Source organism: Acinetobacter sp. Ac_3412 (genome assembly GCF_013072675.1).
Classification (GTDB): domain Bacteria; phylum Pseudomonadota; class Gammaproteobacteria; order Pseudomonadales; family Moraxellaceae; genus Acinetobacter; species Acinetobacter higginsii.
On sequence record NZ_LXUJ01000003.1, the window covers coordinates 57672 to 115342 of the forward strand.

A 57671-nucleotide genomic window follows, 5' to 3' on the forward strand; every position below is an offset into this window, starting at 1 on the left:
TGATTTGGCAGAACCTGCCAATCCCTGTGATTGCAGCAATCGAAGGCTATTGCTTTGGTGCAGGCATGCAGCTCGCACTTGCAGCCGATATCCGTATTGCAACGCCAAGCACGCAAATGTCAATTATGGAAAGTCGCTGGGGCCTAGTACCTGATATGGGACTCACCCGCTCCCTGAAAGGACTGATTGGCGTTGATTTGGCTAAAGAATTAACCTTAACCGCACGTATCTTTGATGCTGAATATGCCAAACAAATTGGTTTAGTGACCCATTTAGACAATGATCCATTAGCAAAAGCAAACATCATTGCCGAAGAAATTTTACAGCGTTCACCAGATGCCATTATGGCAGCGAAGCGTGTTTTAGATGCAATGGAACACCAACCTGAAAAAGCATTACGTTTGGAAAAACTTTGGCAGCTCAAACTACTTTTAGGTAAAAACAGTAGTCTGGCACGCAAAAAGGACAAGAACCCAGAAGTTCAATTCCTGCCACGTCAATACAAATAATCCCGACTGGAGAAAACATTCACATGCATGCAAATCAAAAAACACCAATCGCTTTCTTGGGTATGGGTTTAATGGGCACACGTATGGCCAGCCGACTAATACAAGCAGGTTATGCTGTAGCGGTCTGGAACCGTAGTCCACTTGCATGTGAACCTCTGCAGCAACAAGGTGCATTACACTTAAAGCTCGATGACATCGGCAGCTATCCTGTTATTTTGACGTGTTTGGCCGATGATCAAGCGGTGCAGAGTGTTTTCACCCAGATTCAACCGTATTTGAAAGCCGAGCAGATTATTGTTGATTTCTCTAGCTTATCCGTATCTGCGACTCAAGAATTGGCTCAGTCTGCTCAACAACAACAGGTCACATGGATTGACTCTCCTGTATCAGGCGGAACCATGGGAGCTGAACAAGGTACATTGGTTATTTTTGCAGGCGGTGATGCGAAGACGATCGAGCAACTCACCCCAATTTACAATGTACTCTCACAACGTGTCACCCGCATGGGAACATCGGGTACTGGACAAGCGACTAAAATTTGCAATCAATTAATTGTTGCTGCCAATAGTACCCTGATTGCCGAAGCTGTCGCCCTTGCAGATCAAGCAGGCGTCGATACCACATTACTGGCACCTGCACTCGCTGGCGGCTTTGCCGACTCAAAACCTTTTCAAATCCTTGCACCACGTATGGCGACTCACACCTTCGAACCTGTGCAATGGAAAGTGCAAACCCTATCAAAAGACTTAAACAATGCCTTACTTTTGGCACAAAGTTTTAACTTAAAGATACCTGTTGCACAAAAAGCTCTATTACAGTTACAAGCTCACCAAGAAAATGGCTTTGCTGATAAGGATTTAGCGACTATCATCAAAATTACAGAACAATAATTATTGATTCAGGGAGTCAGAAAATGAGCCATCTTGCAGTCAATTTATCCATGATTTTTACTGAAGTCCCTTTAATTGAGCGCTTTGCTTTAGCGCACGCCCATGGTTTTCAGCATGTAGAAATTCAATTTCCCTATGAACTCGACGTGATCGATATTCGAACTCAACTTGAACAACACAATCTTTCCCTCTGCCTGATTAATGTCCCTGCAGGTGACTTGATGCAAGGCGGCAATGGGCTTGCAGGTGTGCCAGGGCGAGAAATTGAATTCCATCAAGCGCTTGAGCTGGCAATTCGTTATGCCACTGCACTGGATGTACCACGTGTGAATATTCTCGCTGGTAAACAACCGCTGGATGCCGATCTACTGCCTTGTCTCAACACGCTTGCAAGTAATTTAAAACTAGCCTGTCACATGCTGACCGAACAAGGCATTGAACCCGTTTTTGAAATGATAAATGGCACTGATATGCCGCGCTTCCTGGTTCAAAATATTGCCCAAGCCCAAGAAATGCTGGAAGCCATCAACCATCCCGCACTGAAAATGCAATATGACTGTTATCACATGGCGATGATGGGTGAAGATGTATTAGCAGGATTACAGGAAAATATCGATCAGATTGGGCACATCCAATTTGCCGACTGTCCAGACCGGCATGAACCCGATACTGGAAATATCCCCTATAAACAAATCTTTGACTGGTTGCTACAAAGTGACTACCGAGGTCTAATTGCAGCGGAATACAGGCCAAAAACGCAGTCAGATCAATCTTTTGCATGGAAAAAAAAGTATTTTTCCAATGATGTGAATACATAAACTGTTACTGCTAAAATTTGAACTTTTTAGAGAAAAACGGTATATTTGACAATGAGCAATTGTCAGGAAAATATACCCTCTATGAATTTAGAACCATCGCCCAGCGCTTCTAATTCTCACGACCTAAAAATCAAAACAGCGAACAAAGATGTACAAGCGTGCCTAAACGTTGTACATGAAGCTCTCACTGATGTAAAAGCCAAAGATATTCTTGAACTTGACGTAAGTACGATCAGTAATGTTGCCGATGCAATTGTAATTGCAAGCGGTACGTCGACTCGTCACGTCAAAGCCCTTGCAGACAATGTTGCTGATGAAGCACGTAAAGCAGGTTTCCGCCCAATCGGTGTCGAAGGTGAACGCGATGCTGAGTGGATCTTAATCGACCTCGGTTTTGTTGTGGTACATGTGATGTTACCAACCGCGCGTAAGTTCTATGACTTAGAAAGCTTATGGCGTGCGCCCGAATCTGTAGCATAAAGCTCCTCAAAAAAAGCGGCCGAATCGGTCGCTTTTTTTATATGATATACATCAATCAAAAGAGATCTCTAAACACAAGCAAACATAAGCCGACTCAATGCTTACCCCCTACTGCTCGTTGTAAAATTTAATAGCAATGCTAGTATTAAACCCTCTGCTTAATCACAACTAAAAATAAGATGAAAGATTCAACTGAATGGATTGAAACACTCAATAAGATTACAGGATTAGCGCAATCAGGTTTGTACTACAGCAAAGATGTATACGATAAAGAGCGTTATAAGCAACTACTTGATCACGTCCGTACCCTGATTGAATTAAAAGAAATTGATACCTCTCATTTTATCCCAAACGTACTACAAGATATTGGCTATGCAACACCCAAAATCGATGTCCGTGCTGTTGTATTTAAAGACAATAAACTTCTATTAGCCAAAGAAACACAGGACGGCTTATGGTCTATTCCAGGAGGCTGGGCAGACGTTGGATATTCCGCTGCCGAAAATGCGGAAAAAGAAGTTCTTGAAGAAACAGGATTAGAAGTAAAAGCGGTTAAACTCCTCGCGCTCACAGACCGAAGAAAACACCCTCACCCCGCTATGTTCCTGCATGTCTATAAAGCGTTCTTCTGGTGTGAACTGATTGGCGGTGAACTAAAGCCAAGCATCGAAACCTCTGAGGTGGGTTTCTTTGCTAAGGATGAATTACCACCGATTTCGACAGCTCGTGTTACAGAAACACAAATCCACCAATTTTTTGAGTTACTACAAGAATTACCCGAAAATACTTATTTCGACTAACGTTCAATTCTGAAACCCATCAAAAAACATAATCCCCAAAAACAACATCTTTGCTATCTAAGGACTAGCAAATACCAATCATCTCCCATCTTTAAATTTGACATGACAAATTGTCAAAATTGCAGCACTATACAGATTCTTGCAATCTCACTAAGAAATAGCATAACTGGAGTACAGGAAGTGAAAATACTGATTACAGGTGCCAATACAGGCATTGGTTTTGCCACAGCAGAACAATTGGTCAAACAAGGGCAACACGTGATTCTGGCTTGCCGAAACCCTCAGAAGGCACAACAAGCACAAAACAAATTACGTGCACTCGATCAGGGACAAGTTGACCTCATCTCCCTCGACCTCAACAGCCTTGAACTGACTCGAAAAGCAGCGGATGACATCGCAGATCGTTATGGTAATCTGAATGTATTGATCAACAATGCGGGATTATTTGCTAAAACCAAACAACTGACTGCTGATGGTTTTGAGCAACAGTTTGGTGTCAATTATCTCGGTCATTTTCTATTGACCCAAAAACTGCTTCCCGTTTTAAAACAATCGCCTCAAGCACGTATCGTCCATTTAGCCTCAATTGCACATTGGGCCGGCTCAATCAAACCCAATAAATTCCGTGCAGAAGGTTTTTATAATCCGCTGTTCTATTATGGACAATCCAAACTCGCGAATTTACTGCTCAGCAATGCATTGGCAGAACAACTGGCAGATAGTTCAATTACCAATAATGCGCTACACCCAGGTGGCGTCGCTTCCGATATCTATCGCGACTTGCCTAAGCCTGTCTACGCCGCGATGAAACTCGGCTTAGTCCCTACTTCTGTTCCAGCAAACCTGATTACCCAAATGGCAATTGGCGATGAATGGAAAAATCGTAATGGAGAGTATGTCAGTGCGCATATGCCAGATTGGAAATCTTCACATGCCAAAAATCAGCAATTGGCACGGGATCTATATCAACAATCTATGCAACTAGTCGAAAAGTTTCTTTAAAAATAAGCCAAATAAAAAAGCCACCCGAGGGTGGCTTTTACAATCTTGATTGAGGTCAGATTAGTGACCACCACCATTGATTGCTTTGGTCATGTCTTCTACAACTTTCTTGGCATCACCAAAGATCATCATGGTTTTTTCATTGTAGAACAAGTCATTGTCTAAGCCAGCATAACCCGTCGCCATAGAGCGCTTGATCACCATAATGGTACGTGCTTTATGCGCTTCAAGAATCGGCATACCATAAATCGGTGAAGTCGGATCGTCTTTCGCCGCAGGGTTCACAACGTCGTTTGCACCAATCACTAGTACCACGTCTGTTGCAGGGAAATCTGAGTTGATCTCATCCATTTCCAAGATGTCTTCATAAGCAACATCTGCTTCAGCTAACAATACGTTCATGTGACCAGGCATACGACCAGCAACTGGGTGAATCGCGAAGCGAACTTTTACGCCCTGCTCTTTCAAGATTTCACATAATTCTTTAACCGCATTCTGTGCACGACCTTGCGCCATACCATAACCCGGTACAATCACAACGCTGTCTGCATTTGACATCAGGAAGCCTGCGTCATCTGCTGAACCAGAGCGGTGGTTACGTTGAACTTGCTCACCCTTATCTGCTGATGCAACTGCTGCACCACCCATTGCACCACCAAACAAAACGTTGATGATTGAACGGTTCATCGCCTTACACATGATGTAAGAAAGAATCGCACCAGATGAACCTACAAGCGAACCAGCAACGATCAACATATTGTTTTCAAGTGTGAAACCAATACCTGCCGCAGCCCAACCAGAGAAAGAGTTCAAAAGTGAGACCACAACTGGCATATCACCACCACCGACTGGCGCAATCCATACCCAGCCAAATGCAAGTGCAAATGCTGTCATTGCCCAGAATGCAGTCATATTACCCGTAGTGAAGAAGTAGAAACCACATGCAAGCATCGCAATAAAGATGGTTGCTTGAACGGGTTTAACCCATGCACCCGAAATTGTTTTTGCCCACTTCTTCGCAGCCAATTTACCGTAAGCAAATACAGATGCAGTAAATGTGATCGCACCCACGAAGCAGCCAACAAACAATTCAAATAAATGAACTGAACTCATATGTGCATGTTGAACACCAGCAGCCGTTAATGCCGCCTCGTTTTGTTCAAATAATGCAGTAAGTTGGTTGTTGTGCAGAATCGCCGCAATTGCAATCAATACCGCAGCCAAACCGACAAGAGAGTGCATCAACGCAACCGTCTCAGGCATTTGTGTCATTGGCACTGTTTTCGCACGTGCGATACCAACTACAGCACCCAATACCATTGCGCCACCGATCATCCAAACAACAGGATGTTCAGCAACAAAGAAGGTCGTTACTACTGCAATCGCCATTGCGATCATACCGTAGCGATTACCTGCAATTGCAGTCTTAGGACCAGACAAGCCACGTAAAGTTAAGATAAAGAGGACAGCACCAATCAGGTAGAACCAATCCGCATAGTCTCGAATGAATTCCATTGCTTAGCCCTCTTTTTTCTTTTGCTTCGGCTTGAACATTTCAAGCATACGAGCAGTTACAGCAAAGCCACCGAAGATGTTGATACTTGCCAAGAACACAGCAATCGCACCAAGGATACTCACCACGTTTACACTTTGGAATGCAACGTTAGCATCTACACCAATCGCAGGCATACCCACTGTTTGGATCATCGCGCCAACCACAATAATGGAAGACAACGCATTAGTTACCGCCATTAATGGTGTATGTAACGCAGGCGTTACCCCCCACACCACATAATAACCAACGAAGATGGCAAGGACGAAAATTGTAATCGTTTCAACCATGAGAACTCTCCTTAACCGCGCTTGAGCAGTACTTGACCGCCATGAGTCACGAGTAACGCTTTTTGGATTTCATCTTCTTGATTGATCGCAAAGGCTTTGTCTTTGTCGAATAATGTCTCAAGGAAGTTAAAAACGTTACGTGCATACAGTGCAGATGCTTCAGTCGCAACTGTGCCTGGAATATTTGGAATACCCAAAATTTTCACGCCATTTTCAGTTGTGACTGTTTCGCCTTCTTTAGAACCTTCAACGTTACCACCGGTCTCAACTGCCATATCTAAAATGACAGAACCCGGTTTCATTTTGGCAACGGTTTCAGCTTTAATTAAACGCGGAGCATTACGACCTGGAATCAATGCAGTGGTGATTACGATGTCAGCATTTGATACAGCTTTATCTACAATCGCAGCTTGATCTTTGATGTATTGCTCACCCGGCTGCCAACCATAACCGCTTTTCGCAGCTTCAGCAGCACGTTGTTTTTCCTCATCGGACATTGGCACGTCTAGCCATTTGCCGCCTAGAGATTCAACTTGCTCTTTTGCGGTCGGACGTAAGTCTGTTGCTTCCACAACAGCACCTAAACGTTTCGCAGTCGCAATCGCTTGAAGACCTGCAACACCAACACCCATAATCACAACACGTGCAGGTTTTACAGTACCTGCAGCCGTCATTAACATTGGGAACATACGTTGATATTCAGCCGCAGCTAACAATACAGACTTATAACCCGCCAAGTTTGCTTGAGAAGAAAGTACGTCCATGTTTTGTGCGCGTGATAGCGTACGTGGCAGTAATTCCAATGCAAAAGCAGACACTTGCTGAGTTGCAAACTGGTCTAATTCTGGATTGCGGTAAGGGTCAAACATTGCAATTACAGTCGTATTCGCCGCAAGCTTTTGAATTTCGTCACCTTTAGGGGCACGTACCTTCAAAATAATTTGGCTGCCTGTATATGCATCGTCCGTAATGGTTGCGCCAACTTGTTCATAAGCACTGTCAATGTATGCAGCTTTAACACCAGCACCACGTTGAATGACAATACTATGACCTGCGTTAATCAACTTCTTAACTGTTTCTGGTGTAGCCGCTACACGACTTTCACCTGCAACAGTTTCGGTTGGGATTCCGATCTGCATGAGCGTTCCTCAAGCTAGTTTTTCTTAAGTAAACATCGCCAAGAGCAATGTTTCCCCCAGGAGTATTCTTTGTAGAAATTTGGATTCTAATGGAACTTTTTTAAATTTCCACCCAATATTTATTTAATAAATACCTATATTTTGAACTGATGATTCACATTTATATTTAGAGCTTGTATGATCCGCAGGTTTGCCTTTTGATCGAACAACGCAGATCTTTCATCTCTTCTTCACATACAAATCTGACCGCTTACGCACTGAATCAGTTCATTTCTATACTGTTCCCTTCCTGATTTGGACGATCACAGCGGTATCTATTCAACATCTCTACCTCTCATCCTGATCATCAGGAGCGTTTAACCAAATCCATTTTCATCGACTTTGGTTATTTCTTTGACGCTCTACCAATGTATTGGTTGAATCGGCATCATAATCATGCAGTTGTGGCGAGGGATTGGCTTCTCTGAACTTTTATTGGTCTTTTCGGCGAGTTTTTATCTGACAATTTATAACAAGCCATCAAAGAGTGAGAATAAAAGATGATTTTTGCTTATCAGTAAATCTGAATTAGATGAAGTTAGTTGCTCAGAAAAATTTAAAAGAATGAAAAAAACTTAAATAGGCATTTTTTCAAGTGATATTTGTATGGTTTTGTCTAGCAAAAGCTGCTTTATTGCACAATATTGGTGCAAATATTAAACACCCACTCAATCCATCTCTTCAATTTAATTTTTTAAAAACCCAAATGCTGAGAAATCGCTCATTTATTCTGACTTCTGCTGGCTTTAGGTTCAAAATATTCTTGACCTCAAGTTAGATTGAGCTTTGATACTGAGTCATCTCCATCTTCAATGTGATGTGTCACGATGAAACCGACATTTAAAATGATCAATCCCAGTGAACTTTATGATCCACACAGTAATGGCTATAGTCATGTAAGCATTGTTCCACCCAATATGCGTACCATTCATATTGCCGGTCAGGGTGGTGAAAATAAAAATGGTGAGCTTTCTAAAGATTTTGACCAACAGGTACAACAAGTCTTCTATAATATTCAACACGCTTTAACTTCAGCACAAGCACAACTATCAGACATTGCGGTTTTACGGATATTGGTGGTTGATCACAATGCGGAGAAACTTCAAATCTTGGCTAAAACCATACAACACTTATGGTCGCAACAAGCTTATCCAGTCTGTACCCTTATTCCTGTATCAGGTTTGGCATTAGTAGGGATGCAAATTGAAGTTGAAGCAACCGCCTATACCGCATAAACCAGTGATAGAGAAAATTATGTCTGCCCCTCAAGATATTAGTCAAAATAAAACCTTACTTTGGTTTATGGCTGCAGCATGTGGTTTATGTGCGGGTGCCAACTATTATAGTCAGCCTTTGATTCACTCAATTCAGCAATATTTTGCAGTGACTGAAGGTCAAGCAGCGCTCACGGTAACCTTTGCTCAAGTCTCTTATGCACTTGGCCTACTGTTTATTGTCCCAATGGGTGACGTGGTCAATAAGACTAAATTCATTCCTTTATTGATGGTGTTATGTGCTGTTGGCCTATTTATTAGTGCTTTCTCCATCAACTTACCTATGCTTTGGCTCGGTACGGTCATGGCTGGACTATTCTCAGTTGCTGCACAGGTATTGATTCCGCTTGCCACCATGACAGTGAAGCCCGAAAAAACGGGGGAAGTGATTGGTTTCTTGATGAGTGGCTTACTGGTCGGTATTTTACTCTCAACCAGCCTAGCAGGCCTGTTTTCTAATCTGTTCCATTGGAAAGTCATTTATGTGGTCAGTGGCATGCTCATGCTGATCTTGGCCTATGCACTGAAAAGCCGCTTACCTTATGCCATGCGCATGAAAATGAATTATGGGCAAGTCTTTGTCTCCATGGCGCAGTTACTCAAGCAAGAGAAACGCTTAGTTTTACGTGCGCTTGCAGGCGGTTTTGCTTTCGCTGCGGTCAGTATTCTATATTCAACGATCGCACTACTGTTGACTTCGGCACACCATCTGCAAGATCTGTTGATTGGTATGGTGCCTTTGGTCGGGATCTTGGGTGCGCTCTCTACGCAATATATCGGTAAATATGCAGATCAAGGCTATACCAGCCAATTAACTTGGATGGGTTGTGCTTTATTTATCTTGAGCTGGATCTGCTTCTATTTTGGGCAAACCGTGTTACTCAGTTATATCCTCGGCTTTGCATTGATTCAGTTGGCATTGGCCTTAGTCCATACCAGCAATCAGAGTGTGATTTTCCGATTACGTCCTGATGCAAAATCCCGTATCAATGCCATTTATATGACTGCCTACTTTACTGGTGGTGCATGTGGTTCGGCACTCGGCATTTTTGCCTGGAATCACGGCGGTTGGAGCATGACCTGTTTGGCTGGAATCAGTCTGGTCTTTGCCTGTATGTTGTTTAGTTTCTTCGACCATCTTTTGACGAAGAGAAGCAATATGCTCACCTCCTAGATATTCATCCGTATAGTGAAAATTGAAGTGACGGGATCAGCATTGGTGAATTGATCACAAAACTCGTATAATGCTGCCCTTTCTTTGCTTGTCCACATCCGAGATCCGTTTATGCAATCACTTGAATCATTAAAGCCACGTATTTCCGTCGCGCCGATGATGGATTGGACAACAAAAGACTATCGTTTCTTTGCTCGCCTGTTTAATCCCAATGTGGTGCTCTATACCGAAATGGTGACCACAGGTGCAATTATTTATGGCGGTGCCAATCGTCATCTCGACTTCAATCAACAAGAACAGCCAATTGTGCTGCAACTCGGTGGCTCCAATCCACAAGAGTTGGCCACCTGTACCAAAATGGCTGAAGACTGGGGTTATAACGAAGTCAATTTAAACGTAGGCTGCCCAAGTGATCGTGTACAAAATAATAAAATTGGTGCATGCCTAATGGCTGAACCCAATCTGGTGGCTGAATGTATTCACAGTATGCAAAAAGCTGTTTCAATTCCGGTGACGGTAAAACATCGTATCGGGATTGATGACATGCACTCCTATGAAGAAATGCTACATTTTGTCGATACGGTAGCAGCAACAGGTTGTACCCATTTTATCGTACATGCGCGTATTGCTATCTTGCAGGGTTTATCTCCAAAAGAGAACCGTGAAGTTCCACCCTTGCGCTATGAAGATGTCTATCGTCTTAAACAAGAACGTCCGCACCTTACCATTGAGATTAACGGCGGCATTAAAACCTTTGAAGAAACACAGCAACATTTACAGCATGTTGATGGGGTGATGATTGGTCGTGAGGCTTATCACAATCCGTATTTATTGGCAGAGATGGGCCAACTCTGGAATTTGGAAGCACCTGATCGTTTTGAGATCATGCAGCAAATGATGCCTTATATTCATCAACGTGTGGCCGAAGGCGCACCGCTTTCAATTATCACCCGTCATATTCTGGGCTTATTTCAAAACTTGCCGGGCGCACGTAAATGGCGTCAAGCGCTGAGTGGCGGTAATGCCAAAACCATCACTGATATTGAACATGCTATTCAAAATATTCAGACCGCAATCCAACGTACCGAAGATTATATAAAAGAACATCAAAACTAATTTGATCTGCTAAACATAACTTTTCTGCATAGGAACATGGCGCAATCCGCTATGTTCCACCACCACTGAGCTTGCGATAACCTAAAAGTCTCACCAATCACTTGAGCTTAACCACTTAAACTCATGGTTATGCTCAAGCGTAATTTCGCAATTACATCTTCCAGAAGCAACCAAAATTGATGTCCCTTGAGGGCAGGACTTGTCGATCTAGAAAAAATGTAAAAATGTGCAGGTTGTCGGCATGCGATGACACCCTTTCAATATAAACATAACCAAAGTTAAGCTTTCTTAGCTAACTGGAACTCTTCATAAGAATCAAAAGGCATTTGTGTTTTTGTATCAATGATTTCCATTAGTTCATCACCTAGCATAATCATATTCCGAGTGGGAACACCTTGTAGCTGAATCTTTAACTGATCATGATCTAGAAACTTAAATTGTCCTGCATAAATTTTAGCTGGGCTATTATCATTATTATTGCTTTGTTCCAAGACAAAGGTTTGATCTGCGTTGATTTTAAGATCAATTCCTGTACCCAAACAGCCATCACAACTGGTTATGCAAGTCGCACATGGAACCACGCCAGAATAATGCCCGACCCATGCCTTAAGCTCAGGATGATTGACGAAATGTTGCTTATTTGAGTGTATATCTGACGTTTGTGCTTGCGTATTGCCTTGATTTTTTGCCTCATTTGACTGTGAACATCCCAAACTGATACTGGCAAAAACAAAGGAAGTCAGCAATGTCCTTTTCATATAGGATTTCTCTCAAACTCAATATTTACATTCATCGCAGCCTCAACATAACGCGGCGCATCACTATACGTTCAGGAATGGTGCCATGGCAAGTACTGCAATACTGATGTCAGTCAAAGGAATATTTTTAGATTTTATGCCAAAAGCAGTCTTACGAAATGGCTCTGTTTTTTATTCAGAAGAAGGTGATTGATATTAAAGTATTCACCATCAAGCATCGCAATATTGAACTGAATATTTTAAACACTCAGCTATTCAAAACAAAATCTTTGATATATCGCTGAATTCATTTCACTATACTGATGAAGATTAGAAGATTTCGCAGGACGGAGCAATTCAAACAACTCACCCTGTATCATGATATTAAACAGAAACTTATATAAAAACTATGCATCAAAGCAGATCTAATACCCACTCCAATATGTCTATTTTTTAATCAAAAATGAAATATAATCTTACAAATCATTTTATCTAAACTAATCAACCAACAACTTACTGATAATGAAAAAGATTCTTAAATAGCAATTTCGCTAAGTGATCTTTATATCCGCTCAAATGTTATATTATTACGTTACATTTCAGTTTTTTTAAGATTTATCGCTTACTATGGGCGCCGTAATAAATTCTGGCACACGTTCAGTTGTTTTGAAAATGCGGTAGAGATTCACAATGATTTATGATGTACCTTCAGTTGATCACAGTATGATTCACCCACCTTCGCAACAGGTGGTTATTCCTTATCGAGAAATGCCGAAGCCTGCATTAGAGCCAGCCATTGATGTCAGTAAGTTCTCTCAAAAGTTGGCTAAAAGAGCGTCTTATCGTAGCTCATCACAATGTGCCAAATTTGTCAGAATCGCTTTACAGTCAGCAGGTGCTAAAATTGTACAACACCCTGTTGCAGCATCAGACTGGGGACGCACCTTACAGCAAATTGGTTATCAGAAAATCAATCCTGAGTTTAACAACCCGCAACCAGGTGATATTTACATTATCCACCGCACTAAAAAGCATCGCTATGGGCACATTGCAGGCTTTACCGGTTCACAATGGGTGTCTGACTATAAGCAAACCAGCTATGACGTTTATAAAGACCCGAATGTGACGTATAGCTATTACCGCTTAGCACCACAGTATCCGCAGGCTTAATTTATTGGGGCAATTATTTCAGCCCTGATTTTTTATCCAGCTTTTTTAAGACTTCAGCCACTGCCACCATGGCAAAGCTTGAAGTCACCACCACCGCCGAACCATATCCCCCGCAGCGTAGACCCGCACTTGGGCAAACATCTGCACTAGAAAATGGGTTATCGATCGAATACACGCAAGTAATGCCGAATTTCTCTTTTGGTTTTTTACAAATTCCCATGGAACGCAATTGGGTACGTAACTTTGCCAACATTGGGTCTTGTTCGGTTTTGGACAAATCTGCGACACGAATCTTCAGTGGATCAAGTTTACCACCTGCACCACCCGAAACAATTAACGGGATTTTGTTAAAACGACAATGCAGCATCAAGGCAAGTTTGGCTTTGACGTCATCAATGCAATCCAAAACAATGCTTGGCACTGGATTTAGAATCTCTTTGACATTTTCAGGCGTAAGGTAATCATCAATCACGTTTACTTTCATACGTGGATTGATCTGGCGACAACGCTCCGCCATCACTTCAATTTTTTCTTGTCCGAGTGTCGAGCTCATCGCAGGTAATTGACGGTTAATATTCGATGCGGCCACCACATCCATATCGACTAAGGTCAGTTCACCAATCCCTGTCCGCGCCAGTGCCTCAACCGCCCAACTGCCGACGCCACCAATCCCAATCACCATGACATGACTGTGTTCGTAATGCGAAAAGGCATTTTCTCCATAAATTTTGGCGACACCAACAAAACGGCGCTCATATTCATCATTTACAGGAACATCGGTCATAACAGTCGTGGTCTATCTTTTAAATCAAAGCACTATTTTACCGTGTTTAACTGGTTTTAGGTTAGCCCACTGAAACTTTACTTGATGGTTGATCTCGACGAATTAAAATCACCAACAAGATAAAAACGATCAGACTCATGCATAAAGCCAACAGGTTTGCATTGATCCATCCGAGGCTACTCAAAATCGGTGCAGGTAAAAATGCCCCTAATGTTGCAAACAAAGCAATTCCTGTTTCATTGATGCCTTGGACTCGATGTTTTTGCTGCTCGTTAAGACCGGCTAACAAGGTTGATGCACCTGAATAAGCAAAATTCCAGCCCACGCCCAACACGATCAAGGCAGCATTAATATAGATGCCGACCTGTCCAAACATTGGAATTAAAGACGATAGCATCAACAAAGCAAAACCAACATAAATCGTGGTATGCGTTCCCCAGCTTTGTATCAGCTTTGACACAAAGAAGGATGGAATAAACATGGCCAGCACATGTAGCTGAATCGAGATCGAAGCATAATGAAATGAGTGATGTTCCTTGAGATGCAAGGAGGACATAATCATCATGACATTCATAATATAGTAGGAAAATGCACCGCTGATCACCGCAGCAATAATCAAAGTACTTGGCAGTTTGCTACGCTGGGTTGGTTCAATTAGCACCTGCTGTGTTTGCTGGCGTTGAAATTTTTTGTTCCATAGATACAAAGTCGGAGAGAGCAACAAGGCCAAGACACTAAAGATGAAATAGATCGCAGTGAAATCGGGTAAGCCTGCTACCTGTTGAAACTGAATTGCCAATATCGGTGCAATAATTGCTGCAATCACCCCACCCGAAATCACCATCGCCGTGGCTTTTGGAATTAAATCTGTTGCCAGCCGATCAGAGGCCGCAAATCGATAAAAATTCGCAGTTGAGATAAATAAACCCAATGAAAAATGGCTCAGGCACAATAAATAGAATTGTTGCTGCTGTAGGGCCAAATAACCGAGAACACCGGCAAAGAAAAGACAGATGCAACCAAACTGGAAAACCAAATGCCGGCCAAGCTTTTTCATTAGAAAAGAAAAAATAAAAGTGGTTAGTAGCATCGCTAAAAACTGCAAACCATACGGAACAGTAGCCAAAGCCTGAGTTGGCGCTAACTTTAACCCCACAATTGCAGCCACGGTAACAGACAACACCGCAGCAATTAAGTTAAAGGCCTGTGCAACCAAGAGATAATAAACATAGCGTGGTAACTGATTCAAAGCCTTTATCCAATTTAGTCGGGCCTGACTACCTTAACGCTGAATGTTTGAAATTCAAACAAAAAAAGATGAAAGACCAGCTTTCATCTTTGATTTAAGTATGTGTTTCGTTATGCAGCAATCAGATTGCGTAATACATAATGCAAGATACCACCTGCTTTAAAGTATTCCACCTCATTCAAGGTATCAATGCGGCATAACACTTTAAACTGGTCTTGACTGCCATCTTCTCGCTGTACCTGAATATCCAGCGTTTGATGCGGTTGGATATCATCAGATAATCCATGAATCGACAATACTTCACGGCCAGTGAGGTTCAAGGATTGACGGGTTTTTCCATCTATAAACTGTAATGGCAAGACGCCCATACCGACCAGATTCGAACGATGAATCCGTTCAAAACTTTCAGCAATGACCGCTTTAACGCCTAAGAGATTGGTCCCTTTTGCCGCCCAGTCTCGTGATGAACCTGTTCCATATTCCTTACCTGCAATAATCAGCAACGGTGTTTGCTGTTGCTGGTACAACATGGATGCATCATAGATGGCCAGCTTTTCACCCGTTGGAATAAAGATGGTATTGCCACCTTCTTCACCACCCAGCATTTCGTTCTTGATTCTGATATTGGCAAAGGTCCCGCGCATCATCACTTCATGATTACCACGTCGAGAACCATAGGAGTTGAAATCTTTTGGCTCAACCCCCTGCTGCTGTAAATAGCGTCCTGCTGGACTGTCTTTCTTGATATTCCCTGCTGGAGAGATATGATCGGTGGTAACTGAGTCGCCCAATACCGCCAAAATACGTGCCTGTTCAATATTGCGAATGGCCTTCGGAGGCTGATTAATTTCCTCAAAAAATGGCGGATGGCGAATATAAGTCGAATTATCTTGCCACGCATAAGTTTGGCTTTGTGGAATCTGAATCGCCTGCCAAGTTGCATCACCGTCAAACACTGCAGCATATTCCTTATGGAACATATCGGTATTCACTTTTTGCAGTACTTGATCAATTTCAAACTGACTTGGCCAAATGTCTTTCAAATAAACATCTTGTCCATTTTGATCTTGCCCAATTGGTTGCGTGGTTAAATCAGTACGAATATTCCCCGCCAAACCATAAGCCACCACCAATGGCGGTGAAGCCAACCAGTTGGTTTTTACCAATGGATGGACACGTCCCTCAAAGTTACGGTTACCTGAAAGCACCGAAGCCACATTCAGATCATGGCACTGAATTGCTTCTTCAATCGGTTCAGGTAAAGGCCCAGAGTTACCAATACAGGTGGTACAACCATAACCGACCAAGTTATAGCCCAACTCATCCAAGTACGGTGTTACACCTGCCGCAGCCAGATAATCAGTGACCACTTTAGAGCCCGGAGCCAGTGAGCTTTTCACCCATGGTTTGCGTTGCAGACCTTTTTCAATTGCTTTTTTAGCCAATAGCCCCGCAGCTAACATCACACTTGGATTGGAAGTGTTGGTACATGAGGTAATCGCGGAAATCACCACATCACCATCCTTCAATGGATACGATTTTCCATCAATGGTACAAGCAGGTTCTTCATGTGCTAAATTCGCTTTCTTGGCTTCAACAGCCGTACCTCCGCCGCCTTCATTCTCTAAACGTTCTTTGGCTTCTTTCGCAGGTTTTAAATTCAGCTCCATCAATGCATTAAATGTTTTTGGTACATCAGCCAACAAAACCCGATCTTGTGGACGTTTTGGCCCAGCCAGACTGGCTTGTACGGTACTCATATCCAGACTCAAGGTATCGGTAAATACAGGTTCATCGCCTGCATGACGCCACAAGCCTTGTTGTTTACTATAGGCATCGACTAAATCTATACGTTCTTGTTTGCGGCCAGTTAGGGCTAAATATCCCAATGTCACATCATCAATCGGGAAGAAACCACAGGTTGCCCCATATTCAGGTGCCATATTGGCAATGGTCGCACGATCAGCCAATGGTAAATCAGCCAAACCATCGCCATAAAATTCAACAAATTTACCCACTACACCTTTTTGACGCAGCATTTGGGTAATGGTCAGAACCAAATCGGTCGCAGTAATGCCTTCATTCAATTTACCTGTGAGTTTGAATCCAATCACTTCTGGAATCAACATGGATACAGGCTGCCCGAGCATGGCTGCTTCGGCTTCAATACCACCCACACCCCAACCGAGAACACCCAATCCATTGATCATGGTTGTATGTGAATCTGTACCCACCAAGGTATCTGGAAAGGCAAAAACCTGACCTTCATCATCACCTAACCAGACCGCTTGCGCTAAGTATTCTAAATTGACTTGGTGACAAATCCCTGTACCAGGTGGCACCACACTAAAATTATTAAATGCAGATTGTCCCCAACGCAGGAATTGATAACGCTCACCATTGCGTTGCATTTCAATTTCAACATTCTCGGCAAAGGCATTTTCATCAGCAAAATGATCAACCATCACCGAATGGTCAATCACCAAATCCACAGGAGATAAAGGATTGATGAGGTTAGGATCACCGCCTGCTTGAGACATTGCGGCACGCATCGCAGCCAGATCGACCACTGCAGGAACACCAGTGAAATCCTGCATTAACACCCGTGCAGGGCGATACTGAATTTCCTCATCAGAACTTTTGGTTTTCTGCCAATCAACCAAGGCCTGAATATGCTCCACTTTTACACTTTTTTGATCTTCAAAACGGAGTAAATTTTCTAGCAAAACCTTTAAAGACTTTGGCAATTTATCAATATTGCCAAGTGTTTCAGCTGCTCGCGCTAAACTATAGATTTGATAGGATGTCGAACCGACGGTGAGTGTTTGTAATGCATTGAAACTATTGATTTTGCTATATCTGGCCATAAGGTTACCCTCCCAGTATTGGCTGATTTGTTTATTATCAAATTGTTCTTTTAATGTACCCCTGTTTAGAAAAGCATGTGTTCCCTTTTAGTATCTTATTTTTAACGAGATTATTTGCTTATTCTCTTAAAATTTAAGTCGCAACGCAGCCAATGAGTTTTTCCATAATTGTGCAGCCAGCTGCAACTCAGGCTGGTCAAGGGTCTGAGCCAAACTTTCCAGAACATAGGGTAGGTTGACTGGGGTATTACGTGTGCGATGCTCGGTTGAAGTTTGGCAACACAACGGCGTCATATCTGGACAATCTGTTTCAATCACCAAATTTTCACTGCCTATCGCTTGTACCACTTGATGCAGTTTTTTGGCATTTGGATTGGTGATTTGTCCTGTCACCCCAATTTTAAAGCCCAGTTTAACCAAGGCTTTGGCTTCTTCGACGCCACCACTAAACGCATGGGCAATGCCACCTAATTTGAATTTTTGTGTTTTTAAAATGGCAATGGTTTCTGCATGCGCCTTACGGATATGTAATAACACAGGCTTTTGATATTGAGTTGCCAATACAAGTTGCTCAATAAAATAATGTTGTTGCTTGGCAAACAGTTCGGGCTGTTTATGCTGTTTTAAAAAAGTATCTAAACCGATTTCACCTACAGCCACACAGTCATGCTGCTGTAAGACTTGCTCAAGTCGCTGCAAATGTTCTGGCTGATGTTGTTCGATATAAAAAGGATGCAAGCCAGGTGCCAGATAAGAAGTCGGCACCTTGTCCCAAGCGTGTAATTGTTGATGGGTGTGGATCAGTTCATCGAATCGAGATTCAACAAAACCGATTAACACCAAAGCATCGACCCCAACCTGTTTTGCTTGTTCAGCCAAATGTTGCCGATCATGATCAAAATCGGCAACATCAAAATGGGTATGGGTATCGAACAGTTGCATTAACTTTGACTTGGCGTACTTGCAGCGGGGGTAGACGCTGCTGGTGGATCAATTTTTGGCAAATATTCAGGTTTTAACACGCCTTGCAACTCACTGAATGGAATCACCAAACGTGGTAAACCAACCACATAAGGACCAATCTCATATTCGCCATATTGCAGGATTAAACCCTGCTCACCCAGAAGGAAATTATCGGTGACTTGGAAAGGCCAAGCCTGTTCATACTCCTTCGGATCTGTTGCAAGTTTGGAATCGACAATCCATGTTTTAAACGCCTCATGTGCCAATTTGTCTAAACTCGCTTTTTGCTTCGGCAACAATAAGTCGTGTAGCTGCACCTGTTTTTGAGTGGTTAAATCAAAGTTGTAATAGCGTTGTGAAGTCGAGCCATGTGCCCCACCCAAATAACTACTGCTATTCAACACTACGGTTGCCAATGTTCCTTTCGGTTGTAAAATCTTTGGCTTAATCATCAAGCTGATCTGATGACTACTACTGAGCGCTTTTAACTCTTCGTCAATTTTAACAAAGGCATTGGCATAAGCTTGTGCCTGAGCATCCAAACTGGATTTATCTTCGGCAGTCTTCGGCACCGAGGCAGCAGAAGCATCGACATCGACCACATCTAAAATCTTACCCAGTTGTTCAAGAATTTGCTGATCCAGTAATTGATCAATAAACGGGAAATTACTTTGTAATCGTTCAACGGTAAAATCAGGGCAGGTATTGCCTTTACACTCAGGTAAATTCACCTGTAACTTCGCCGTTTCACCGCGTAAAATTGGCTCGGCAGTTTGCTGTACCGTTGGCGGATCGGCCGGTTTATCCTGTGATTCTTTAGGCTCTGATTTCGGCTGGCAAGCGGCAAGCAGAATTGCACATGCGAGAACGCTAAATTTAGAAATTGTTTTCATTTAAAACCTATCAGCATTGTTATTACACAAGATTTTTAAATGCTATCGAAGTTAAAGCAAAACCGCTACAGGCACATGCAATTTCTATACGAAACTTAGAATAGTGACTTCTATCTCAATTAAAACATTTGCTGGTAAATTTCAGCTTGTAGCATCTGTTTGCTTTGTTCGGTGGTGAGATAGATATCCAGTTGTGGTGCATCCTTACTAATTTCATTGGCACGATAATGTAATCCAATACCCTCACCATCAAAGAACCAATCGGCCTGTCCCCAATACAATTTTTTCGGTAGCTGCTTTTTCACTTCTGAAGATTGCTTCTCAATCCATTGTTGGTAATGGGTCTGAATAATCTGGTTTAATGCATTTTGCTGATTCTTTTGAATCACGTCTAAGACACTGACACTTTTTTGTAGCTTGCGATCTGCGACAAAGAAATAGAAACGATCTTTAACCGCAATATCCTCTTGCTGCGCATTTACCCCAACTTGCAACAATACATATTGATTCCGCTGTGAGGCAATTCGGGTATTTAAATGCAGTTCATAAGCCTTATTTTTAGAATATTTATCCTGCCATTCATCCGACTTTTTCACATAGGCATTAATCGCTTGTTGCAAGGTTAGATTCTTATTTAGCTCAATCTGCTGTTGAATCACGTTGGCCTGATTTTTCGCAATCCATGCATTCAGCCAATCATCCTGTGTTTTGATGGTCTGAATGTCGACATCAATACAATTTTTCTTTTCACAAAATGGCAAGGCATAATCTGCCTTGGCTTCTTTCATATTTAAATAAGGGAGAACTTCGGCTTTTTCGACTGATGACGCAGCCTGTTCTTTGGTCTGCTCCGCAGTGCTTTCATTTTTATTCGGATGATCACATGCCGTTAAAGCCATCATGCCAATCATCAGACTGACAGCTAAAAGTGGTTTTAAAGTGTTCATTGCATCATCCTTTATTTTTAGTTCGTTCAATTAAAAACAGCCTCTAATTAGAAGCTGTTTTTGTGCAGTTTAGTGTTCTCGTGTGTTACGGAACTGAATATCTGGCCAGCGTTCTTGCATCAACTGCAAGTTTACGCGACTTGGTGCAAGATAAGTTAAGTGGCCACCGCCATCAACTGAAAGTTGATCATGCGCTTTTTTCTTAAACTCATTCAGAATCTTTTCGTCATCACAATGCACCCAACGAACCGTATGTACACTGACAGGCTCATAAATACAGTCCACTTTATATTCTTCTTTTAAACGATAAGCAACCACATCAAACTGTAACACACCGACCGCACCGACAATCAGATCATTACTGATTTGTGGCATGAAGACCTGAGTTGCACCTTCTTCAGATAATTCTTTCAGACCTTTTTGTAACTGCTTCGATTTCAAAGGATCTTTTAAGCGAACACGACGGAACATTTCAGGTGCGAAGTGTGGAATCCCTGTGAAATGAAGATTTTCACCGCTGGTAAAGGTATCACCGATCTGAATGGTACCGTGGTTATGTAAACCAATAATATCGCCCGGCCAAGCTTCTTCCAAATGCTCACGCTCGCCCGCAAGGAAAGTCAATGCATCACTGATACGGACATCTTTACCAATACGCACATGATTCATTTTCAAGCCTTTTTCATATTTACCTGAGCAAATACGCATAAAGGCAATACGGTCACGGTGTTTCGGGTCCATATTGGCCTGAATCTTAAACACGAAGCCTGTGAAGCCTTCTTCATTGGCATCCACAATACGTTCTTGCGTTGGATGTGCCTTCGGCTCTGGCGCCCAATTAATAAAGGTATCCAAGACATGGTCAACCGCAAAGTTACCCAATGCCGTACCAAACAATACAGGAGTTTGTTTACCTTGTAGGAATAACTCACGGTCTAATGGTTCATTTGCCATTTGCACCAATTCAAGTGATTCTTCAAAGGAAGCCCACGCCAACTCACCTACTTTTTCACGAATATCGGCATGGTCATAGCCATCACGCACTTCAATATCGGTAATGGTTGAGCCAAAACCTGCTTTATAGACATACAGTTTGTTTTCAAGCAAGTTATAAACACCTGCAAAGTCACGCCCCATACCTAAAGGCCATGTGATTGGCACACAGCGAATATTCAGGACATTTTCAATTTCATCGAGCAACTCTAAAGGCTCGCGAATTTCACGGTCCATTTTGTTCACAAATGAAATGATTGGTGTGTCACGCATACGACACACTTCCATCAATTTAATGGTACGTTCTTCGACACCTTTTGCACCATCGATCACCATTAAGGCTGAGTCCACTGCGGTCAAGGTACGATAAGTATCTTCTGAAAAGTCTTCATGTCCCGGCGTATCGAGTAAGTTAATGGTGTGCTTTTTATAAGGGAACTGCATCACCGATGTGGTAATCGAGATACCACGTTCTTTTTCCATTTCCATCCAGTCCGACGTTGCAGAACGATCAGACTTACGGCTTTTTACCATACCAGCAACTTGAATCGCCTTACCCCATAACAACAGTTTTTCTGTCATGGTGGTTTTACCCGCATCGGGGTGGGAAATGATCGCAAAGGTGCGACGTTGGGCAACTTGTGCCGCTAATTCATCTTTAAACATGAGAAAAATCTACACTTATATGCACCCATTCGTATCTACAAACTGAGACATTGGCGAATGGCATGCGAAGGAATTTAAAATTGGCGCAATTGTAGCAGATTTAGAAAATATATTTATCGATTGTTGATAGGTCTTGAGTTATCCACAAATTAACACTCTCATTCGCTTTATAGCCGAATGTTCAGATTCATCGAGGTATCTCATATTAGGAGAATAAAGCCTGAATTACTGCCTTTGTGAAATTGAGAACATAACAGTCAGTCTCTATGACTTTAGCTCACACAATGGTTGAGTTAGGATGAACAGATGTCGACGGACAACCCCAATCTTTTTCCACAGCTAGAAGAGTAAAAATATGTCACAACAAGATTATGAAAATGGATTAAAAGTTCGTACAGAAGTGATGGGAGAATCTTTTGTAAAACGTGCTCAAGACAATACCGTGCCCTTTACTCAGCCCTTACAAGACTGGATCAATGAACATGCTTGGGGTTCAACTTGGCAACGTGAAGGCGTATTGCCACGCAAATATCGTTCTCTTATTACCATTGCATTTTTAACTGCCCAAAAAAGTCCAACAGAGCTGAAAGGCCATGTCCGTGGTGCATTAAATAATGGTGCGAGTGTTGAGGAAATCCAAGAAGTGTTACTGCATAGCTTGCCATATTGTGGCGCCCCGGCAACACAAGAGGCTTTCCGAGCAGCATTAGAAGTGATCAACGAATATCAAGCCCAATAGACTGAAATCAAAATCAAGCTAAAAGCCCTAATTACATTAGGGCTTTTAGCGCTTCCATTCATCAAAAATTAAAGGGATTCGGAAAACTTTTTATTCGTAATACAATTCTGAGCAACTAAAAATAATGATTTTTCACGATCTCGATAAAAGCATTTGCTTCCTCATGATCAATATGTTGGGATTTGACTACACCTACATGCAAATCGAGAGAGAAATCATTTAATTCAATGATCTCCAACCCATCATGATTAACTATAAATTTATCAAATAAAGCTTTTGGATAAATACCGAAGCCATCACCATTCAAAATACTTTGTAATTGCAACTCAACTCCATAAATTTCTTTATTGATATAAAAACCTAACTTTCTTTCATATAAAAGTTTGGCTAAGCTTTCTCTAAAACAGCAATTTTCAGGGTGGAGTACCCATCCACGCTTACTACATTTTTCTAAACTATTATATTTATAACAGTCTCCTTTTCGAGCAACGATAACTAAGGGAAGCGTACCAACGTCAACAAAAGAAACTGAAGCAGCTAAGCTCAGGGTAGGTGGTAGCATCAACACCGCTAAATCAATTTCACCCGCATGAACTTGCTGAATAAGACCACTCCCCCATCCGCTATAAATATCAATGTCGTAATATGGATTAATTTTGTTGGATTCACTCATGACTAAGTCCAACAGATCATCAATCAATACTTGTGCAATACCAATCTTTATATTTTTTTTAATAATTTCACTACTTTCAGTATGAAAATTTTTGAGTGACTCAAACTGTCGCAATATAAAGCAACTTTTAAAATAAACCTTTTTTCCTAACTGGGTTAATTGTAATGGTCGTGTACCTCGATTGAACAAAACACCTTTAACAATCTCTTCCATATTAAAAATGCGTTTTGTCACCGTCGACTGATTGACGCCTAATTTCTCGGAAGCGACGGTAATAGACTGATGATCAGCTACATATATAAAAGTTTTTAAATCCCTAATATCCAAAACTTTATACCTCAGATCGAATTACTTTAAATACTTTCTAAACTGGCAAGGCGAACATCCAGTCCATCCTCTAAATGCGCGTGTAAAAGCACTGTGCTCCGTATAACCCAATGTATATGCGATATCAGACAAACTCACATTTTCATTTTTTAATAAAAACAAGGCTTTTTCATGTCTTTTTTGTTTAACTAATAATTTAAATTCTTCGCCTTCACTTCTTATTCTTTTAGATAACACCCGCGGTGTTAATCTCATTTTCTTTGCTACTTTAATAAGATAAGGTTCTCCTTCCGATAAAATATTGCTGATTTGAATATTCACTCTACCAATAAAATCTATCTTATCCTCACTTTTAAGTGGACAAGATGCAAAGAAGGCCTGCATACATAGTTCATCGAACTTTTTGCAAATCGTAACTGAGTCAAATAAATCACTGGTATATAAGGCATATTTATAGGCATCATCCAAGTCTGGTTCAAATATAAAGTGCGTATTCTCAACAACTAAACGATCTGTTAAACATTTAAACCCATCTAACAGATCTTGCCCAATAAAATCCTGATTTAATATTTCACAGCGATAAATCAAAACAATGCGAAAATGATCCAAAGACAAACTATTAATTAAAGAAAAAAACTTATCTATCTCCAAGAGAAAAAAAATTACTGCATGCTTTAGATCTTTATTGCCGACTTCAATAATATGCAGTCTTATATTTTTTTCACAATGTGAAAAAGTATGAAACATATTCTCCATCTCATATTTCAACTCTTAAGAGCTTATCAAACCTTGGTCTTATTTTTTTGACACTTTATATCCTATAAATAATCATTTTAGGAAAATTAAACAAACAAGTCTTTCTTCTCCTGTTTGTTTAATTTAATTTTTGATCCAAACTTGCTACTTACAAATAAATAATCACATGATTGTCTCTTATCTTTAAACGATAGTGTTCTGACACTCATCTCCTTTCCATGATAAACGCTCTACTTTATATTTCTGATCAAAATCAATACGTAACTGGCAACGTTTATAGTCCTGTGTATTGGGTACGCGAATATCTAATACATAGTTCCACGTTTTGACTAGCATCAATCCTTCATTGAAATGTGGATTTCCTAAAATGTGGCGAAGCTGATCTTTATTCATTCCCACACCTAAACGCGCAACGTCATTCATTTCATAACGTTTAACCAATTTCAGATAACTTTTATCGACTTCCGGAAAAGTAACATCCTGTGCATGCATGGCATCTGTTTTGCTATGTGCTTGGCTTGGCAATACAGCACCCAATAAGCTAATCATCATTAAGGCTTTCATCTTTTTCATCTCGATTCTCACTTATTATTGTTTAAGTCAGGGAGAACCCTAAATGGCTCTCCCAAAGTTAAATAAATAATCAGTCAAATACACCGCTTAGACCGACTCGGAAGCTTGGATCGCCCTGAGAAGCTGCTGCAACACCAGTTGTGAGTGACCATCGGCCGTTATCTGCGGTCTTACGCAGTGTTAGACCCACGGCATTTTCACCACCATGGTAAGCAGCCCCAACGGCATAGGTATATTTACCTGAAATATACGGCGCGGTTTCCAGTGCCATTGCTGCAGCAACCCCTGCATTCGCCATTTTTTTGACATCATCAATCCGTTGATTGGTGTCGTAGAAGGCCTGTTGCATTTGATCGCCAAGGTTTGTGATTCGATCACCTAATGCCTGATCGGCATTGTTAAGTGCATTGAGTGCATCACCGACATTGTCATGTTTTCCACCCGCAACCTCATAACTCGGTGCTGTCCAACCTGCACTTGGATCATAACCCGCTCCGCCACCTAAGGCCTTAGCTACATTTTCATAAGATTGATGCAATTGGCTACCGTTAATTGCATCTTTTGAATCTGGTGTAATTGCCCCTTCAGCCACAGCTGTAACTTTCCTGCTTCCTGCATCAATACCACCTTTGGTGATACTTGGTCCTTCCGCGATACGAACACCATCTGCTGCAATCGTAGTTTCGCCTGCACCGCCTACATTGACTTGGTTGGCAGCAGTCACACTATCAACCTGAATATCTTTGGCCAAGCCGACTTCAAAGTCCTTACTGCCATCAGCTTTGGTCGTTTCGTTTACGCTAATGTTGCCATCTTTATTGCTGACCGTTGATTTCGCTGCTGCAGCCGCACCTCGAACTGAATTGATCGCATCATCAATGTTGTTTTTACCCGTACCGCCCACATTACTGGTCGTCATTGAGCCATCTGGATTCACTTTGGCATTACCTCCAACCACGTTTTTCACGCTGTCAGCAACACCATGTAATTGACTGCCATTGATTGCATCTTTAGAGCCTGCTGCAACCGTACCATCGGCAACACCCGTGACTTTGTTATCACCGGCATCAATGCCGTCTTTCGTCACGCTTGGACCGCCTGCAATGATTAAACCATCGCCATTGATGACCGTATCGCCCGCAGTCACGCTATCGACTTTAATATCCTTCGATAAGCCAACTTGGAAGTCTGTACCGCCCTCATCATTTGGACGGCTTGTAACAGTGATATTCTCATCACCATCAGCCTTGCTTACCGTAGTTTTCGCTGCTTGTGCTGCTTTACCTACTGCACCAATTGCATCATTGATGTTGTCTTTGCCTGTTCCACCAATGTTGCTTGTGTTAATACTGCCATCTGGATTGACGGTGGTATTCCCTCCAATTGCATTCGATACACTATCTGCAACACCTTTTAACTGACTGCCATTGATTGCATCGGTTGAATCAGCTGCAATACGCCCTGGTGCAACACCCGTAATCACCGTATTGCCTGCATCTATACCTCTTGCACTAATACGTGGACCAACGCTATTCCCCATCAGGTCAGCGAAACCGAGACCATCCTGACCAAGAATTGTGGTGTTTCCAGCTTGGTCTTTTAAACTCACACCTTTTGCATCCAGAATGGTTTCATTGCCGTCTGCATCTGTTGCGGTAACACTGTCAAATTTCACATCTTTTGCAGTGGCAACTTCATAGTTAGTACTACCATCCGCATTCTTGCTTTGCGTCACCACCATATTGTCGCCTTCGGTAACGGTAGTTTTGGCTGCAACTGCCTGACCACGAACCGAGTCAATCGCATCATGAATGTTGTTTTGACCTGTGTTCCCTACATTGCCCGTAGTAATTGAACCATCTGGATTCAGCGTCGTTTCACCACCAATTGAGTTTTTAACACTGTCTGCAATAGCATGGATTTGACCACCATTGATTGCATCTTTTGAACCCGCTGCAATCGTGCCGTCTGCGACACCACTGATCTTGCCTGTCGCTCCATCAATGTTGACGTCACCGACTTGCACCGAATCAAATGACACATCATCTTTGGTCGCTACGTTATAGATGTCTTGACCATCAGCACCTGTGGTTTTAGTGACGGTGACGTTCTTGCCTTCTGTCACTTCGGTTTTAGAGGCTGCAGCTTCACCTTGAATCGCATCGGCAACCGTATCGTAGCCTTTGCCGCTCACTGTAAATGGACCATTCAACTTACCGCCTTCATTGGTCACGCCACCACCTAAGATATCGCCTGTAGAGGCAATGCTGTCATTCAGTTGACCACCATTCACAGCATCTTTAGAGCCTACTGCAATCGTTCCATCTGCGATACCACTGATCTTGCCTGTAGTTCCGTCAATATTGACATCACCGACTTGGACCGAATCAAATGACACATCGTCTGCGGTCGCAACTTCATAAATGGTTTGACCATCTGTACCTGTGCGGTTTTCCACGGTCATGTTCTTGCCAGCTTCAACTTCAGTTTTCGCTGCTGCTGCTTCTCCTTGGATCGCATCGGCAACTGTATCGTAGCCTTTGTCATTTACGGTGAATGGACCATTTAGCTTACTGCCTTCATTGGTCACACCACCACCCAAGATATCGCCTGTGGATGCAACGCTATCATTCAGCTGACCACCATTCACAGCATCTTTCGAACCTGCTGCAATCGTGCCATCTGCAACACCACTGATTTTGCCTGTGGTTCCATCAATGCTGACATCACCGACTTGAACTGAATCAAAGTCCACATCATCTTTGGTCGCAACGTTGTAGATGTCTTGACCATCGGCACCTGTGGTTTTAGTCACCGTGACGTTCTTACCTTCTGTCACCTCGGTTTTCGCAGCTGCAGCTTCACCTTGAATCGCATCGGCAACCGTATCGTAGCCTTTACCACTCACTGTAAATGGACCATTCAGCTTACCGCCTTCATTGGTCACACCACCGCCTAAGATATCGCCTGTAGATGCAACGCTATCATCCAGCTGACCACCATTCACAGCATCTTTAGAGCCTGCGGCAACTGTGCCATCTGCTACACCACTGATTTTGCCTGTGGTTCCATCAATGTTGATGCCATTTGGACCACCTACTGTGACATTGTTAAAGTCAACGTCGTCTTTGGTCGCTACGTTATAGATGTCTTGTCCATCACCACCTGTAGTTTTAGTCACTGTGACATTCTTGCCTTCGGTCACTTCCGTTTTAGAGGCTGCGGCTTCACCTTGAATCGCATCGGCAACCGTATCGTAGCCTTTACCACTCACCGTAAATGGACCATTCAGCTTGCCGCCTTCATTGGTCACACCACCACCCAAGATATCACCAGTAGATGCAACGCTATCATTCAGTTGACCACCATTTACAGCATCCTTAGAACCCGCTGCAATCGTGCCATCTGCAACGCCACTGATCTTGCCTGTCGCCCCATCAATGTTGACGTCACCGACTTGAACTGAGTCAAAGTCTACATCACGTGCTGTGGCAACTTCATAGTTGGTGCTGCCATCTGGATTAGTGGATTGCGTCACCACCATATTGTCGCCTTCTGTCACCGTGGTTTTGGCTGCAACGGCCTGACCTCGAACCGAGTCAATTGCATCATGGATGTTGTTTTGACCTGTGTTTCCAACATTGCCCGTGGTGATTGAACCATCAGGATTCAACGTCGTTTCACCACCAATTGAGTTTTTAACACTGTCTGCAATACCATGGATTTGACCACCATTAATCGCTTCGGTTGAACCTGCTGCAATCGTGCCATCTGCAACACCACTGATCTTGCCTGTAGTTCCGTCAATGTTGACATCACCGACTTGAACCGAATCAAATGACACATCATCTTTGGTTGCAACGTTGTAGATATCTTGACCATCAGCACCTGTGGTTTTAGTGACGGTGACGTTCTTACCTTCTGTCACCTCGGTTTTCGCAGCTGCAGCTTCACCTTGAATCGCATCGGCAACTGTATCGTAGCCTTTGCCACTCACTGTAAATGGACCATTCAGCTTACCGCCTTCATTGGTCACGCCACCACCCAAGATATCGCCTGTAGAGGCAATGCTGTCATTGAGCTGACCACCATTGATTGCATCTTTTGAGCCTGCTGCAATCGTGCCATCGGCTACACCGCTGATCTTGCCTGTTGCTGCATCAATATTGACGTCACCCACTTGTACTGAATCAAAAGACACATCATCTTTGGTCGCTACATTGTAGATGTCTTGCCCATCAGCACCTGTGGTTTTGGTCACAGTAACATTCTTGCCTTCTGTCACTTCGGTTTTAGAGGCTGCTGCTTCTCCTTGGATCGCATCGGCAACTGTATCGTAGCCTTTACCACTCACTGTAAATGGACCATTCAGCTTACCGCCTTCATTGGTCACACCACCGCCCAAGATATCGCCTGTAGAAGCAATGCTGTCATTCAGCTGGCCACCATTCACAGCATCTTTTGAACCTGCTGCAATCGTGCCATCTGCAACACCACTGATCTTGCCTGTTGCTGCATCAATATTGACGTCACCGACTTGGACTGAATCAAAGTCTACATCACGTGCTGTGGCAACTTCATAGTTGGTACTGCCATCAGCGTTCTTGGTTTGCGTCACCACCATATTGTCGCCTTCGGTAACCGTGGTTTTGGCTGCAACTGCCTGACCACGAACCGAGTCAATCGCATCATGGATATTGTTTTGACCTGTGTTCCCTACATTGCCCGTAGTAATTGAACCATCTGGATTCAGCGTCGTTTCACCACCAATTGAGTTTTTAACACTGTCTGCAATACCATGGATTTGACCACCATTGACCGCATCTTTAGAACCCGCTGCAATCGTGCCATCGGCTACACCACTGATCTTGCCTGTCGTGCCATCAATATTGACGTCACCCACTTGTACCGAATCAAATGACACATCATCTTTGGTCGCAACGTTGTAGATGTCTTGACCATCGGCACCTGTGGTTTTAGTCACCGTGACGTTCTTACCTTCTGTCACCTCGGTTTTCGCAGCTGCAGCTTCACCTTGAATCGCATCGGCAACGGTATCGTAGCCTTTACCACTCACGGTAAATGGACCATTCAGCTTACCGCCTTCATTGGTCACGCCACCACCCAAGATATCGCCTGTAGACGTGAGGCTGTCATTGAGCTGACCACCATTAATTGCATCTTTTGAACCTGCTGCAATCGTGCCATCTGCTACACCACTGATTTTGCCTGTTGCGCCATCAATGTTGACATCACCCACTTGCACCGAATCAAATGACACATCATCCGCTGTCGCAACTTCGTAGATGGTTTGCCCATCTGCACCTGTGCGGCTTTCAACAGTCATGTTCTTGCCCGCTTCAACTTCGGTTTTCGCTGCAACGGCCTGACCACGAACTGAGTCAATCGCATCATGGATATTGTTTTGACCTGTGTTCCCCACGTTGGCAGTTGTGATTGAACCATCAGGATTCAGCGTTGTTTCGCCACCAATTGAGTTACGAACACTGTCTGCAACACCATGCAGTTGCCCACCATTGACCGCATCTTTAGAGCCTGCTGCAATCGTGCCGTCTGTAACGCCACTGATCTTGCCTGTCGTGCCATCAATATTGACGTCACCCACTTGTACTGAATCAAATGACACATCATCTTTGGTCGCAACGTTGTAAATGTCTTGACCATCAGCACCTGTGGTTTTGGTCACAGTAACATTCTTGCCTTCAGTCACTTCAGTTTTCGCAGCTGCAGCTTCACCTTGAATCGCATCGGCAACTGTATCGTAGCCTTTGTCATTTACGGTGAATGGACCATTTAGCTTACCGCCTTCATTGGTCACACCACCACCCAAGATATCGCCTGTAGATGCAACGCTGTCATTCAACTGACCACCATTCACAGCATCTTTAGAGCCTGCGGCAACTGTGCCATCTGTAACGCCACTAATCTTGCCTGTAGTTCCGTCAATGTTGACACCATTTGGACCACCAACAGTCACATTGTTAAAGTCAACATTATCCGCTGTCGCCACTTCATAAATGGTTTGACCATCTGCACCTGTACGGCTTTCAACAGTCATGTTTTTGCCAGCTTCAACTTCAGTTTTCGCTGCTGCTGCTTCACCTTGAATCGCATCGGCAACCGTATCGTAGCCTTTGTCATTTACGGTGAATGGACCGTTGAGACGACCACCTTCATTGGTTACGCCACCGCCTAAGATATCGCCCGTAGAGGCAACGCTGTCATTGAGCTGACCACCATTCACAGCATCTTTAGAACCTGCAGCAACTGTGCCATCTGTAACGCCACTGATCTTGCCTGTCGTTCCGTCAATGTTGACGCCATTTGGACCGCCTACAGTCACATTGTTAAAGTCAACATCATCCGCTGTCGCAACTTCATAAATGGTTTGACCATCTGTACCTGTACGGCTTTCAACGGTCATGTTTTTGCCAGCTTCAACCTCAGTTTTCGCCGCTGCAGCCGCCTTGTCTAACTGACTTTTGTTGACTGCATCCGTGTCGTTAACACCTGCACCGACATTGCTAATTGGATTACCCGCAGCATTGATGCCTGACTTGGTGATGCTTGGGCCATTAGTAATGGTGACACCATTGGTATTAATCACCGTGTCGCCCGCAGTCACGCTGTCCACTTTCAGGTCTTTATTTAAACCATATTGGATGGTGTTGCCGTTCTTGGTGACCGTCAGATTTTCTTCACCTGTAACTGTACCGATATCAACCGTATCACCTGCTTTGACTGCACCTGCATTGGCACCATTGCTTTGTAGATTCCAGCCTTTGTCCAGTTCTGAAATCGCGGCGCCAACGTTGTTGCTTTCTACACCATTCACGGTATAGCTTGGTGCAGTCACGGTGCCATCAGGGTTTACGGTTGAACCGCCACCTAAAGCATCTGATACACTTTTTGCTGTACCTGCCAACTGGCTACCATTAATGGCTTCATCCGAAGTCGCACTGACTTCACCCGCAGTTACACCACTGATCTTGCCTGTAGTACCATCAATGTTCACACCATTAGCACCACCAACAGTGACATTGTTAAAGTCAACATTATCAGCCGTTGCCACGTTGTAGATGTCTTGCCCATCTGATCCCGTTGTTTTAGTCACAGTGATGTTCTTACCTTGAGTGACTTCGGTTTTCGCTGCTGCCGCGGCATCATCCAACTGTCCTTTATTGACTGCATCGGTATCGTTAACACCTGCACCAACATTAGTAATTGGGTTACCCGCTACATTGATACCTGACTTGGTGATGCTTGGGCCATTGCTAATGGTGACACCATCGGTATTAATCACCGTGTCACCTGCAGTCACGCTGTCTACTTTCAGGTCTTTATTTAAACCATATTGGATGGTGTTGCCGTTCTTGGTGACTGTGAGATTTTCTTCACCTGCAACCGTACCAATATCAACCGTATCACCAGCTTTGATTGCACCTGCATTGGCACCATTGCTTTGTAGGTTCCAACCTTTGTCTAATTCTGTGATTGCATCACCGACATTACGAACGGTTTCTCCATTGACGGTATAGCTTGGCGCAGTCACCGTGCCATCTGGGTTTACAGTTGAACCGCCACCTAAAGCATCCGATACGCTCTTCGCTGTTCCTGCCAACTGGCTGCCATTGATCGCTTCATCCGAGGTCGCACTAACTTCACCTGCGGTCACACCACTGATCTTACCTGTCGCTCCATCAATGTTCACACCATTAGCACCACCAACAGTGACATTATTAAAGTCAACATTATCTGCCGTTGCCACGTTATAGATATCTTGTCCATCTGCTCCTGTGGTTTTAGAAACCGTGATGTTCTTACCTTGCGTCACTTCGGTTTTGGCTGCCGCTGCAGCATCATCCAACTGTCCTTTATTGACGGCATCGCTATCATTCACGCCTGCACCGACATTGCTAATTGGGTTACCCGCTGCATTGATGCCTGACTTGGTGATGCTTGGGCCATTGCTAATGGTGACACCATCGGTATTAATCACCGTGTCCCCTGCAGTCACACTGTCCACTTTCAAGTCTTTGTTGAGACCATATTGAATGGTGTTGCCGTTCTTGGTGACTGTGAGATTTTCTTCACCTGCAACCGTACCAATATCAACCGTATCACCTGCTTTGATTGCTGCGCCATTGGCACCATTGCTCTGTAAATTCCAGCCTTTGTCCAGTTCTGAAATCGCGGCGCCAACGTTGTTGCTTTCTACACCATTCACGGTATAGCTTGGTGCGCTGACTGTGCCATCAGGGTTTACGGTTGAACCACCACCTAAAGCATCGGATACGCTCTTGGCTGTTCCTGCTAGTTGGCTACCATTAATGGCTTCATCCGAGGTTGCACTGACTTCACCCGCAGTTACACCACTGATTTTGCCTGTGCTGCCATCAATCGTGACATCACCGACAGTGACATTGTTAAAGTCAACATTATCAGCCGTCGCAACGTTATAGATGTCTTGTCCATCTAATCCCTTTGTCTTAGTCACGGTGATGTTCTTACCTTGCGTCACTTCGGTTTTCGCTGCCGCTGCAGCATCATCGAGCTGACCTTTGTTCACTGCATCAGTATCGTTAACCCCTGCACCGACATTGCTAATTGGGTTACCCGCTACATTGATACCTGACTTGGTGATACTTGGGCCATTGCTAATGGTGACACCATCGGTATTAATCACCGTGTCACCTGCAGTCACGCTGTCTACTTTCAGGTCTTTATTTAAACCATATTGGATGGTGTTGCCGTTCTTGGTGACTGTGAGATTTTCTTCACCTGCAACCGTACCAATATCAACCGTATCACCAGCTTTGATTGCACCTGCATTGGCACCATTGCTTTGTAGGTTCCAACCTTTGTCTAATTCTGTGATTGCATCACCGACATTACGAACGGTTTCGCCATTGACGGTATAGCTTGGCGCAGTCACCGTGCCATCTGGGTTTACAGTTGAACCGCCACCTAAAGCATCCGATACGCTCTTCGCTGTTCCTGCCAACTGGCTGCCATTGATCGCTTCATCCGAGGTCGCACTAACTTCACCTGCGGTCACACCACTGATCTTGCCTGTAGTACCATCAATGTTCACACCATTAGCACCACCAACAGTCACATTGTTAAAGTCAACATTATCTGCCGTTGCCACGTTATAGATATCTTGTCCATCTGCTCCTGTGGTTTTAGAAACAGTGATGTTTTTGCCTTGAGTCACTTCAGTTTTCGCTGCCGCTGCCGCATCATCGAGCTGGTCTTTATTGACTGCATCCGTACCTGCTACACCTGCACCGACATTGCTAATTGGATTGCCCGCAGCATTAATCCCTGACTTGGTGATACTTGGACCATTCGCAATGGTCACACCATTATCGTTAATGACGGTATCGCCCGCAGTCACACTATCCACTTTCAGGACTTTGTTTAGACCATATTGAATGGTGTTGCCGTTCTTGGTGACCGTCAGATTTTCTTCACCTGTAACTGTACCAATATCAACGGTATCACCCGCTTTAATGGCATCTGCACCAGCACCATTGCTTTGTAAATTCCAACCTTGATCCAAGGCTTCTATTGCATCTCCGACATTATTGATTGGGGTCTCATTGACGATATAGCTTGGTGCGGTTATAGAACCATCTGGGTTAACCACCGAGTTACCGCCTAAATGATTTGCGGTTGACTCAGTAAGGTTTCCTAAAGCCTTTTGAGTTGAATAAAGTTGTGAACCGTTAATTGCATCGGTGCTGGTTTCGTTGACACGACCTGCCGCAACATTGGTAATTTGGCGTTCGTTGCCTTCACTCCCCACACTCATCACACTGCTCGGACTGGTTCCTGCATAGTTGTAAGTGATGTCGCCAACTGTGCCATTCGATGTTGGATTGGCTGCTGAAGTGACAGAACCCGAACCTAATGCCACATCATTCACATTAGTCGCCACAGCATTAGAACCCATTGCCACACCCCGAGTTGCCTGAGCATTGGCCGTATCACCCAAAGCAATCGCACCCGCCGCCGCCGCTGTTGAGGTGTTCCCTAGCGCAACTGAGCCCTGACCAACGGCTAAATTTGTATTACCAATTGCAACAGCACCATTTGCCATCGTGGAGGCAGTATTATCCCCAGCGGCAGTATTATCCTTACCTAGCGCTACAGCACCACTACCCATCGCTCTGTTCGGGTCACCAATTGCGACTGCACCATCACCACTTGCAATTTGATTGCGTCCAATCGCAACGGCTCCCCCCTCTGCAGTCTCAGAATTAGCCGTGGTACCGTCCGAACCGATCGAGATGTTTTGGCCTGTCGCACCTGTAGTAACCCCATTCCCCATCGCAATGTTATTACCATTACTACCTAAGGCCGTCGCTGCATCATTACCAATTGCAATATCATTGGCACTATTAGCTTTGGCATCAGGTCCTACAGCTACAGCATTTTCACCAGCTGACTCTGCAGCAGCACCAACTGCAACAGATTGTTCACCCGATGCATTGGATGCAGCACCAAAGGCGCTAGACAATATCCCACCAGCTGTCGCATTAGAGCCTGTTACCGTTGCCCCCTCAGCTAAGGCAGCAGCCTGATTACCAGTAGCCGTGGTAAAGTTCGCTGTGGCTTTAGATTGATTCCCTGTAGAAGTGGAAAAATCGCCCGTTGCCTGAGCACCAGCACCTGTAGCTGTAGCCCCTGAACCAGAAGCTGTACTGGCCTCACCTAAAGCAACTGTATTCCGTCCTGCAGCACGAGATCCACTACCTACAGCAACCGCTGTTCGAATTACACCATTATCAGTCACGCCTTGTGCGGTTGCACCTTGACCAATTGCAATATCACGAGCATTTCCCGCAGTACTCTGTCTACCTACTGCAACGGTTTCATTACCTGTTGCTTTAGATCGAGTTCCCATTGCAATTGAATCGACACCAGCCGCATGTGGTGACGATGCTAGGTCATAATCTCTCGATGCTGAATCACTGCTTCCGATGGCAATACCACGTGCACCGCTTGTTGTTGCCGAGTAACCGAGTGCAATACCGCCTGTTGCGCCCTTATTTACGGTAGCGGTGTTCCCTTGTGCAATCGAATAATCTGCATCAGCATAACTTTGACGTCCAAAAGCAATTGCTGTTTGACCAGTCACTCGGTTAGCGATACCAATCGCAATACTGTTGGTTCCCACTCCAGTCCCATCAGACGTAGCATTTGCAGCGTCCACCACTTGGTTACCCACACCCATTAGGGTATTGTATCCCCCTGTACCACCCGAACTATTGCCCTGTCCAATCAAAACATTATGAAAATTACTGCTTGAATTTGAATTATTGGCAGTCCCAACTACTGTTGCTCCTCCAATCCCCCTAATCATATTTTGACGACCTACAGCGGTCGAGCCTGTGAGCACCCCACCTGTATTTCCTGTCGGTACACCAGCACCATAAGCAACATCTCCAGCACCACGACGGTTCACCACTCTCTGCTGCCAAGTTGAATCAGTCCCTGAGATGTTATTACCACATCCCATCGCAACACTCCCACCACCATTTCCTGTAGTTCCGTTGGTAATACTAGCTTGCCCCCCCATACCACTACATTGGTCATTAGGTGGCGAAATGGCCATACTCGACCCATTACTGGAAACTCCTCCTCCAATATTCGCAGCAGCAAAAGCCCCTGTGCTAAAAAACACAGAACTGAGTGCGATCGCAATTAAGCTCGGTTTAAACAGAACGTGTTGATCTTGTGGATTAGATAATGAAGCTGCAGTTTTAATTGAGATATTTGCAGCTACATTTCGTTTTTTTGTTACGCCGCGAGCGTTTTCTGAAACCACAGTCCATAAATTCAGACTTTTGTTCCAGACTAAGCGATAGATTTTATTCATAAATAGGTACTTTTTTGTAGTTCATACCCGCACGAATATAAAAAAATAATACCTACAAACGATTAACAATTACCCCGAATTTTTAACAATTACATCACATTTTTAGCAATTTTAATGAATTATTCCTCAAATGCATAATACCGCACATATTAAACATAAATAATAAACATAATGGGACTTTTTAAGGATAAATCACAACTGTATATTTAGGCTCAGGTATAAGTGTGTCATCTCGACATTCAAAACCTTTTTATTTCTATGCCATGAAAAAACAAGTACTTAACATCCATAACGATTATTTAAAATTAATTGTGGATACCGCGACCACATTTGGTGTCCCAAAAGCTGAAGTCATTCGCTATTGCCAGATTCCTTTATCTTTACTGACTGATAATAACAACCATGAACGTATAAGTTTTGACCAGTGGACAGATATTATTATTCGGCTATTAGAACTTTTACCCGACAAAGCAGTCGGTTATCAGTTTGGTTTAAACTGTAAACTCACCTCACATGGTGCACTTGGTTTTGTCATTATTACCAATAGCTCGATTGGTAAAGTGCTGGTAGATTTACAGAAATATTATAGTATGCGTATCCATAAAATGGATTTATCGGTACTCAATAAAAATAATAAAATTATCATTCGCTTTAATCCACTGTATCAACTTCCTGTTCATTTAAATGAAAGCAAGAAAAATACTGTAAATAAATTTTTTATTGAAAGTGCTTTAATTGATATTGTGAACAACCTACAAATGATCACCAACTTTAATTTAACTGGTGTCAATATTCATGTAACTTGGGATAAAGAGACTTATCATTCACTTTATGAAAAACGCTTACCCAATTTTCACTTTAATCAAGACTATAATCAGATTACCTTTGACCAAAAATGCTTAGACCTACCACTGACCTTTAGTTCGAATACTGCTTACCAACTTGCAATGGAAATGGTGAATAAGGAATACCTTTTCTATCAAGATCAGGATAATAAAATTATTTTAAAAGTGAACCAGCAATTAAAATTTACCCCAGGCTTAGGTTTTCCAAGCCTGACCGATGTTGCAGGTAAATTAAAATTATCAGAAAGAACCTTAAAAAGAGAGCTATCTCTTGCCAATACGACCTTTTCTGCTCTGCTGCAATCAAAGAAGTTTGAACTTGCCAAAAAACTAATTGACTCGAATCGTAATATTCAAGAAATTTCTGATTTACTCGGTTATAGCCATATCAGTGCCTTTTCAAGAGCATTTTTAAGCTGGACAGGAAAAAAACCGAGTGATTATATTCGGGAACAGCGAGTTGCTATTAAAAATTTTTATATACAGCAATCCAAGAAACTATATAAAGAATAAGTTGTATTGAATATTGAGCACATTAATATCCAACATCATGAACCAAAAAGTTATACATAATATGCATTTTTCACCTAAACTATTCCATTATTTAAAAAAGGAAGATACATTATAAAAACTCAATTTCATCCTCAGTTGTTTTATCCTGAATGAGACAACTGAGGCTTTTTATTCAAATTGCAAATTAATAATGAATTGCATTTTTCATTATTAAATAAAATTCGCTATGTTATATAGCAATCAGTTTACCCTCAGTTGTCGATACCCCGAATTAGGCAACTGAGGCTTTTTAATTTCAACTCCATCTATTTATTATTTATTCGTCTTATAGATTTCGTTGATTCACACGTTTTGATAACGCTTCTGCAGACTCTTTTCGTTCAGAATAGCGATCGGTTAAATAAAGACTTTGCCCACGCGTAAGCAAGGTAAATTTATAGAGCTCTTCCATCACATCTACGATACGATCGTAATAAGAAGATGCTTTCATGCGTCCATCTTCTTCAAACTCTAAAAAAGCCTTTGGAATTGAAGACTGGTTTGGGATGGTAATCATCCGCATCCAACGTCCTAAAATACGCATTTGATTAACACTATTAAAAGACTGCGAACCGCCACTCACTTGCATAAGTGCCAAGGTTTTCCCCTGTGTCGCACGAATTGCGCCGCCAGCCAAAGGAATCCAGTCAATTTGCGATTTAAAAATCGAACTCATGGAACCATGACGTTCAGGTGAACACCAAACCATACCTTCTGACCATGCTAACAATTCATGCAATTCTTTTACTTTGGGATGCTCACTATCTGCATCCTCTGGTAAAGGCAGCCCTTTGGGATGAAATATTTTTACTTCTGCACCAAATGCCTCCAAAATTCGACCCGCTTCCATCACCGCTAAACGGCTATAGGAACGCTCACGATTCGAACCATATAACAATAAAATACGGGGTGCATGATCCAGCGCTTTAGCTTGAACTTTTTCCAATGTAGGTTGATCAAGAAGATTTACATCAATATTTGGGAGCGTCATTACAATTACACCGATTTAAAAATATTTCTTTTTTAGCCACAAAGACACACTGACCAGCGCAATCAATACAGGGACTTCAACCAATGGCCCAATCACCGTGGTAAATGCCACAGGTGAAGCCAAACCAAAGGTGGCAATCGCAACCGCCAATGCCAACTCAAAATTATTACCTGCTGCGGTAAATGAAATGGCTGTCGTTTTGGCATAGCCATTGCCTATCCACTTACTCATAAAGAAGCTGATAAAGAACATGAGTACAAAGTAAATGGTCAATGGAATCGCAATACGAAGTACATCTAAAGGCAAGCTCACAACCTCTCCCCCTTTCAGGCTAAACATCGCCACAATGGTAAACAGTAAAGCCAACAAGCTGAGCGCGCTGATCTTGGGCAAAAACACTTGCTGATACCAGTCTAAACCTTTGGCGCGTACCAAGATCAAACGAGTCAGAAACCCAAGCAAAAATGGAATACCCAGATACACCAAGACAGCATGGGTAATGGTCCAAAAATCAATATGGATCACTTGCCCTGCAATACCAAAATACGGCGGTAAAAACGTGAGGAATAACCAAGCATAAGTACTAAAGAATAGAATCTGGAAGATACTATTGAAGGCAACCAAGGCCGCGACATATTGATTATCACCACAAGCCAAACCATTCCAGACCAGCACCATCGCGATACAACGGGCTAAACCAATCAGAATCAGTCCTGTCATATATTCTGGATAGTTATGCAAAAAAATAATGGCTAATGCAAACATCAGAACAGGTGCAATAATCCAGTTCTGCACCAAGGATAAAGTTAAGGTTTTCTTATCTTTAAACACTTGTGGCAAGGTCGCATAATCCACTTTGGCTAAGGGTGGATACATCATCAAAATCAAACCGATTGCGATCGGGAGATTGACTGAATCGACACTCATTTGGTTTAAGCTGACTGAGGCTTGTGGCATAAAAATACCAATGGCAATGCCCACAGCCATGGCGATAAAAATCCAGAGCGTTAGGTTTCGATCTAAAAAGGACAGTGTTTTCATGGCATTTTAATCACAACAATTTTTGGGTGCTAAGCTGTGCAGGTCAGGAAATAGGGTCACTGCTTGCATATCCAAAACCGATAAAATCTCATGCCCCCAAGCTGGTAGTTGTGGATTGATGCGGTAATACACCCATTGCCCCTGACGGCGATCTTGCAACAAACCCGAAGCACGTAATAACGCCAGATGACGCGAAATTTTCGGTTGGCTTAATTGTAGTTTTTCAGTCAGATCACAGACGCACAACTCCTGATGCTGGGCTACCAACATCACGATATTTAACCTTGTTTCATCTGATAAGCATTTAAAAAAATCAACAGCTTGCATTTCTCGATCCCCTTTCAATCTGTAATCTCACGGCACCTATTTACTGAATTCGCTGACCATGTTCATCAATCACCTGTTCACCATCTTCTTTGCGAAATGCGCCTTTTTGAGGGAATGGTAAAATGTCGAGTACAAGTTCCGATGGTCGACAAAGACGTGTGCCCAACGTGCTAACCACAAAGGGACGATTAATCAGAATGGGATGTTCAAGCATAAACTCGATCAGTTGAGCATCACTCCAATCTTCACGATCAAGCGCCAACTCACGATAAGGCTCAACATTCTGACGAATCGCCTCTCTGACGGTTAATTGTGCATCCTGAATCAATCGGACCAACTCATCATGGTTTGGTGGAGTAACAAGGTATTCAATAATGGTGGGTTCTACGCCTGTATTTCGAATTAAAGCCAATGTATTGCGGGAAGTACCACACGCGGGGTTGTGATAAATGATGATGTCTGACATGAGGTGCTGATCTGATAAATTGAATGAAACCAATATATATGCTCTTCCATATATATGTAAATCCATATATTAAAGCAAAATGAAGATACCTAAAAATATATGATTAAAATCATATGGATAAGATTTTATAAATTTTCAATGATTATTGTTTGGCGAAGAGCGCTTTAGATTGATAACGGATGAAAATACATCCTAAAATGAGCTAAATCGTTCTAACTCATCAATCAGTTGCTTCTTTAGTTCATCATCATAAAGGTTGAATTTTAAGGTTTGGGTATAATTATCAACAAAGATGAGACGACTAAATTCACTGTTGACCAAACCTTTAGCAACTAAGAAGGCCTGATAAGCCGAAAGTAACACATTCAAACGATGATTCAGCGGTTTTTGGTCTCGTATTGTGGGCACTTTATTCTGCATATAAACAACTCCTCAATTTTCTAAGTCCCGCCCCTTTATTTAAAATAATCTAAAGTTCTATGGATAAGTCGTTCTCAATTTTTGTTATTGCAGTTTTTATTATATAAATCACGATAATGTTTTTAGATGACACTTTTATGACAGCTCTAACTTTCAGCAAAAATCAATGAACATCAGCTAGATAAGTTTTTCTGTATAGACTATGCTGCTTAAGCCACTTAAAAGCGATATCTCACAATGAACGATACATGTCTTTTAACAGAATTAGATCTCATCATTAATTATTATGTGACGAGAAATGGCTATCGGCCGACCCGAATTATTTTAGGTTATAAAACCTATGGCACACTGATGCAGGATCAGCGTTTTGCCGATGAGGTCATAAACTCAGCCCTTGATCCCAATAAGCGTAAATATAAAAAACTGAAAATTAAAGTCACCAAAGATGATCACCAACTCGAGTTAGAATAATCTAAATCACCCAGCGTCAGTATCATTTCCCTATCGGAAACGAAGCATAGAAATTCCGAATCAAATAGTAGTAAATTGACAGCTCTAAATATTTTAAATGTAGTCACGACATGATTATCAAAGCGTCTCAGGATGACCATCTTACTTTATTAAATATATGGGAAAAATCAGTCCGAGCGACCCATGATTTTTTACCAGAAACCATGATTGCTGAATTAAAACCGTTAATTTTGAATGAATATTTCCATCATGTTCAGCTGAATAAATACATGATTGATCAACAGATTGTAGGATTTCTAGGTACCAGTGATGACAATATTGAAATGTTGTTTATTCTGCCTGAATATCGAAGATCAGGAATTGGTAAGGCATTACTCGATTTTGCAGTCAAACAACTTCAAATCTATAAAGTCGATGTGAATGAGCAAAATCTGCAAGCGGTTAACTTCTATCAGAAAATGGGATTCCATACTGTGAGTCGTTCCGAACTTGATGGTCAAGGTAACCCCTATCCGCTTTTACATCTACAAATTACAGCTTGAGTGAAAGTGAGTTAATCTGACTCCTGCTCAAAAATAAATACTTGTTCAATGCTGAGATCAAATGCATGTGCAATTTTAAAGGCTAATGACAGACTGGGATCATAGCGCCCCTTTTCTATGGCATTCATGCTTTGCCTCGAATCGAATTGCAACCCGAATCTCTACTTTGACTGAATTGATCATTTTGAAAGACAAGTTAAGCAAATGAGTCACTGAGCAAATTTACTTTTTCTTCTAATATGCGCCTACTGAATAGTAACCTTCGAGCTTTAGGTTCACATGACTCAATCGCCAAAAGTTAAACGCAGTTTTCTCAAAACACAAACCGCGCAAAAAATGCTGAATAGCCCTGCGAGCCGTCAAGCACGCAAGATCCTCTCTAATGCGCGAGATCGTATTTTACGTGGACAACAGCTTGCGCTCTCAGGCAAAACACCTTTTGATATTGTGTACCAGCGTGAAATCATCAGCCTACGTCACTACACAGCTGCGACTGACAGCACGGTCAAGCATCGTATTCCATTGGTGATCGTGCCACCCTTGGCAGCCAATATGCTGATCTACGATTTGTTCCCAAATCGCAGCTTAGTCCGTTATTTTCTAGCCCAAGGTTTTGATGTTTATCTGATTGACTGGGGCACGCCGAGTCTACGTCAAGCCAAATATAATCTTGGCACTTACGTTAAAACTTTTATGCCAGACTTTATCGAAAAGATTCGAGAGCACAGTGGTCAACAACAACTGTCACTGTTTGGCTGGAGTTTAGGCGGAGCGTTATCGCTCTGCTATACCGCTTTATCACAAGATAAAAATATTCAGAATCTGATGATTTTAGCTTCACCGATTAACACGCATAAATCAGGTTATATGGGCAAGTTTTATCAGCGTCTTACCGTTCCTGCACAGTGGATTCGCAGTAATACCAAATTCCGTATTCACCAAGTACCCAGCCGCGTCTTTCATATTCATGGCTGGCAAAATACCTTGGGGTTTAAACTCACCGATCCAATTGGGAACTTTAAAAACTATTAGGAGTTGTTAAAGAACCTCGATGATCGCCAATTTGTGATTAACCATGCCACCTCAAGCTCTTTTGTGGACAATATGCTGGCTTACCCCGGTGGTGTCATGCGCGATATTATTTTGCGTTTCTGGATTGATAATGAGTTATCGACAGGTTCTGTTCAATTTGGTGAGCAAAGCGCGAATCTAAAAGACATTGATTGTTCAGTACTGGCAATTGGCGGCAGCAGCGACATTATCGTCACCGCAGAAGCAGTACGCCCACTCATGGATTTAATCAGCAGCAGCGACAAGCAATTTGAAATTGTACCGGGTGGGCATATGGGTCTGGTCTCAGGCAGTCAAGCACCACAGTTGGTCTGGCCTGTGGTCACACAATGGTTAGCACCACGTTCTGAATAAATTGCTTCATTCAAAAACAAAAAAGCTGCCATCATCGGCAGCTTTTTTAATATCGATCTCGCTTGATTATGCAAAATGCTGATAACGATGCAATACCAAACCTTCAACATTGACAGGCGTGCCCAATAAATAACCCTGTAACTGGTTACAGCCGAGACTGGTCAAAATATCTGCTTGCTGTTGGGTCTCTACCCCTTCTGCAGTGACAACTAAACCTAATTTTGCAGCCAAATGGATAATACTTTCCAGAATCGCTTCTTCTTTTGAATTTGGTTTGAGATCAATTAAGAAGCCACGATCAATTTTGAGTTCATCGACAGGTAAATCTTTTAAATATAAGAAGCTTGAATATCCAGTACCAAAGTCATCAATCGCAATGCGGATGCCAAGCTTACGCAAACGCTCCAAGGTACGAATACTGGAATCAATATGATGCATAGCCGTGGATTCAGTAATTTCAAGAATGAGATGATGCGGTTGGATTTGGTATTGTTCTAATAATTGTTCGAGGACACTAAATAGCTTTTTATTTTCGAATTGTAATGCAGAGAGATTAACAGCAATTGGATAAAACGGACTATTACTTCGTTCCCATTTCTGGATTTGCTGACAGGCTTGTTCCAGTGCCCAATACCCCATTGGAATGATCAAACCCGTTTTCTCTGCCCCTTCAATAAACATTTGCGGGGTCAGCAGTCCCAGTGTGGGATGCTTCCAGCGAATCAGGGCTTCAACACCACAGACTTCATAATTGCATGTAAATTTGGGTTGATAGAACAGTACAAATTGTTGTTCATCGACAGCTTTGTACAGATCATTGATCAGTTTAGACTGACTACGTACATCTTGCTGATCTGACATTGTATGGAACATAGTATAGGTATTACGGCCCTGATCTTTTGAGATCAGCATGGCAACATCAGCATTAATCAGTAAGTCTTGAACATTGGTGCCATGTTCAGGGTACATGGCAATCCCGACACTGGCAGAAATATTAATATCTTTGGCCGCAATCAAATAGGTTTCTTGGATGCAATGCAAGATATCTTCTGAAAGCTGCATTGCTTCATTGAAATCTGTATCTTCCGAAATTAAAACAAACTCATCACCACCAATACGAAACAGCTTATGATTATCACCAAGCTTAGTGTATAAACGGTTTGCCATCTGAATCAGTAATTGATCACCAATATGATGCCCAAAAGCGTCATTCACGGATTTAAAACGGTCTAAGTCAATATATAAAAATGCTGCTTTCTGGCCATTTAAGCGATGATGATTAAACACCACTTCGGCATGTTCAGTCAGGTATAAACGATTCGGTAGCTTTGTGAGCGCATCATGTAAGGACTGAGTAGCAAGCTCTTTGTTGATAAGCGTAAGTTGTTCATTGCGTTCTTCTAACCGTGCTTCGAGTACGGCAACCGCAAAGCCTGCAACTAACACCAGACTGGTAATAAAGATAATCGTGAATAATAAGACGCTTTGCTCTGTCTGCTCAGAAGTCAGGATTTGCGCTAGGCTTTCATCAAAATAAGTCGCAGCCATACCCGTATAGTGCATGCCAACAATACTTAGCGCCATTAACACGGCAACCACTGCTTTGAGTAAAGTACGATAGGTAACCGCGGTTTTATATTTAAAAATGAAAAAGAAACTTAAGCCTGAACCACTGATTGCAATCAATACAGAACACAACACCAGTAAAGGATCATAATGCATGGCATGATTTTCAATGCTCAATGCGGCCATACCGGTATAGTGCATCCCCGATATACCGAGTCCCATAAATACAGCGCCAAGGATTAAGCGTGGTATCGGCAAAGTCGGTCTTGAGGTCAGCCAAACAGCAAAAATAGAGGCAACTGCGCCAATCAAATAAGAAAGTACAGTTAAATTAACATCAAAGTGATAGCCTTCCGGCAAATGGCTAGCCAGCATTCCCACAAAGTGCATTGACCATATCGCTAACCCCAAGATTAGCCCGCTCGCAATCAAAATGCTTTTTTCAAACTTTTTATAAGCACCTTTAAAAACGAGTTCTTCCATCGAAACTGCAGCGTAACATGTCGCGACTGCAACCAAAATGGAAACGATGACCAATGTGCTATCGTAATCAACGTGAACCATAAAGGACTTCCATGATTATTCAGTACTTTTTTTTATATGATGAGCAAAATGCCCGAAATCCGAACGACGTTTTACACCCAAAGAAGCCATGAATATGGTATTCATAAACTTTCCTTAACAATAACATCATCTAGCATAAGGTCAAGTCTTTTTCACTTTATAAATCAATAGAATAAAAGCACATTTTCATTTCAAACCAATGAAAAATCTTGTTTTTTTATTACATTTTTTTTACCAAAAGACTCATTTTATTTTGCTAAATCATTTTAATTTTTAAGTTATTTCAATTTGTTTGTTTTTAATCGTGCAGATACCCCAAAGCATGCAACACTTTTTAGTTTAAATCAGCGCTGCAAATGAGTAGCAACATGATCAAAACATAAACAATATAAGCTTATTTTTCAAGCTACATTGTTATAACTCTGTTATCACAGCCCATAAAAAAGCCCCTGTACAAACAAGGGCTTTTAAAGATTAAACTAAAACTTAGTTTTTCTCTTTATCAACAATCTTGTTCGCTTGAATCCAAGGCATCATCGCGCGTAACTTATTACCAGTTACTTCAATGCCATGCGCTGCGTTTTGACGACGACGAGCAGTCATTGATGGATAGTTCAACGCACCTTCTTGGATGAACATCTTCGCGTATTCACCAGATTGGATACGTTTCAATGCATTACGCATTGCTTCACGAGACTGTTCGTTGATTACTTCAGTACCAGTCACATATTCACCGTACTCAGCATTGTTAGAAACTGAGTAGTTCATGTCTGCGATACCGCCTTCGAACATCAAGTCAACAATTAACTTAAGTTCATGTAAGCATTCGAAGTAAGCCATTTCTGGTGCATAACCAGCTTCAACCAAAGTTTCGAAGCCCATTTTAACCAATTCAACCGCACCACCACAAAGAACTGCTTGCTCACCGAATAAGTCAGTTTCAGTTTCTTCACGGAAAGAAGTTTCGATGATACCCGTACGACCACCACCTACACCTGAAGCATAAGAAAGTGCAACGTTACGCGCATTGCCAGAAGCATCTTGATGGATCGCGATTAAGTCAGGAACACCTGAACCACGTTGATATTCAGAACGTACTGTGTGACCAGGTGCTTTAGGCGCAACCATGATTACGTCTAAGTCTTTACGTGGAACAACTTGGTTATAAAGAATAGAGAAACCATGAGCAAATGCTAAAGTTGCACCTTCTTTGATGTTTGGTTCAATCACGTCACGATAAAGTTGAGATTGGAACTCATCTGGAGTCAAAATCATGACTAAGTCAGCTTGAGCAACAGCAGCTGGAACTTCAGAAACTTTAAGACCTGAATTTTCAGCTTTTTTCCAAGAAGTAGAACCAGCACGTAAACCAACAGTTACGTCTACGCCAGAATCTTTCAAGTTAAGTGCATGTGCATGGCCTTGTGAACCATAACCAATGATTGCAACTTTCTTGCCTTGGATGATTGATAAGTCACAGTCTTTATCGTAAAAAATTTGCATCTGTTTTCTCCATGAAAACTTTAAAATATGTTGGGTATTTCCCCCTCACCCTAACCCTCTCCCCAAGGAGAGGGAACTCCTTCTCCCTCTGGGAGAAGGTTGGGATGAGGGTTTTTAAAAACTTAAATTGTTAAAACTTTTTCGCCACGCGCGATGCCTGATACACCAGAGCGTACAACTTCAAGAATGGTATTTTCTGCAAGTGCATCAATAAAACCATCAATCTTGTCCGTTGTACCTGCGATCTGAATGGTATAGGTCGTTGGTGTTACATCAACAATTTGGGCACGGAAGATGTCAGCTGTACGTTTAATTTCCGCACGTGCTGCACCCAAGGCTTTCACTTTGATCAACATCAATTCACGTTCGATGTGTGAACCTTCTGACAAATCAACCACTTTTACAACTTCAACCAATTTATTCAGTTGCTTGGTGATTTGTTCAATTTTGTGATCATCGCCATAAGTCGTTAAGGTTAAACGAGATAAGGTTTCATCTTCGGTTGGTGCAACATTCAGTGTCTCAATGTTGTAATTACGTTGAGAAAACAACCCCACCAAACGAGAAAGCGCACCAGCTTCATTTTCAACGAGTACAGAAATAATATGTCTCATTATGTACGCTCCCCTTTGCCTAACCACATATCTTGCATTGATTGCCCAGCAATCAGCATTGGATATACATGTTCTGTACGGTCTACCATGACATTAATGAATACACATTTATCATTAATTGCCATCGCTTCAGCTAACTTAGATTCCAGCTCATCCGCATGATCAATCTGAATACCAACATGACCGTAAGCTTCCATTAACTTGGCAAAGTCTGGTAATGAATCTACATAAGAACTTGAATGACGTCCTTCGTAGTTCATGTCTTGCCATTGCTTTACCATGCCCAAGGCTTGGTTATTTAAGCAAAGGATCTTCACATTCAAGCCATATTGCTTGCAGGTCGATAATTCTTGGATACACATCTGAATCGATGCTTCACCGGTAATACAAACCACTTGCTGATCTGGGAATGCAAGCTTTGCAGCCATTGCATACGGCAAGCCAACACCCATGGTGCCTAAGCCACCAGAGTTGATCCACTGACGTGGACGTTTGTATTTGTAGTAGTTCGCACCAAACATTTGATGCTGACCAACGTCAGAAGTAATGATGGCTTCGCCATTGGTCACGCGATCTAATGCCTCAACCACTTGCTGTGGCTTCATTACACCATTTTGACCAGCGTCATAACGTAAGCCATGTACCTTACGCCACTCATTAATCTGAGACCACCATGCCGCAATTGCTTCAGGGTTTGGCTTAGATACATTCATTTGTTTCAATTGAGCCAACATTTCTTGAAGTACAGGTTCTACCGCACCCACGATTGGGATATGCGCCATAATCGTCTTCGAAATGGTTGCTGGATCAACATCAATATGAATCACTTTGGCATTGAGACAGAATTTTGCAGGGTTATTGGTTACGCGGTCATCGAAACGCGCACCAATGGCCAAAATCACATCTGCATTATGCATTGCCATGTTGGCTTCATAGGTACCATGCATCCCTAACATTCCCACGAATTGTGGATCGTTACCAGGGAAAGCACCTAAACCCATTAAGGTATTAGTGACTGGATAACCTAATAAATGTGCAAGTTCTGTCAATAAGCCAGATGCATTACCTTGAACAACACCACCGCCCGTATAAATCATTGGGCGTTTAGCCGTAATCAACTCATCAATCGCTTTACGAATTTGACCTGAGTGACCACGTGAAGGCGGTTGATATGAACGCATCTTCACTTTTTCTGGATATTCGTAGGCAAATTTTTCTGCAGGGTTGGTCGCATCTTTCGGAATATCAACAACGACTGGACCCGGACGGCCAGACGAAGCGATATAGAATGCTTTCTTAATAATTGCAGGAATTTCACTCGCGTGACGCACTTGGAAACTGTGTTTTACGATTGGACGAGAAATACCAACCATATCGGTTTCTTGGAACGCATCCTCTCCAATAAGATGGCTTGCAACCTGACCAGACAAAATCACCATTGGGATTGAGTCCATGTAGGCTGTTGCGATTGGAGTGACGGTATTGGTAGCGCCTGGTCCAGAAGTGACCAGTACCACACCTGTTTTACCTGTTACGCGTGAGTATGCATCTGCCATGTGACCAGCAGCTTGCTCATGACGCACGAGGTAATGGTTAATTTTGTCTTGTTGAAATAGCGCATCATAAATATGTAATACAGCGCCGCCTGGATACCCAAAAACATGCTCTACGCCTTCGTCCGCAAGCGCACGAACGAGCATTTCACCACCAGATAAAAGTTCCAACGTGATTCACCCTAGTATTTTGCACAATTTATGGGAGACATAAATTGTGTTCATTCATTAACTTTTGCACTTCTTATAAGTGTGCGTATTCTACTCGTTTTTGCTGCAATAGGAAAAATTTTCTGAGACTCATCAGCCGTATAAACTTGATGACATCTCGAATCAAAATGTGCTGGGATAAGCATATTTCAAAAAATCATTCTCTCGGCTAGAAAGAATGTCCATTGCAAGCCATGACATTTATTCGAAGGGTGATCAAATAAACACATATAAAACTTGAGAAAGCATTCTTGTTTCTTTCATAAGCAATGTCAAGAACAAAGAAAAGGATTTTAACGAATATTTTTTAGCTGCCGTTTTTTTAAACACATTTCACAGAATAATTTGGTCTTGTTAAACGCCCATTTATCAAAAAACTATTTTCTTTTTGCTTTAAAATAGGCATTGTAAACTGCTTATTTAGACACTTTGATCGAATATATTCAGCATTCTCTTGGGGAGATCAAATATGAAGACATCTTATTTAAAAACAATCCTATATACAATTTCAGCCGCTACTTTATTGCTTTGCTCTAGCCAAAACTATGCACAACAATATTACAAATGGGTCGATGCCAATGGCTCTACTCATTACACCACTACGCCGCCGCCCAAAGGTGCAAAGCGTTTGGACAAAGTTTCAACGTATGGCAATAGCCATCAAAGCACCAATCCAACGAATCAACAAAGCCATCAAGCGAATCCTGAAGTCACACCGAATGTAACACAGCAAACACCGCCGACAGCGCCATCCACTCCAGCGAACTCAGTTAAACCACAAAGCCCTCCACCTGCCGCAGCATCATCAGAGCGCTAAATAGCGATCTAAACCTGCAAGGTCATCTTCAACACGGCGGCCTTGCAGATAAAATCCCGATCTAAAAACTGACATTTCCTACAATTTTGCGCTATGCTGTGCAGCAATCTTAACTTTACTTTTTTGTTGTATCGCATATCCCTATGACGACTTCTCACATTGACTCCGAATATCAAGCAAGTGCCATTGAGCCTCAAGTTCAACAAGACTGGGACAATCGCAAAGTTTTTAAAGTTGCAGACACTGTAGAGGGCAAACATCGCTATATCCTGTCGATGTTCCCGTACCCAAGTGGCAAACTGCACATGGGGCATGTGCGTAACTACACCATTGGTGACGTGATCAGCCGTTTCCATCGCTTAAAAGGCGAAACAGTATTACAACCAATGGGTTGGGATGCATTTGGTTTACCCGCTGAAAATGCAGCGATTGCACACCAAGTTGCACCAGCAAAATGGACTTTTGAAAACATTGCCTACATGCGTGACCAATTAAAAAAATTGGGTCTGTCTGTCGACTGGGATCGAGAGTTTGCAACGTGTACACCAGAGTACTACCACTGGGAACAATGGTTATTCGTACAACTTTATAAGAAAGGCTTGATCTATCGTAAGTTATCAACCGTGAACTGGGACCCCGTTGACCAGACCGTACTTGCGAATGAACAAGTTGAAAATGGTCGTGGTTGGCGTTCAGGTGCATTGGTTGAAAAACGCGATATTCCAATGTACTACTTCCGCATTACCGACTATGCACAAGAATTATTAGACGATTTAGATACGTTAAAAGATGGTTGGCCACAACAGGTCTTGACCATGCAACGTAACTGGATTGGTCGTTCAACCGGGATGGAAATTACCTTCCCTTCTGCGAATCCAGCAATCTATGCAGATGGCCTAACCGTTTATACCACGCGTGCTGATACCTTGATGGGTGTGACTTATGTTGCTGTTGCAGCAGAACACCCAATGGCGCTTAAAGCGGCTGAAAACAATCCTGAACTTGCAGCATTTATTGAAGAATGTCGTATGGGTTCAGTTGCCGAAGCGGATTTAGCCACGGCTGAAAAGAAAGGTATGGCAACAGGTTTATCTGTTAAGCATCCAGTGACTGGCGCTGAACTTCCTGTTTGGATTGCCAACTATGTATTGATGTCATACGGTTCAGGCGCTGTGATGGCGGTTCCTGCACATGATGAGCGTGATTTTGAATTTGCCAATAAATTCAACTTGCCAATCAAACAAGTGATCGATGCCCAAGGTGCTGATGATGCAGCATATTCTGCAACTGAATGGCAAGAATGGTATGGCTCGAAAGATGGCAAACTGGTTAATTCGGGCGAGTTTGATGGTTTAGCATTCCAAGCTGCTTTTGATGCCTTCCTTGCAAAATTAGAACCACAAGCTTTAGCTAATTCTAAGGTTCAATTCCGTTTACGTGACTGGGGTGTTTCTCGTCAACGTTACTGGGGTTGCCCAATTCCAATGATCAACTGTAATAGCTGTGGTCAAGTCACAGTTCCAGAAGATCAATTACCTGTGGTATTACCGACCGATGTGGTTCCAGATGGTTCTGGTAACCCATTGAACAAGATGCCTGAATTCTACGAAACCAAATGCCCAAGCTGTGGCGGTGATGCGCGTCGTGAAACAGACACCTTGGATACCTTTGTAGAATCCTCTTGGTACTATGCACGTTATGCCTCTCCAGACTTTACTGGCGGTATGGTAAAACCTGAAGCAGCACAAAGCTGGCTTCCTGTGAACCAATATATCGGTGGTGTTGAACATGCAATCTTGCACTTACTTTATGCACGTTTCTTCCATAAATTGATGCGTGATGAAGGTGTGGTACAAGGTAATGAACCATTTACCAACTTGCTCACTCAAGGCATGGTGTTGGCAGATACCTTCTACCGTGAAGCAGAAAACGGCAAGAAAACTTGGTTCAACCCTGCTGACATCGAATTAGAACGTGACGAAAAAGGCCGTATTCTATCTGCGAAATATTCACGTGATGGTCAGGAAGTTGTGATTGGCGGACAAGAAAAAATGTCGAAGTCAAAAAACAACGGCATTGACCCACAGGCGATTATTGATCAATACGGCGCAGATACTGCACGTGTCTTTATGATGTTTGCTGCACCACCAGATCAATCACTCGAATGGTCTGATGCAGGTGTTGAAGGAGCTAACCGCTTCTTGAAACGTGTATGGCGTTTGGCTGCTGGCTTCTTGGAAAAAGGCAATCAAGCAACGGCGATCGATACTGCAAACTTATCGAAAGATGCGCAAGATTTACGTCGTAAAACCCATGAAACCATCCAAAAAGTGGGTGATGACATCGAACGTCGTCATGCGTTCAACACGGCAATTGCCGCATTGATGGAATTACTCAATGCCAGCAATAAGTTCGAAGCAAAAGATGACAATGATGTAGCTGTTGCACGTGAAGCAATCACCACATTGCTCACCTTACTTGCACCATTTGCACCACATTTGAGTCAAACTTTGTTAACTCAGTTTGGTTTGGAATTAACGACGATCGAATTCCCGCAAGTGGATGAGTCAGCGTTAACCCGTAATACACAAACGATTGTTGTACAAGTGAATGGTAAACTTCGTGGTAAGTTAGACGTCGCAGTCGATATCTCAAAAGATGATTTATTGGCATTGGCAAAAGCCTTACCAGAAGTACAACAATTCTTGACTGGCCCTACCAAGAAAGAAATTGTGGTACCAAATAAACTTGTTAACTTAGTAGTTTAATAATCCTTTCTAACCTCTCTTAAAAAAGAGAGGTTTCCCCCTTCTATAAGAAAAAGGGATTAGAAAAGATTTCATTCGAGGAATAAATATGCACTTAGCGCAACGTGCAGCTGCTATCGTACTCACTTTAGGCCTAAGTGCAGGCTTAGTCGGCTGTGGCTTTCATCTAAAGGGAAGTAATCCAACAGCAGCGCCACTGGTCTATAACAAACTCACGCTCGCCATGCCTGCGAGTACCAGCGAACTTGAAAATAAGCTCAGTATTTATCTCAGCGCTACCGGTGTTCAACTGAGTAATGCCAATGATGCTTATGTGCTTCGTATATTGGATTACACCCCTCGCCGCCAATTACTGAATGGTAAATTGACAGAAGTGTTGTTACGTTTAACCGTGACCTTCCAGATTGAAGACCGCCAAGGCAAAAAAATTACCGAACCCCGTACCTTAACCGCTTCTCGTACCTATCAATACGACGTGGCAACGGTCAACACTGATAACCAACAAGAAGCTTATCTAAACCGTATTGTGATTGATGATGTGGCGCAGCAAATTACGCGTCAAATCGCAGCCAATCGTTTACCTAAAGCTCAACCTTAATTTGTCATTATGAAACTAGATTATGTTCAAGCATTAAAACGTGTTGATGAGGCTCGCGGTGCATGGATTATGCACGGACAAGAGCCTTTGCTTGAACAAAATCTGCTCGACACTTTCCGCAAAAGCTGGCAACAACAAGAGATTGAACGCCAACGTTATGACATTAGTAGTGTCAATGACTGGAAAAATGTCTTTAATGCACTCAACAGTTTATCGCTATTTTCGCAGCAACTTGCAATTGAAGTGCATGGCAATATCAAACCCGATGCCAACGGCTTAAAACTGCTGAAGCATTATATTCAACATAATGAACATAACCTCTTACTGATTGTTTTACCGAAGCAAGACAGCAGCAGTTTAAAGTCAGCTTTTTTCCAAGTGGTCGAAGCCAATGGTGTTGTGGTTGCGCTGACGGCGACCTACCCACAAGACCGACAACGTATTTTAAGCATAGAAGCCGAAAAACTGGGGATTCAACTGAATCATGATGCTTGGCAATGGTTGATGCAGCATCATGAACATAACTTGTTGGCTGCTAAAAACAGTTTAATGCGGGTTGCGGATACTTTCCCCGATATCCAACAGATTCAGATTGAACAATTGTATTCCTGCTTACAGGACCAATCCCGTTATACGACTTATGATTTAAGTGATGCCTTGCTTGCTGGAAACTTGGCACAGTCAGTCAAGATTTACCAATATCTAATCGCTGCGGGTGAGCCTGATAGTCTGATTTTATGGACCCTAAGCAAAGAAATGCGCTTACTGATGCAGCTATTTGAACAGCCACATAATGCGATTCAACTTGGGATCTGGAAAACCAAAGTATCACAATATCAACAAGCTCTACGTCGTTTAAATCCAAGACAGTTTCTAACTTGGTCTGATTTATTGTTGCGTATTGATGCAGCGATCAAAGGTATGTCCAAAGAAAATCCAGAACAACTGATGCTACAAGCCTTAGCTGAACTGTGTGGTACTACACTGTTTGCTCGACCTGCTTAGAGCATTCATCTCCATCACATAATAAGAATAATGGATCAACGCATGTCATTCCATTTAAGCCCTGACCAAATCAAGCAGATCAAAAATCTATTCCAACAAGCCGACAGCCTGATCATCAGTGCAGGTGCTGGTATGGGCGTCGATTCAGGTCTGCCTGACTTTCGAGGTAATCAGGGCATGTGGCAAGCCTATCCCGAACTAGGTAAACAACGCATCGATTTCACCGAAATTGCCAATCCAGCCGCGTTTAAACGGCATCCACGTTTGGCTTGGGGATTTTATGGACACCGTCTGGCACTGTATCGTCAGACCACACCCCATTCAGGCTTTCTACAACTGAAGCAACTGACAGAAATATTAGAACTCCCTACTTTTGTATTTACCTCGAATGTTGATGGCCAATTTCAAAAAGCGGGATTTAATCCTGATCACATTTATGAATGTCATGGTTCAATTCATCATCTGCAATGCCTAGATGCGTGTACACAGACCATTTGGCCCGCAGATGAATTAAGACCAGAAATCGATCATCAGGACTGTCAATGGCTGGGGCAATTGCCACAATGTCCATACTGTGATGGTCTGGCACGACCAAATATCTTAATGTTCAATGATATGGGTTGGTTAAGCCACCAACATGATCAGCAGGCAAAACACTTAAAAGCTTTTCTAAAAGATCATCAGCGTCCTGTGGTGATCGAAATGGGCGCTGGTACAGCCATTCCAACCGTACGTTATTTTAGTGAGCAATTTGCGCCAGGTCTGATTCGAATTAACCTACGTGAATATACGCTCCCTGCATCAGGTGGCATCGCCCTTGCAACAACGGCTGAACAAGGTGTGCGTAGTATTTATCAGATTTTTATAGAATAACTTATCGGCAAAAAAGCAAATAATTCTCATTCTAGATTAAAAATATTCACGCTTTATCCTTATTTCACTTTTATACTAAGTCCAGTTTTTCACTTTTGACCTGCTGCCATGCCAAAAACAAACGTAAAAAAAATCCAACCGCGTAAAATCATTATGATCGCTATCGGGGTGCTGATCATTGCAGCGCTCGGATGGATGTTCTTCAAACCTAAAGCCCAAGCACCACAATATATTAGCGCTGAAGTCTCTCGCGGCGATATCGAAGATTCGGTATTGGCAACTGGGGTACTGGAAGCCACCAAAATGGTAAGTGTCGGTGCGCAGGTATCGGGTCAGGTGAAAAAAATGTATGTGCAATTGGGTGACCAAGTCAAACAAGGTCAGTTGATTGCGCAAATTGACTCGATTCGCCAAGAGAACGAACTCAAAACAGCCGATGCCAGTATTAAAAATCAACAAGCGCAGTTGGCAGTACAGCAAGCCAATTTAGCCAAGGTTGAAGCGGAATATAAACGCCAACAAGCCATGTATAGCCAAGATGCCACTTCGCGTGCTGAACTCGAAAGTGCGTTGGCAAACTTTAAAACAGCTCAGGCACAAATTACCTCGATTAATGCACAAATCGAGCAATCTCGCCTGACCTTGGCTACGGCAAAAGAAGATTTAGGTTATACCCGTATCGTGGCACCGATGGATGGCACCATTGTGGCGATTGTGACGGAAGAAGGTCAAACCGTAAACGCCAACCAAACTGCACCGACCATCGTGAAATTAGCAAAACTCGATACCATGACCATCAAGGCACAGATTTCTGAAGCCGATGTCATGAAAGTTGAACAAGGTCAAACCGTGTATTTCACCACTTTAGGCAATAGCGATAAAAAACATTACGCTAAATTGCGCCAAGTGGAACCTGCACCAAATTCGATTAATACCGAAACCAGCAGTAGCAGCAGCTCATCAACGTCGAATGCTGCGGTGTACTACAACGCTTTATTTGATGTACCGAATGAAGACGGCAAACTTCGTATTGATATGACCGCACAGGTTTATATTGTGTTGGCCGAAGCAAAGAATGCACTGACTGTGCCTGCGGCAGCCATCCAAACTCAACGTGGTAACCGTGCTAAGGGTGGCCAAGCCAATGGTGCTTCATCAGCTGATCAAGCGAAAAAACCAGATGCTGACAAGA

General features: G+C 42.7%; 44 protein-coding genes and 2 pseudogenes (2 of these 46 cut by a window edge). 21 read left to right on the top strand and 25 right to left on the bottom strand.

Going from position 1 to position 57671, the window contains the following annotated elements:
* The 6 genes from A7P54_RS02175 to A7P54_RS02200 all read left to right on the top strand — a co-directional run.
* Positions 1-509, top strand: the 3' portion of a protein-coding gene (locus A7P54_RS02175; protein ID WP_005312247.1) for a crotonase/enoyl-CoA hydratase family protein. 280 nt of this gene lie to the left of the window's left edge; the window shows 509 of its 789 coding nt (coding positions 281-789); its start codon lies beyond the left edge, outside the window; it ends in the stop codon at positions 507-509.
* Positions 510-532: 23 nt separating this feature from the next.
* Positions 533-1399 carry an NAD(P)-dependent oxidoreductase gene (locus A7P54_RS02180; RefSeq protein WP_171548515.1) on the top strand — a complete coding sequence of 289 codons (867 nt, stop codon included), beginning with the start codon at positions 533-535 and terminating at the stop codon, positions 1397-1399.
* A 23-nt stretch (positions 1400-1422) separates the two neighbouring features.
* The gene (locus tag A7P54_RS02185) at positions 1423-2217 is read left to right on the top strand and encodes a TIM barrel protein (RefSeq protein ID WP_033133835.1); all 795 of its coding nucleotides are present in this window, start codon (positions 1423-1425) and stop codon (positions 2215-2217) included.
* 81 nt (positions 2218-2298) lie between these two features.
* Positions 2299-2697, top strand: coding sequence for a ribosome silencing factor (gene rsfS / locus A7P54_RS02190; protein ID WP_004655709.1), 399 nt, complete (start codon positions 2299-2301; stop codon positions 2695-2697).
* A 179-nt stretch (positions 2698-2876) separates the two neighbouring features.
* Positions 2877-3497: an NUDIX hydrolase N-terminal domain-containing protein gene (locus A7P54_RS02195; protein ID WP_004804443.1), complete on the top strand. Its 621-nt coding sequence runs from the start codon at positions 2877-2879 to the stop codon at positions 3495-3497.
* A gap of 180 nt (positions 3498-3677) precedes the next feature.
* The gene (locus A7P54_RS02200) at positions 3678-4499 is read left to right on the top strand and encodes an SDR family NAD(P)-dependent oxidoreductase (RefSeq protein WP_171548516.1); all 822 of its coding nucleotides are present in this window, start codon (positions 3678-3680) and stop codon (positions 4497-4499) included.
* Between the two features lie 60 nt (positions 4500-4559).
* Here A7P54_RS02200 and A7P54_RS02205 read toward each other — a convergent pair whose 3' ends face one another.
* Genes A7P54_RS02205 through A7P54_RS02215 form a run of 3 tightly spaced genes read right to left on the bottom strand, consistent with a single transcriptional unit; the run spans position 4560 to position 7480 of the window.
* Positions 4560-6014, bottom strand: coding sequence for an NAD(P)(+) transhydrogenase (Re/Si-specific) subunit beta (locus tag A7P54_RS02205; protein ID WP_171548517.1), 1455 nt, complete (start codon positions 6012-6014; stop codon positions 4560-4562).
* A 3-nt stretch (positions 6015-6017) separates the two neighbouring features.
* A complete protein-coding gene (locus tag A7P54_RS02210) occupies positions 6018-6341 on the bottom strand; it encodes a proton-translocating transhydrogenase family protein (protein ID WP_004655717.1) in 324 nt (107 codons plus the stop codon).
* A gap of 11 nt (positions 6342-6352) precedes the next feature.
* Positions 6353-7480 carry a Re/Si-specific NAD(P)(+) transhydrogenase subunit alpha gene (locus tag A7P54_RS02215; protein ID WP_004655720.1) on the bottom strand — a complete coding sequence of 376 codons (1128 nt, stop codon included), beginning with the start codon at positions 7478-7480 and terminating at the stop codon, positions 6353-6355.
* Between the two features lie 866 nt (positions 7481-8346).
* Here A7P54_RS02215 and A7P54_RS02220 point away from each other — a divergent pair.
* From A7P54_RS02220 to dusA, 3 genes are all read left to right on the top strand, one after another.
* A complete protein-coding gene (locus A7P54_RS02220) occupies positions 8347-8754 on the top strand; it encodes a Rid family hydrolase (RefSeq protein WP_171548518.1) in 408 nt (135 codons plus the stop codon).
* Positions 8755-8773: 19 nt separating this feature from the next.
* On the top strand, positions 8774-9967 hold the full coding sequence (locus A7P54_RS02225) for an MFS transporter (RefSeq protein WP_171548519.1): 1194 nt from the start codon (positions 8774-8776) through the stop codon (positions 9965-9967).
* Between the two features lie 111 nt (positions 9968-10078).
* A complete protein-coding gene (gene dusA, locus A7P54_RS02230; RefSeq protein WP_171548520.1) occupies positions 10079-11083 on the top strand; it encodes a tRNA dihydrouridine(20/20a) synthase DusA in 1005 nt (334 codons plus the stop codon).
* Positions 11084-11361: 278 nt separating this feature from the next.
* On the opposite strand, the gene A7P54_RS02235 is transcribed toward dusA, so the two are convergent.
* On the bottom strand, positions 11362-11841 hold the full coding sequence (locus A7P54_RS02235) for a copper resistance protein NlpE N-terminal domain-containing protein (protein WP_171548521.1): 480 nt from the start codon (positions 11839-11841) through the stop codon (positions 11362-11364).
* A 669-nt stretch (positions 11842-12510) separates the two neighbouring features.
* Between A7P54_RS02235 and A7P54_RS02240 the strand changes: the two genes are divergently transcribed.
* Positions 12511-12990, top strand: coding sequence for a CHAP domain-containing protein (locus A7P54_RS02240; protein ID WP_151717064.1), 480 nt, complete (start codon positions 12511-12513; stop codon positions 12988-12990).
* 13 nt (positions 12991-13003) lie between these two features.
* Here A7P54_RS02240 and A7P54_RS02245 read toward each other — a convergent pair whose 3' ends face one another.
* The 7 genes from A7P54_RS02245 to A7P54_RS02275 form a co-directional block, all read right to left on the bottom strand.
* Positions 13004-13774, bottom strand: a complete 771-nt coding sequence (locus A7P54_RS02245) for a tRNA threonylcarbamoyladenosine dehydratase (RefSeq protein ID WP_171548522.1) — start codon at positions 13772-13774, stop codon at positions 13004-13006.
* A gap of 61 nt (positions 13775-13835) precedes the next feature.
* Complete coding sequence (locus A7P54_RS02250) at positions 13836-15023, bottom strand: MFS transporter (RefSeq protein ID WP_171548523.1); 1188 nt, start codon at positions 15021-15023, stop codon at positions 13836-13838.
* A gap of 110 nt (positions 15024-15133) precedes the next feature.
* On the bottom strand, positions 15134-17890 hold the full coding sequence (acnA, locus tag A7P54_RS02255) for an aconitate hydratase AcnA (protein ID WP_171548524.1): 2757 nt from the start codon (positions 17888-17890) through the stop codon (positions 15134-15136).
* Between the two features lie 126 nt (positions 17891-18016).
* Positions 18017-18832, bottom strand: coding sequence for a TatD family hydrolase (locus tag A7P54_RS02260; protein WP_171548525.1), 816 nt, complete (start codon positions 18830-18832; stop codon positions 18017-18019).
* A complete protein-coding gene (locus A7P54_RS02265) occupies positions 18832-19746 on the bottom strand; it encodes an RsiV family protein (RefSeq protein ID WP_171548526.1) in 915 nt (304 codons plus the stop codon). Before A7P54_RS02265 ends, A7P54_RS02260 begins: the two co-directional genes overlap by 1 nt.
* Before the next feature lie 119 nt (positions 19747-19865).
* Positions 19866-20693, bottom strand: a complete 828-nt coding sequence (locus A7P54_RS02270) for a hypothetical protein (RefSeq protein WP_171548527.1) — start codon at positions 20691-20693, stop codon at positions 19866-19868.
* A 69-nt stretch (positions 20694-20762) separates the two neighbouring features.
* Entirely contained in the window at positions 20763-22352 is a 1590-nt protein-coding gene (locus A7P54_RS02275; protein ID WP_004804382.1) for a peptide chain release factor 3, read from the bottom strand.
* Positions 22353-22707: 355 nt separating this feature from the next.
* Between A7P54_RS02275 and A7P54_RS02280 the strand changes: the two genes are divergently transcribed.
* A complete protein-coding gene (locus tag A7P54_RS02280; RefSeq protein WP_171548528.1) occupies positions 22708-23091 on the top strand; it encodes a carboxymuconolactone decarboxylase family protein in 384 nt (127 codons plus the stop codon).
* Positions 23092-23206: 115 nt separating this feature from the next.
* Here the strand turns inward: A7P54_RS02280 and A7P54_RS02285 are convergent, their stop codons facing one another.
* The 4 genes from A7P54_RS02285 to A7P54_RS02300 all read right to left on the bottom strand — a co-directional run bounded on the left by A7P54_RS02285 (position 23207) and on the right by A7P54_RS02300 (position 37328).
* Complete coding sequence (locus A7P54_RS02285) at positions 23207-24091, bottom strand: LysR family transcriptional regulator (RefSeq protein ID WP_005312104.1); 885 nt, start codon at positions 24089-24091, stop codon at positions 23207-23209.
* Positions 24092-24112: 21 nt separating this feature from the next.
* On the bottom strand, positions 24113-24838 hold the full coding sequence (locus tag A7P54_RS02290) for an AraC family transcriptional regulator (RefSeq protein ID WP_005206856.1): 726 nt from the start codon (positions 24836-24838) through the stop codon (positions 24113-24115).
* Positions 24839-25030: 192 nt separating this feature from the next.
* The gene (locus A7P54_RS02295) at positions 25031-25420 is read right to left on the bottom strand and encodes an outer membrane protein assembly factor BamE (RefSeq protein ID WP_005312102.1); all 390 of its coding nucleotides are present in this window, start codon (positions 25418-25420) and stop codon (positions 25031-25033) included.
* A gap of 70 nt (positions 25421-25490) precedes the next feature.
* Entirely contained in the window at positions 25491-37328 is an 11838-nt protein-coding gene (locus A7P54_RS02300) for an ESPR-type extended signal peptide-containing protein (RefSeq protein WP_171548529.1), read from the bottom strand.
* A gap of 263 nt (positions 37329-37591) precedes the next feature.
* Between A7P54_RS02300 and A7P54_RS02305 the strand changes: the two genes are divergently transcribed.
* A complete protein-coding gene (locus tag A7P54_RS02305; RefSeq protein WP_171548555.1) occupies positions 37592-38686 on the top strand; it encodes an AraC family transcriptional regulator in 1095 nt (364 codons plus the stop codon).
* A gap of 325 nt (positions 38687-39011) precedes the next feature.
* Here the strand turns inward: A7P54_RS02305 and arsH are convergent, their stop codons facing one another.
* The 5 genes from arsH to A7P54_RS02330 form a co-directional block, all read right to left on the bottom strand.
* Positions 39012-39716, bottom strand: coding sequence for an arsenical resistance protein ArsH (gene arsH, locus A7P54_RS02310; protein WP_033133781.1), 705 nt, complete (start codon positions 39714-39716; stop codon positions 39012-39014).
* Between the two features lie 15 nt (positions 39717-39731).
* Positions 39732-40757 carry an ACR3 family arsenite efflux transporter gene (gene arsB / locus A7P54_RS02315; RefSeq protein WP_171548530.1) on the bottom strand — a complete coding sequence of 342 codons (1026 nt, stop codon included), beginning with the start codon at positions 40755-40757 and terminating at the stop codon, positions 39732-39734.
* Positions 40758-40763: 6 nt separating this feature from the next.
* The gene (locus A7P54_RS02320) at positions 40764-41084 is read right to left on the bottom strand and encodes a metalloregulator ArsR/SmtB family transcription factor (protein WP_016164754.1); all 321 of its coding nucleotides are present in this window, start codon (positions 41082-41084) and stop codon (positions 40764-40766) included.
* 40 nt (positions 41085-41124) lie between these two features.
* The gene (gene arsC, locus A7P54_RS02325) at positions 41125-41550 is read right to left on the bottom strand and encodes an arsenate reductase (glutaredoxin) (RefSeq protein WP_171548531.1); all 426 of its coding nucleotides are present in this window, start codon (positions 41548-41550) and stop codon (positions 41125-41127) included.
* A 192-nt stretch (positions 41551-41742) separates the two neighbouring features.
* Complete coding sequence (locus A7P54_RS02330; RefSeq protein WP_005206838.1) at positions 41743-41970, bottom strand: hypothetical protein; 228 nt, start codon at positions 41968-41970, stop codon at positions 41743-41745.
* A gap of 237 nt (positions 41971-42207) precedes the next feature.
* Here A7P54_RS02330 and A7P54_RS18795 point away from each other — a divergent pair, with 237 nt between their 5' ends.
* Positions 42208-42441 carry a hypothetical protein gene (locus tag A7P54_RS18795; RefSeq protein ID WP_004804338.1) on the top strand — a complete coding sequence of 78 codons (234 nt, stop codon included), beginning with the start codon at positions 42208-42210 and terminating at the stop codon, positions 42439-42441.
* 110 nt (positions 42442-42551) lie between these two features.
* A complete protein-coding gene (locus tag A7P54_RS02340) occupies positions 42552-42983 on the top strand; it encodes a GNAT family N-acetyltransferase (RefSeq protein WP_004804336.1) in 432 nt (143 codons plus the stop codon).
* An 11-nt stretch (positions 42984-42994) separates the two neighbouring features.
* On the opposite strand, the pseudogene A7P54_RS02345 reads toward A7P54_RS02340, so the two are convergent.
* A pseudogene (locus tag A7P54_RS02345) lies at positions 42995-43123 on the bottom strand (helix-turn-helix transcriptional regulator); the annotation flags it as partial.
* Positions 43124-43262: 139 nt separating this feature from the next.
* On the opposite strand from A7P54_RS02345, the pseudogene A7P54_RS02350 reads away from it, so the two are divergent.
* Positions 43263-44408, top strand: a pseudogene (locus A7P54_RS02350) (alpha/beta fold hydrolase).
* Positions 44409-44474: 66 nt separating this feature from the next.
* Here the strand turns inward: A7P54_RS02350 and A7P54_RS02355 are convergent.
* From A7P54_RS02355 to A7P54_RS02370, 4 genes are all read right to left on the bottom strand, one after another.
* On the bottom strand, positions 44475-46538 hold the full coding sequence (locus A7P54_RS02355) for an EAL domain-containing protein (protein ID WP_171548532.1): 2064 nt from the start codon (positions 46536-46538) through the stop codon (positions 44475-44477).
* Between the two features lie 486 nt (positions 46539-47024).
* The gene (gene ilvC / locus A7P54_RS02360) at positions 47025-48041 is read right to left on the bottom strand and encodes a ketol-acid reductoisomerase (protein ID WP_004655853.1); all 1017 of its coding nucleotides are present in this window, start codon (positions 48039-48041) and stop codon (positions 47025-47027) included.
* A gap of 122 nt (positions 48042-48163) precedes the next feature.
* On the bottom strand, positions 48164-48655 hold the full coding sequence (gene ilvN / locus A7P54_RS02365; protein WP_004804329.1) for an acetolactate synthase small subunit: 492 nt from the start codon (positions 48653-48655) through the stop codon (positions 48164-48166).
* On the bottom strand, positions 48655-50379 hold the full coding sequence (locus A7P54_RS02370; RefSeq protein ID WP_016164748.1) for an acetolactate synthase 3 large subunit: 1725 nt from the start codon (positions 50377-50379) through the stop codon (positions 48655-48657). The genes ilvN and A7P54_RS02370 overlap by 1 nt, the downstream gene beginning before the upstream one ends.
* A 508-nt stretch (positions 50380-50887) precedes the next feature.
* On the opposite strand from A7P54_RS02370, the gene A7P54_RS02375 reads away from it, so the two are divergent.
* The 6 genes from A7P54_RS02375 to A7P54_RS02400 all read left to right on the top strand — a co-directional run.
* Entirely contained in the window at positions 50888-51235 is a 348-nt protein-coding gene (locus A7P54_RS02375; protein ID WP_171548533.1) for a DUF4124 domain-containing protein, read from the top strand.
* A 143-nt stretch (positions 51236-51378) separates the two neighbouring features.
* Positions 51379-54003, top strand: a complete 2625-nt coding sequence (gene leuS, locus A7P54_RS02380) for a leucine--tRNA ligase (RefSeq protein ID WP_171548534.1) — start codon at positions 51379-51381, stop codon at positions 54001-54003.
* 88 nt (positions 54004-54091) lie between these two features.
* Positions 54092-54601 (top strand): LPS assembly lipoprotein LptE, encoded by a 510-nt coding sequence (gene lptE, locus A7P54_RS02385; protein ID WP_004804322.1) that lies wholly within the window; start codon positions 54092-54094, stop codon positions 54599-54601.
* Between the two features lie 9 nt (positions 54602-54610).
* Positions 54611-55606, top strand: coding sequence for a DNA polymerase III subunit delta (holA, locus tag A7P54_RS02390; RefSeq protein ID WP_171548535.1), 996 nt, complete (start codon positions 54611-54613; stop codon positions 55604-55606).
* 42 nt (positions 55607-55648) lie between these two features.
* Positions 55649-56479, top strand: a complete 831-nt coding sequence (locus A7P54_RS02395) for a Sir2 family NAD-dependent protein deacetylase (RefSeq protein ID WP_171548536.1) — start codon at positions 55649-55651, stop codon at positions 56477-56479.
* A gap of 108 nt (positions 56480-56587) precedes the next feature.
* A protein-coding gene (locus A7P54_RS02400; RefSeq protein ID WP_171548537.1) for a MacA family efflux pump subunit crosses the window boundary here: on the top strand, positions 56588-57671 show its 5' portion. Its footprint extends 260 nt past the window's final position; only the first 1084 of its 1344 coding nucleotides appear in the window; the start codon lies at positions 56588-56590; its stop codon lies off the right edge, out of view.

What these genes read in the sequence shown, in the direction of transcription:
- A7P54_RS02245 (WP_171548522.1), bottom strand. Translation starts at nt 13,774, where the DNA reads ATGACCGATGTTCCTGTAAATGATGAATATGAGCGCCGTTTTGTTGGT.
- A7P54_RS02260 (WP_171548525.1), bottom strand. Translation starts at nt 18,832, where the DNA reads ATGCAACTGTTCGATACCCATACCCATTTTGATGTTGCCGATTTTGAT.
- A7P54_RS02205 (WP_171548517.1), bottom strand. Translation starts at nt 6,014, where the DNA reads ATGGAATTCATTCGAGACTATGCGGATTGGTTCTACCTGATTGGTGCT.
- A7P54_RS02305 (WP_171548555.1), top strand. Translation starts at nt 37,592, where the DNA reads ATGAAAAAACAAGTACTTAACATCCATAACGATTATTTAAAATTAATT.
- A7P54_RS02295 (WP_005312102.1), bottom strand. Translation starts at nt 25,420, where the DNA reads ATGAAAAAGATGAAAGCCTTAATGATGATTAGCTTATTGGGTGCTGTA.
- A7P54_RS02275 (WP_004804382.1), bottom strand. Translation starts at nt 22,352, where the DNA reads ATGTTTAAAGATGAATTAGCGGCACAAGTTGCCCAACGTCGCACCTTT.
- A7P54_RS02195 (WP_004804443.1), top strand. Translation starts at nt 2,877, where the DNA reads ATGAAAGATTCAACTGAATGGATTGAAACACTCAATAAGATTACAGGA.
- A7P54_RS02270 (WP_171548527.1), bottom strand. Translation starts at nt 20,693, where the DNA reads ATGAACACTTTAAAACCACTTTTAGCTGTCAGTCTGATGATTGGCATG.
- A7P54_RS02375 (WP_171548533.1), top strand. Translation starts at nt 50,888, where the DNA reads ATGAAGACATCTTATTTAAAAACAATCCTATATACAATTTCAGCCGCT.
- acnA (WP_171548524.1), bottom strand. Translation starts at nt 17,890, where the DNA reads ATGGCCAGATATAGCAAAATCAATAGTTTCAATGCATTACAAACACTC.
- A7P54_RS02220 (WP_171548518.1), top strand. Translation starts at nt 8,347, where the DNA reads ATGAAACCGACATTTAAAATGATCAATCCCAGTGAACTTTATGATCCA.
- arsC (WP_171548531.1), bottom strand. Translation starts at nt 41,550, where the DNA reads ATGTCAGACATCATCATTTATCACAACCCCGCGTGTGGTACTTCCCGC.
- A7P54_RS02215 (WP_004655720.1), bottom strand. Translation starts at nt 7,480, where the DNA reads ATGCAGATCGGAATCCCAACCGAAACTGTTGCAGGTGAAAGTCGTGTA.
- ilvN (WP_004804329.1), bottom strand. Translation starts at nt 48,655, where the DNA reads ATGAGACATATTATTTCTGTACTCGTTGAAAATGAAGCTGGTGCGCTT.
- ilvC (WP_004655853.1), bottom strand. Translation starts at nt 48,041, where the DNA reads ATGCAAATTTTTTACGATAAAGACTGTGACTTATCAATCATCCAAGGC.
- A7P54_RS02280 (WP_171548528.1), top strand. Translation starts at nt 22,708, where the DNA reads ATGTCACAACAAGATTATGAAAATGGATTAAAAGTTCGTACAGAAGTG.
- A7P54_RS02330 (WP_005206838.1), bottom strand. Translation starts at nt 41,970, where the DNA reads ATGCAGAATAAAGTGCCCACAATACGAGACCAAAAACCGCTGAATCAT.
- A7P54_RS02395 (WP_171548536.1), top strand. Translation starts at nt 55,649, where the DNA reads ATGTCATTCCATTTAAGCCCTGACCAAATCAAGCAGATCAAAAATCTA.
- A7P54_RS02340 (WP_004804336.1), top strand. Translation starts at nt 42,552, where the DNA reads ATGATTATCAAAGCGTCTCAGGATGACCATCTTACTTTATTAAATATA.
- A7P54_RS02355 (WP_171548532.1), bottom strand. Translation starts at nt 46,538, where the DNA reads ATGGTTCACGTTGATTACGATAGCACATTGGTCATCGTTTCCATTTTG.
- A7P54_RS02180 (WP_171548515.1), top strand. Translation starts at nt 533, where the DNA reads ATGCATGCAAATCAAAAAACACCAATCGCTTTCTTGGGTATGGGTTTA.
- dusA (WP_171548520.1), top strand. Translation starts at nt 10,079, where the DNA reads ATGCAATCACTTGAATCATTAAAGCCACGTATTTCCGTCGCGCCGATG.
- A7P54_RS02235 (WP_171548521.1), bottom strand. Translation starts at nt 11,841, where the DNA reads ATGAAAAGGACATTGCTGACTTCCTTTGTTTTTGCCAGTATCAGTTTG.
- A7P54_RS02300 (WP_171548529.1), bottom strand. Translation starts at nt 37,328, where the DNA reads ATGAATAAAATCTATCGCTTAGTCTGGAACAAAAGTCTGAATTTATGG.
- rsfS (WP_004655709.1), top strand. Translation starts at nt 2,299, where the DNA reads ATGAATTTAGAACCATCGCCCAGCGCTTCTAATTCTCACGACCTAAAA.
- A7P54_RS02225 (WP_171548519.1), top strand. Translation starts at nt 8,774, where the DNA reads ATGTCTGCCCCTCAAGATATTAGTCAAAATAAAACCTTACTTTGGTTT.
- A7P54_RS02240 (WP_151717064.1), top strand. Translation starts at nt 12,511, where the DNA reads ATGATTTATGATGTACCTTCAGTTGATCACAGTATGATTCACCCACCT.
- A7P54_RS02210 (WP_004655717.1), bottom strand. Translation starts at nt 6,341, where the DNA reads ATGGTTGAAACGATTACAATTTTCGTCCTTGCCATCTTCGTTGGTTAT.
- arsH (WP_033133781.1), bottom strand. Translation starts at nt 39,716, where the DNA reads ATGACGCTCCCAAATATTGATGTAAATCTTCTTGATCAACCTACATTG.
- leuS (WP_171548534.1), top strand. Translation starts at nt 51,379, where the DNA reads ATGACGACTTCTCACATTGACTCCGAATATCAAGCAAGTGCCATTGAG.
- holA (WP_171548535.1), top strand. Translation starts at nt 54,611, where the DNA reads ATGAAACTAGATTATGTTCAAGCATTAAAACGTGTTGATGAGGCTCGC.
- arsB (WP_171548530.1), bottom strand. Translation starts at nt 40,757, where the DNA reads ATGAAAACACTGTCCTTTTTAGATCGAAACCTAACGCTCTGGATTTTT.
- A7P54_RS18795 (WP_004804338.1), top strand. Translation starts at nt 42,208, where the DNA reads ATGAACGATACATGTCTTTTAACAGAATTAGATCTCATCATTAATTAT.
- lptE (WP_004804322.1), top strand. Translation starts at nt 54,092, where the DNA reads ATGCACTTAGCGCAACGTGCAGCTGCTATCGTACTCACTTTAGGCCTA.
- A7P54_RS02320 (WP_016164754.1), bottom strand. Translation starts at nt 41,084, where the DNA reads ATGCAAGCTGTTGATTTTTTTAAATGCTTATCAGATGAAACAAGGTTA.
- A7P54_RS02265 (WP_171548526.1), bottom strand. Translation starts at nt 19,746, where the DNA reads ATGAAAACAATTTCTAAATTTAGCGTTCTCGCATGTGCAATTCTGCTT.
- A7P54_RS02290 (WP_005206856.1), bottom strand. Translation starts at nt 24,838, where the DNA reads ATGTTTCATACTTTTTCACATTGTGAAAAAAATATAAGACTGCATATT.
- A7P54_RS02185 (WP_033133835.1), top strand. Translation starts at nt 1,423, where the DNA reads ATGAGCCATCTTGCAGTCAATTTATCCATGATTTTTACTGAAGTCCCT.